This is a genomic window from Micromonospora sp. AMSO1212t (assembly GCF_008868145.1).
Classification (GTDB): Bacteria; Actinomycetota; Actinomycetes; order Mycobacteriales; family Micromonosporaceae; genus Micromonospora; species Micromonospora tulbaghiae.
This window is the reverse complement of sequence record NZ_WBKS01000013.1, coordinates 1-55,577: the sequence shown is the minus strand read 5'-3', so window position 1 is coordinate 55,577 and position 55,577 is coordinate 1. Positions and strand designations below refer to the sequence as shown.

Genomic DNA, 55,577 nt, shown 5'->3' with positions numbered 1-55,577 from the left:
CCGGTACGGGTTGACCATCCCGTAGCCGACGTCGGCGTTGTGCCCGTCGGGCGGGTTGTCCGCGGTACGGGTCAGCCGGTAGGCGACCTCGTCGGCGCTGATGTCCGGGTGTGCGGCCCGCACCAGCGCGGCCACCCCGGAGACGTACGCGGTGGCGAAGCTCGTCCCGCCCTGCGGCTCGGCCCGGTATCCCGGTCCCTGCGGCGCGGGCCCGACGATGTTCAGGCCGGGTCCGGCGATGTCCACATAGTCCCCGCTGACCGAGCTGCCGACGTGCCCGCCCTGCTCGTCGATCCCGGCGACGGCGACGACACCGTCGTACGCCGCCGGATAGGCCGGCCGGTCCTCCCGGTTCTCCTGCCGGTTGCCGGCGGAGGCGACGACCACCACGTCCTTGCCGAGCGCGTACTGCACCGCGGACTTCAGCGCCGGGTCGTCGAGCGTGACCAGGGACAGGTTGATCACGTCGGCGTCGTGGTCGACCGCCCAGCGGATCGCCTTGCCGATCTCGGCCGGCACGTCCGGGTCGAAGTTCTCCTTGTTCTCGGCCAGCACCCGCAGCGGCAGGATCTTCGCCTCCGGCGCGATGCCGGTGTACGGCGAGCCGGTGCCCTCCCGGCCGGCGATGATGCCCGCGACCATGGTGCCGTGGCCGACCAGGTCGCACTGCCCCTTCAGGCGTACGAGCTGGTTGAAGTCCTCACCCGGCAGCACCCGTCCGCGCAGCAGGGGATGGGTGGGCGAGACCCCGGAGTCGATCACGGCGATGGTGATCCCCGCGCCCTTGCCCAGCCGCCACGCGGCGGCCGGGTCGAGGCGGCTCAGCGCCCAGGGCACCTCGGTGGGCGCGGGACCGCCGCCCGGGCCGCACTTCGGGGCGGCCTGCGCGGGCGCGGGCACCGCCAGCGCGCCGCCGAGCAGGGCGGTCACCGCTGCTCCGGAGAGGACGGACCTGATCCGGTGTCCGGCCCGGACGCGTCCCGTGGTCGCGCCCGGCCGCAAGCTGTCGCGCACGCGCTGAGATTACCCGCCGCACCCGCCCGCGCGCGGCACACGTGTGCCCGGCCCGGGTCACCTGTCGGCGGTGGCGTCCCCGGCCGGCTCGGCGGCGAAGAGGGCGAGCAGGGCGCCGACCTGCTGGTCGGCCTCGGCCGGGTGCCGGAAACGGCCCTTCGGGTTGATCGTGTACTCGTTGCGCCGTCCCACCCGTGTACGCCGCAGGTAGCCCCCGGCCTCCAGGTCGGCGACGATGGCCTGGGCCGCCCGTTCGGTCACGCCGACCTCGTCGGCCACGTCGCGCAGCCGGGCGGTGGGGTTGCGCGCGATAGCCAGCAGCACATGGCCGTGGTTGGTGAGGAAGGTCCAGTTACGGCGGCTCCCGTCCTCAACTGGTGTGGTCGCCATGGTGGCCATGCTATGGCCACCGCCGCCCTCGGCCGAATCGGCGCGGGCCGAGGCGAGCGGCAACGGGAAAGTATGAAATGCGTATCACGAATCTTGACGGGCCCCGAGGTGCGTGTGACCGTGGGTCGCGAGGCCGTTAGGCCTGGTGGTTCCCCAGGTAGACGAGGTGAGGAACATGACGCCGAGCACCCCGGAGCAGGCACTGGCCGAACTGCGTGCCGGTAACCACCGGTTCGTCACCGGAGCCCCGCAGCATCCGAACCAGGACGCCGGGCACCGGACGGCGGTCGCCGACGGTCAGCATCCCTTCGCGGTGATCGTCGGCTGCTCCGACTCGCGGCTCGCCGCCGAGATCATCTTCGATCGCGGTCTCGGTGACCTCTTCGTGGTGCGTACGGCCGGGCACACCGCCGGGCCGGAGGTGCTCGGCAGCGTCGAGTACGCCGTCACCGTGCTCGGCACGCCGCTCGTGGTGGTGCTCGGGCACGACTCGTGCGGCGCGGTCCAGGCCGCCCGCGAGGGGTTCCGGACCGGCGCCGCCCTGGTCGGGCACCTGGGCGCGGTGGTGGACGCGGTCTCGCCCAGCCTGCTGCGCGCCTCCCGCCAGGGCGTCGACGACCTCGACGGCATCATCGACGTGCACATCGCGCAGACCGTCGAGACGCTGCTGGCCCGCTCCGCCGTGCTGGCCGAGCGGGTGGCGGCCGGGCGGTGCACGGTGGTGGGCATGTCGTACCGGCTCGCCGGCGGCGAGGTGCGGACCGTGGCGCAGGCCCCGGCTCCGCTGCCCGCTCCGGCGGCGCCCGCCGACCCGGCGCTGGCCGGCTGACCGGTAGGGAAGACGAAAAAGGGGGCCGCCCGAGGACGGCCCCCTTTCGCTGTGTCCCGGTCAGAGCAGCGACATGTGGACGTGGTCGGTGTGGTTCGACGGTCCGCTGTACGAACTCCAGCCGGTGGCCGGGAACCAGATCTGCCGGTTCCAGATGACGTAGTAGATGCCCAGCCGGTCGGCGTTGCGGATGAGGAAGGCGGCGACCTCGTTGCCGTACCGGCGGGTGTCGTTGTTGTGCCAGGGCGCGAAGCCGCTGTTCTGGAGCGACCAGTCGCACGCCTTGCCCTTGGGGTGCTCCCACGGCCCGCCGGACCGGTAGCAGCCCACGAAGCGCTTGAAGCCCGCGCGCCGGACCTCCTTGTACGCGTGCAGCGTGCGCGGGGTGACGCAGCCCGAGGTGGTCGGGTCGTCCTCGCTGCACGACTCGGCCTTCCATCCGCCGTCGGCGGTGCGGCCGGGGGCGATCTTGGCGACCGGTGAGGTGGCGGAGACCAGGCCGCCGGTGAAGCCGAGACCGCCGACGAGCTTCAGCGCGCGCTCGGCCTGCACCTTCTCGCGCTCCATCGCGTTCTTCTGCTTCTCCTGCTCGCGCACCTCGGCGTCGAGCGCGATCTTGGCCTGCTCGGCGCGGGTCTTGACCGCGTTGATGGCGGCCAGGCGCTGCGCGTTGAGGAGGTTCAGCTCGTCCAGGGCGTTGACCCGGCGGACGAACGAGTCGGGCGAGTTGCTCTCCAGCAGCATCGCCATGGCGCCCATCCGGCCGGTCCGGTAGGACTGGGCGGCGAGCTGGTTGACCTGAGGGCTGAGCGCTTCGAGTTCGGCCTGTGCCGTCTTCACCTCGGCCGCCAGCCGCCGCTGGCGGTCCTGCGACTTGGCGAGCTTCGCCTTGGCCTGGAGGAAGTTCCGGTTGGCGGCGTCGATCGCCTCGGTGATGAGTGGCGGTTCGCCGTCCTCCTCGTGTCCCGAGGGAGTGCCGGGGGCCGCCGCGGTGGGGGCCGCGGTCGCCGGGGTCGGCCCGGCCAGCACGGCCAGCGAGGCCAGCACGGCCACCACGGGTGTCAGCCAGCGGCGCAGGGGTGCCGTCACAGTGTTCCCTTCCGTCGGCCGCCGACCGGGTTAGCTGACGGGTTCGGGACGGAAGTGGCCCCTACCGCTGTTGCGGATTCACCCCATGTACCTGGTTCCCCGGCTCGCCCGCGGGCGATTGGGCGGCGGCACCGCTGGCGCCGGTGCGCGCCTTCGGCGGTGACCGGCAGCGAGGTTACCTGACAGCACTCCTGAGGATCTACGTCCGGAAGCCGACCAATAGCGAGATTTCGCCGTGGCGCACCGTGACCAGCGTCGCGTTTGAAATCGATGGTCACGCTGCGGAGTGTCACCATGCGGCCTCCGTACTCTTCCCGCCGCCGAGCGCCTCCAGCGCGTCGTCCCGTCCGGCCGGCGGTCGGGCCGCGGGCGCCGCCGGCTCCGCGCCGCGCGAGCGCCGTCCGGCGGTCGTCACGATCGCGGCCAGTCCGGTCGTCAGCGGTACGGCGGCGATCAGGCCGAGCGTGGCCACCGCGCTGCGGACGATCTCCTGGGCGAGGAACTCGCTCGTCAGGATCTCGCTCACCGGGCGGGAGTCCGCGACCAGTAGGAGCAGCAGCGGCAGCGAGGCACCCGCGTACGCCAGCACGATGGTGTTGACGGTGGACGCGATGTGGGCCCGGCCGACCCGGGTGGCCGCCCGGTAGAGCTGCCGCCGGGACAGCCCCGGGTTGGCGTGCGCCAGTTCGGTGACGGTGGCCGCCTGGGTGACTGTGACGTCGTCCAGCACGCCCAGCGAGCCGATGATGATGCCGGCCAGCAGCAGGCCGTGCAGGTCCACGTCGCCCTGGAACATGGACAGCGTGGTGGCGTCCTCGCTGCCGAATCCGGTCAGGTGGGTGGCGGACGTGGCGAGCAGGCCGAGCACGCCGGTGACCACCAGGCTGCCGAGCGTGCCGAGCACCGCCACCGACGTCTGCGCCGTGATCCCGTGGGTCAGGTAGAGCACCACGAACATGATCAACGCGGCGCCCACGATCGCCACCAGCAGCGGGGGCTGGCCGGCGCCGATGCCCGGCAGCACGAAGCCGAGCAGGATGGCGAAGCTGGCCACCAGGCCGCCGAGCGCGGCGAGCCCGCGCCAGCGGCCGAACGCCACGATCGCGGCGGCGAAGAGCACCATCAGCCAGATCAGCGGCGTACCGCGCTGGTGTTCGGCGATGTTGTAGGACTTCACCGCCGGATCGGCGGGGTCGGTCAGCTCGACCAGGACGACCTCGTCGCCGACCGCGACCCGGGGCGCGCCCGGCCCGGCCGGGATCGGCGTCTCGACCTGCCGGCCCGCGTCCGGGCCCTGCTCGGCGGTGACGGTCACCGTGCCGCAGGGCCCACCTCCACCGTCCGGGGCCTCCGGGGTCGGGGGGCAGGGCTCGGTGACCACCCGGGTCACGGTGCCGTGGTAGCGGGGGACGTCCGCACCGCCGACCGGCTCCCGGTCCTGCCGGGGCCAGAGCACCAGCGCCGCGATCACGGTGATCACGAACAGCGGCACCACCACGGCGACGAGCAGCCGTCGTACGCCCGGCGGCGTGGGTGGTGCGGGGTGGGTGTGGTCGGCACCCATGGCGTCTCTCCCAACGGTCGCGGCGACGCCTGGTCCGCCGGGCCGGTCTGGTCACCCGGCCGGCGCGGACGTGTCGTCCACGTCCGGGGCGTCGCCCGGCCATGGTAGGCAGCCCGGCCGGGCGCTCCCGGACACCGTGGCCGGTGACGCGCGCCCGCGCGGATCAGGCCAGGCCCGCCCGGCGTCGCCGGTACTCGTCCTCGTCGATCTCGCCGCGGGCGTACCGCTCGTCGAGGATGCGCCGGGCCGTCGTCGGGCCCAGGTACTGCGGGCCGGTCCACCGCACGGCCGCCCAGACGAGCCCCGCCAGCACCGCGAGCACCAGCAGGGACCAGATCCACATCCAGCCCATCATCGGGCTCTGCCACATCATCGGGCCGCCCTCCGTCCGTCACCGCGGGTCCGCCGGTCCGGCCTGCCCGCCACTTCGACGGTACGTCCGCCCGGTCGCGTCGGCGCGGGTCGATGTGCCCTGCTCCGAGGGTCGGAGGTCCCCGCTCAGCCGCGCTTCATCAGGCGGCCGACGGCGGCCATCATCTCGGTCGCCATCTCGTCGGCCCGGCCCTCGGCGGCGCCCTCGTGCATGCAGTGCCGGGCGTGGCCGTCGAGCAGGCCCAGGCCGACCTTGTCCAGCGCCGCCTGGATGGCCGAGATCTGGGTCAGCACGTCGATGCAGTAGCGGTCGTCCTCGACCATCTTCTCGATGCCACGGACCTGGCCCTCGATTCGGCGGAGCCGGGCGAGGAGTTGGTCCTTGCTGGCGGTGTAGCCCCGGGTCGGGCTGGACGGCGCGGTCATGAAACCGAGGATACCGTACCCCTCGGGGGTATGCTAACGTTCGAGACGTACCCCTAGGGGGTATCAGATCGGAGGGCGAGATGGAGACCACCTACCAGGTGAACGGCATGACCTGCGGGCACTGCGTCAACTCGGTGAGCACCGAGCTGAGCGCGCTACCGGGCGTCACCGACGTCCAGGTCGACCTGGCCGGCGGCCGGGTCACCGTCACCAGTCAGAACCCGCTGGACGCGAACGCGGTCCGCGCGGCGGTCGACGAGGCCGGCTACGACCTCGTCGGTACGTGACGGGTCCGACGGACCCGCAGAAACCGAGGAGACACCATGAACACGGCGACGAAGCTCAGCGGCTTCGCCCTCGGCCTCGTGGCGGTGTTCGGCGCGGCGTACGGGATCGGCAACCTGGCCGATCCCGTCGCCCCGGCCGCCGAGACCCGCCACGACGACAGCGACAGCGACCACGGGGCCGGCGACACCGGCCACGGTGACGAGAGCGGCGCCTCCGCGCACCTGCCCGGCGGGCTGCTCGTCTCCGAACGCGGCTACACGTTCCAGCCCGCCGCCGCCCCGGCCGGGCAGTTCGCCTTCCGGATCACCGGCCCGGACGGCGCTCCGGTCACCCGCTTCGAGGTGGCCCACGACAAGCGCATGCACCTGATCGTCGCCCGCCGGGACCTCTCCGGGTTCCGGCACGTCCACCCGGAGATGACCGGCGACGGCACCTGGCGGGTCGCCTCGCCGCTGCACGGCCCCGGCGTCTGGCGGGCCTTCGCCGACTTCACCCCGGAAGGCGCGGAGCCGCTGACCCTCGGCCTGGACGTCACGGTCCCCGGCGAGCTGGCCGCCCGGCCGCTGCCGACGCCGGTGACCAGCACCACAGTCGACGGCTACACGGTCACGCTGACCGGCACGCCGGAGCCGGGCCGCACCAGCCGGCTCACTCTCTCCGTCAGCCGCGACGGGCAGCCGGTCACCGACCTTCAGCCCTACCTCGGCGCGTACGGGCACCTGGTGGCGCTGCGGCAGGGCGACCTGGCGTACCTGCACGTGCACCCGGAGGGCATGCCCGGCGACGGGCGCACACCGGCCGGTCCGGCGGTCACGTTCGCCGCCGAGGTGCCCTCGGCCGGGGCGTACCGTCTGTACCTGGACTTCCGGCACGGCGACGCGGTGCACACCGCCGAGTTCACCGTCCTGGCCGGCGACCGGACCGCGCCGGTGCCCACCGCGCCGGCATCCACCACCGCACCGACCCCGGACGCCGGACACGGCACCCCGGGGCACGGGCACAGTTGAGCGCCGGAGGTGCCGCGATGACTGCCACGGGAAAGGCGCTGCCCACCGCGCCGAACCTGATCGAACTGGCCATCGGCGGGATGACCTGCGCGTCCTGCGCCGCCCGGATCGAGAAGAAGCTCAACCGGATGGACGGCGTCGAGGCGACCGTGAACTACGCCACCGAGAAGGCCACCGTCCGGTACGCCGACGACATCGCGCCGGCCGACCTGATCGCCACCGTCGAGAAGACCGGTTACACGGCAGTGGTGCCGCCGCCGCCCGAGCAGGCGGAGACGGCCCCGGCCGGGCAGCCGGTGGACGCGCTGCGCACCGCGCGTACCCGGCTCTGGGTCTCCGCCGTGCTCACCCTGCCGGTGATCGTGCTCGCCATGGTTCCGGCCTGGCAGTTCGACTACTGGCAGTGGGCCTCCCTCACCCTTGCCGCCCCGGTGGTGGTCTGGGGTGGGCTGCCGTTCCACCGCGCCGCGCTGGTCAACCTGCGGCACGGTGCGGCCACCATGGACACGCTCGTCTCGCTCGGCACGCTGGCCGCGTTCGGCTGGTCGCTCTGGGCGCTGTTCCTCGGCGACGCCGGCATGCCCGGGATGAAGCACCCGTTCAGCTTCGACATCACCCGCGGCGACGGCGCCGGCAACATCTACCTGGAGGCCGCCGCCGGGGTGACCGTGTTCATCCTGGCCGGGCGGTACTTCGAGGCCCGCTCCAAGCGCACCGCCGGGTCGGCGCTGCGCGCCCTGCTCGAACTCGGCGCCAAGGACGTGGCGGTGCTGCGCGGCGGGCAGGAGACCCGGATCCCGGTCGGCCGGCTCGCGGTCGACGACCGGTTCGTGGTCCGGCCCGGCGAGAAGGTCGCCACCGACGGCGTGGTCGAGGAGGGCACGTCGGCGGTCGACGCCAGCATGCTCACCGGCGAGTCGGTGCCGGTCGAGGTGGGTCCGGGCGACGCCGTGGTCGGCGCGACTGTGAACGCCGGCGGCCGGCTGGTGGTCCGTGCCACCCGGGTCGGCGGCGACACCCAGCTCGCCCAGATGGCGCGGCTGGTGGAGCAGGCGCAGACCGGCAAGGCGGCGGTGCAGCGGCTCGCCGACCGGATCTCCGGTGTCTTCGTGCCGATCGTGATCGCGCTGGCCGCCGCCACGCTCGGATGGTGGCTCGGCACCGGCTCCGGGCCGACCGCCGCGTTCACCGCCGCGGTGGCCGTACTGATCATCGCCTGCCCGTGCGCGCTCGGCCTGGCCACCCCGACCGCGCTGCTCGTCGGCACCGGGCGCGGTGCGCAGCTCGGTGTGCTGATCAAGGGACCGGAGGTGCTGGAGTCCACCCGCCGGGTCGACACCGTGGTGCTGGACAAGACCGGCACCGTCACCACCGGCCGGATGGCGCTGGCCGAGGTGCTGCCCGCCGACGGCGAGGACGCCGCCGAACTGCTCCGGGTGGCCGGCGCGCTGGAAGCCGCCTCCGAGCACCCGATCGCGCGGGCCGTCGCCGAAGCCGCGGCCGAGGCCGGGGCGCTGCCTCCGGTCGGTGAGTTCGCCAACGCCGAGGGGTTGGGCGTGACCGGCACCGTCGACGGCCGGACCGTGGTGGTCGGCCGGGCCCGGCTGCTGCGAGAGCGGGGTCTCTTCGTACCCGAGGAGGTCGCGCGGGCCGCGACCGGCGCGGAGGCGGCGGGCCGGACGGCGATCCTGGCCGGCTGGGACGGGCGGGCCCGGGGCGTGCTCGCGGTGGCCGACGCGGTGAAACCGACCAGTCGGGCGGCGGTCGCCCGGCTGCGTGAGCTGGGCCTGAAGCCGGTGCTGCTCACCGGTGACAACACCACTGTGGCGAAGGCGGTGGCGGCCGAGGTCGGCATCGACGAGGTGATCGCGGAAGTGCTGCCCGCCGAGAAGGTCGCGGTGATCGAGCGGCTCCAGGGCGAGGGCCGGGTGGTCGCCATGGTCGGCGACGGGGTGAACGACGCCGCCGCGCTGGCCCGGGCCGACCTCGGGCTGGCCATGGGCACCGGCACAGACGCGGCCATCGAGGCCGCCGACCTGACGCTGGTCCGGGGCGACCTGATGGTCGCGGCGGACGCCATCCGGCTCTCCCGGCGGACGCTGGCGATCATCAAGGGCAACCTGTTCTGGGCGTTCGCCTACAACGTCGCGGCGCTGCCGCTGGCGGCGGCCGGGCTGCTCAACCCGATGCTCGCCGGGGCGGCGATGGCGTTCTCGTCGGTCTTCGTGGTGGGCAACAGCCTCCGGCTGCGGCGCTTTCGCCCGATCGGGTGAGGGGATTGAGCGGACGGCCTCCGGGGTAACCAGTTGTCGACAGGCAACCGCATCAGTGGAGGTCATCATGGGTCTGGACGACAAGATCGACAACACGTCGCAGGACACCGCTGGCAAGGTCAAGGAGGGCATCGGCCGGGCGACCGACAACGAGCGCCTCGAGGCCGAGGGCCGCAACGACCAGGCCGGCGCCAAGCTCAAGCAGGCCGGCGAGAAGATCAAGGATGCCTTCAAGAGCTGACGTACGCGCAGTGCACGTCGCCGGGCCGGCCCTTCGGGCCGGCCCGGCGTGCTGTCCAGGCGCGGATCAGCGCGGCCGCTCACCGGCCAGGCGGGCGGCGCGTACCTCCAGGTAACGCCGCTCCGGCAGGCTCGTGGTGGCCCGCGCGGCGGCCAGGTACGCGGCCCGCGCCTCCGCACGGTCGCCGGCCATGTCGAGCAGGTGCGCACGGACGGCGGCGAGCCGGTGATGGCCCGCGGTCCGGCCGTCGGCGTCGAGTGTGGCCAGCAGCGCCAGCCCGGCACGCGGGCCGTCCACCATGGCCACCGCGACTGCCTGGTTGAGCGTGACCATCGGGTTCGGCGCGACCCGCTCCAGCACCCGGTAGAGCGCGACGATCTGCCGCCAGTCGGTGTCCTCGGCGGTGGGCGCCTCCGCGTGCACCGCGGCGATCGCCGCCTGCACCTGGTACGGGCCAGGCGCCGACCAGGTGAGCGCCTCGGTCACCAGCGCCACCCCCTCGGCGGCGGCGTCCCGGTCCCACCGGCTGCGGTCCTGCTCGGCCAGCGGCACCAGCTCGCCGTCCGGCCCGGTACGGGCGGCCCGGTGCGCGTCGGTGAGCAGCATCAGCGCCAGCAACCCGGCCACCTCGCCGTCGTCCGGGAGCAGCCGGCGCAGCTCCCGGGTCAGCCGGATGGCCTCCCCGGTCAGCTCGACCCGGTGCAGCGCCTCGCCGCTGGACGCGGTGTGGCCCTCGTTGAAGATCAGGTAGAGCACGCGCAGCACCGCGCCCAGCCGCTCGTCCCGGTCGGCCGGGGACGGCAGCGTGAAACGCGCGCCGGCCGCCTCGATCCGCTGTTTCGCCCTGCGGATCCGCTGGCTCATCGTCGCCTCCGGCACCAGGTACGCGCGGGCGATCTCAGCCGTGCTCAGCCCACCAACGGCGCGCAGCGTGAGCGCCACCTGCCCGCTCACCGGCAACGCCGGATGGCAGCAGAGGAACAGCAGCCGCAACGTGTCGTCGGCGCTGGGCGGCTCCTCGTCGGCGGGCGGGGCGACCGCCGCGTACGCGGGCTGCCGGACCGCCACCGCCACCTCGCGTTCCCGGCGGGCGTGCTCGCTTCGCCACTCGTCGGTGAGCCGGCGCGTGGCGACGGTGACCAGCCAGGAGCGGGGATGGTCCGGCAGGCCCTGCTCCGGCCACTGCACGGCGGCGGCGAGCAGCGCCTCCTGGACGGCGTCCTCGCAGGCGTAGAACTGGCCGTGCCGGCGGACGAGCACGCCGAGGACCTGCGGTGCGAGTTCGCGCAGCAGGTCCTCGACCGCCCGGGAGGTCACATCTCCGTCCCGGCCTGCTCCATCACCGCGCGCACCTCCAGCACGCCGAAACCGTGCCGTACGTCCGGCCAGCGCGCGGCGATCTCGGCGGCCCGCTCCGGGGTCTCGCAGTCGACAGTCAGGTAGCCGGCGAACTGCTCCTTGCTCTCCATGAACGGCCCGTCGGTGATCTCGACGCCGCCGGCGGCCGGGCGTGCCGTGCGGGTCTGCGAGGGGTGGGCCAGCGCCTCGCCGCCGACCAGCTCGCCGGACTCGGTCAGCTCTTTCATGATCTCGTCGACCTCGCCGAAGATCGCGTTGCGTTCCGCCTCGGACAGCTCCTCCACGAAGCCGGGCCGGTTCCAGATCAGCAGCATGTACTTCACGGTGCACTCCTCGGGTGCGGGCCACCGGCGGTGGCGCCTCGCAGACGGGTCGGAGCCGGTCCGCCCGATCCGACATCATCCCCCGGGAAGTTCAGCGACCCCCGCGAAGCGGACGGCGCGCCGGGCGGCCCGGGTCGAGCGAGGCCCGGTCGGCCGCGCTGGTGCCGGAGACCCAGCCCTGCTCGTCACGCACCTGGAGCCGGTGCCGGGTGGTGCCCGGGAAGAGCTGGTCGACGTGTTCCCGGACGGCGTCGGAGCGGGCCGCGAGCACCGGCAGCAGCCGGTCGTCGTCGAGTTCCTCGGCCGCCGCCGTGCTCGCCTCCCGCAGCCGGTCGCCGATGCGCAGCGAGAACGCGTTGAGGAACGACTCGTCGTAGCCCTTGGTGCGCCGCCCGCCGGCCCGGCCACGCTCACCCCGGCCGCGCAGCATCGCGGCGGTGGCCTGCACGAGCAGCGAGGTGTGCAACAGCTCGACCGCCGCCAGGTCGGCCGGGAAGCCGAGCACCGTGGCGAAGCCCAGGTCGTCGGACCAGACCGACTCGCACCGGTTCGCCGCCGCCACCTCCTGGATCAGCAGCGCCTTCGCCGCCGCGTACGGGGCGTCGACGCCGATCCGCACGCCGCCCGGGCCGCCGGAGCGCTCGGCCCCGGCGTCGAGCAGCGCCGCGTCGATGCTGTGCCGGGCCATCAGCTCCTGCGCCTTCGCGGTGAACGCCTCCGCCTCGGCCGGGTAGCCGGTCGACTCGGCCTTGGCCAGCAGCGCGCGTACCCGGTCGAGCATCCGGGAACCGCTCGGCGTCGCGGCGGCAAGTGCGGTGCCCGCCGAGCCGGGCGGCGGGCGGAGCGCCGCGATCGGCGGCAGCCCCGTCACCAGGACGACCGCGTCGACCGCGTCCCGAAGCGCGGTGATCCGGTCGCCGTCGGCCCGCCGGTCCAGCCAGCCCGTGTCGTCGTCCCAGCAGGCGCCGGTCTCGGTGAGCTGTTCGTCGAACCAGGCCGGGACCGGCGCGGGCAGGGTGCGTCGCTGCGCGGCCATCGCGTCGCGCAGCAGGCGGGCGCCGCGCGGGGTGAGCCGCCGGTTGGCGAGCCGGTCGAGGTCGGCGGGCTGCCAGCCACGCGGCCAGAGCCGGCCCACGTCCCGGGTCAGCCGGGCGAGCAGCGCCGCGTCCACCGCCGCGCCGTCGGCCACGACGAGCCCGTCGAGGGCTCGCTCGGCAGCGCGTACGTCGGTGCCGCGCGCGGTCGCGACGGCGGCGTCGAGCAGTCGCTCGGCTGGTGACACGGGTGGCTCTCCCTGGACTCCGACAGGCGGCAGGTCGTCCACCCCGGCACCGACGGTACCCGGCCGCCCGTTCAACCGTCCGGGCCCGGCGTCCGTACTTCTGTCCGGAGCGGGGCGGCGCGACGGACGGAGATCGACGTGGGCGGGCACGAGCGGGGGCTGCACCGGCGACGGCGGAGGTCGCGATCAGGGCGGTTCCTGGCGGTGGTCCTGGTCGGTGCCGCGCTCGCCGCCGGCGGGTACGCCGCGCGGCATCCGGACCTGCTGGACCGCATCGAGGTGCGCCGGACCGTGCCGGCGGCGGCACCGAGCGCGCCCGCACCGGACGCCCGCCCCACGCCGACGGCCGCGCGGACACCGGTCCCGGCGGCCGGCCGGGTGGCCCCCGGCATCGGCTACCCGGCCCGGGGCGCCGGTACGTTCCGGACCGCCGACACGGCCGGCGCGGTCGCCGGTAGCTCCGGCGAGCTGCTGCGCTACCAGGTCGCGGTCGAGGACGGCATCCGCAACGTGGACGTGGAACGCTTCGCCCGGGACGTGGCCGCCACCCTCGCCGACCGGCGCGGCTGGACCGGCGACGGCCGGTGGCGGCTGCAACGGGTGGGCCGCGACGACAGGGCCGACTTCACGGTGCTGCTCACCACGCCGGTGACGCGGGGGCGGCTGTGCGACGACCCGAGCGACCGCTACACGTCCTGCCGCAACGGCGACCGAGTCGTGATCAACGTGGCCCGCTGGGTGTACGGGGTGCCGCACGTCAGTGACCTCTCCCGCTACCGGCAGTACCTGCTCAACCACGAGGTCGGTCACCGGCTGGGCCGCGGCCACGAGCGCTGCCCCCGAGCCGGCGGCCCGGCGCCGGTGATGGTGCAGCAGACGCTCGGCCTGCACGGCTGCACGCCGAACCCGTGGCCGATCGTGGGCGGCGAACCGCTCGCCGGGCCACCCGGCCAGTACGACGACCCGGTCCCGGCCGGGGACCGCTGAGCCGGACCGGTTGGCCGGGTCGCCCGGCCGGGCCGTCAGCGGGAGAACGAGGCCCAGATGTTCTTGGTCTTGTCGGTGGCGTACCAGCCGACGTCGAGCGAGACCGACTGGGCCAGGAACAGACCCCGCCCACCCGAGTCCGTCGGACTGATGTCGGTCAGCTCCGGCACCGAGCTCACGTCGTGGTCGGCCACGTCGAGCAGGAACTGGTCGTCGGTGGCGAGCAGCGTGATGAGGGTGGGCGGGCGGCCGTGCCGCAGCGCGTTGCTCGCCAGTTCGGTGGCAACCAGCACGACCAGGTGCGGCACCTCGTCGAGGTCCTCACCCTGCACCAGGCCGTGCCGGTTCAGCGCCTCGCGCAGCCACGCGCGCAGGCCGCGCAGATCCTCGGGACTGTCCAGCACCCACCGCTCCAGCTCCGAGGCCTGTGGCGGCGGCGGCGAGGTGCGCAACTGTCCCATGATCTGGCTTTACCCTGCGTAGCCGTTCGTTAAGCAGTCACCGTCGCAACAGCGCGAACACTCCCCACCCCATGTACTCGCGCTGGAAACGGACGTACCGCGGCGGGTCCTCGGTCAGTTCCCGGCGCAGCTCCGGGGCCAGTTCGTCGTCCGGGTTGGCGTCGAGCCAGCGGCGCAGGTTCAGCCAGTGCGCGGCGGCGTACCGGTCCCAGCTGTCCTGGTCGGCGAGGACCATCTCGACCAGGTCCCAGCCGCAGTCGCCGAACGACTCGACCAGGCCGGGCAGGTCCTTGAACTCGTCGCGGGACTGGGCGTGCGAGCCGGTGACCGCCTCGTCGTCCGGCGGGTCACGCCGCCAGTAGGGCTCGCCGACGAGCGCCATGCCGCCCGGCCGCAACGCCCGGCCGAGCAGTTCCAGCGTGCCGGGGACCCCGCCGCCGATCCAGGTCGCGCCGACGCAGGCGGCCACGTCGACCGGCCGCTGCGGGGTGTACGCCGCGGCGTCGCCGTGCACGAACCGTACCCGGTCGATCACGCTCAGTTCGGCGGCGCGTTCCCGGGCGGCGGCGGTGAAGGCGCTGCTGATGTCGACCCCGGTGCCGGTGATCCCGTGGTCCCGGGCCCAGGTGCAGAGCAGCTCACCCTTGCCGCTGCACAGGTCGAGCACCTCGTCACCGGGGCGCAGCCCGATCGCCCGGCCCAGCGCGGCCAGCTTGGCCTCGTCGAACGGGTTGAGGATCCGCAGGTCGCCCTCGCGGATGGTGAAGCTGCGCGGCAGGTCCGGTGAGGTCATTCGGGGAGCGTGCCGCCGTACGGTCGACGGTGGCAACCGATTTGCGCCTGTGCTGCTCCGGGTCTCCTGCGGTACGGTCACGGCATGGTGGTCGAGGAACACTGGTGGAACGGCGTCAACAACCCGCGCGGACGGCGTGACGTCTACATCTGCACCGACGGAAGCCAGTGGCAGGTCCAGGCGCAGATCGGCGGGGCGTCCGGCCGATCCAAGATCCAGCAATGCCCGAGCCGTGGCTCGGCGAGCATCCTCGCCGGGGCGTGGCGTGCGAGTGGCTCCGGCTGGCGGGCGATGCCGCGCTGACCGCACGCTCAGTCACGAGGGCCGTGCACAGCGCGTTGCACAAGTGACTCGGCGACCTCGCGCAGCTTGCGGTTGGAGTCCTGCGACACCCGGGCCAGGATGGCGAACGCCTCGTCGGCCGAGCAGCGCCGCTGGCCCATGATGATGCCCTTGGCCTGCTCGATCACGGCCCGGCTCTGCATGGCCTCCTGCATCTGCTGAGCCAGCGTCGCGGTGCTCTCGTAGAGGTGGACGTTCGCCAGCGCGATGGCGGCGTATCCGGCCAGCGTCTGCGCCAGCTCGACGTGCTGGTCGAGCACGCCGGTCGCCGCCCCGTAGATGTTGAGCGCGCCGACCATCGCCTCCTGGATGGGCAGGCCGATCGACAGCGAACTGGCCGCGCCCGCCTCGTGCGCCCGCGCCGCCCACTCCGGCCAGCGGCTCTCCGCCGGCATGTCCGACACCAGCATGGCCGTGCCCGTGGTGGCGGCGTCCAGGCACGGGCCGCGGCCGTGCGCGTACTGCCACTCGTCGAGGGTCAGCGCCAGCTCGCCGGTGTACGCGGCGGTGTACGCCCGGGTGCCCTGGACCAGGGTCACCGACACCTCGGCGGTGCCGGGGAGGGTGTCCTTTGCGACCTGCGCGATGGTCGACAGCACCACGTCCAGGTCGACCTCGTCGTACTTGATCCGAGCGAGTCTGATCAAGGCGGCGGCGAGGTCGGGGTGGGCGTGCGGCATGAGCTGTGACGTCCTCGGGGAAGCGGCGCCGTCGACCCGGAGGGGGCGGACGGCTGGTGGCGGGGTCGGCCCGTGGTGACGGACCAGCGTCCCGATCCGGACGGATCGGGACCGGCGCGCCGCTTCTTGACGCTCATCGGTGACGCCCCGGCCGGGACGTCACCTACCGGCACAACTCTACGACCCGGTGCCGGTGGGGGCGACAGGACGTGCCGACCGGCCGTGGGCGGCGGGCAGCGCGGGCCGATCGACGACCTCGAACGCGGCAAGCGTGCCGGTGATGTCGAGGACGCGTCGGACCACAGGCGAGAGCCGGCGCAGGACCAGGCGGCGACCGTGCTCGGCCAGCAGCCGCCGGGCGCCGACGAGCGCGTTCGTGCCGTGCGCGCCGAAGAAGCTGACCGCCGACAGATCCACCACCACCAGCGGGGCGCGTGCGGCGACGGCGGTCTCCACCAGTTCGCTCAGCAGGTGCGCGTTGCTGAGGTCCACCTCGCCGGCCACCGAAATCCGGGTCGCATCCTCCAGGGCCTCACAGCTCAGCCACATGATCGGCTCGTCCGGCCGGAACGACCTGGACGCCGTCGGAACATGGTGACAGCCGAAAACCGGCAGATCGGTCGACATGACACCTCCCACCGCGTGGTAAGCGGACGCTCCGGCGGAAACGCCGGGAGCAGGAGGGCACATGGCTTGACCCGGCCCCAAAGATACGCCGATGGGGTGAAGATCGCTGAGCGGACCGCTTGCGGAACCGCCCGCGCTGGGTACGTTTGCCGGAACGACATGTGCCGATGACCTCGACCCGGACAGGACGTGCGCATGGAAGCCCCGCGGATGGACGCCGGCGAAGCGCTCGCCGAACTGAGCCGGATCCGGCTCGACGAGGTCGCGCTCGACGACGTCCTGGCGCGCGTCGCCGGGCTGGCGAACAGGGCCGTCCCGGGCAGCGCGCACGTGTCCGTCTCCCTGACACAGGCCGGCGCGAACCGGGCCATCGCCCACACCAGCGACCTGGCCCGCAGGCTGGACGAGTGGCAGTACGAGCACGACGACGGCCCCTGCCTCGACGCCTCGGTCAGCGCGACGAGCGTGTCGCTGCCCGACCTGTCCGACGAGCCGCGCTGGCCGGGCTGGGCGGCCGAGGCCCGGACGGCGGGCGTGGGTAGTTCGTTGTCGATCGCGTTGCCGATCCAGGAGGCGGTGACCGGGGCGCTGAACCTCTACGGCAGCTCGGCCCACGCCTTCGACAAGTCGTCGATCGACCTGGCGGAGGAGTTCGCCGCGTACGCGGCCGTCGCGCTCGCCAACGCGCACCTCTACGACAGCACCTCGACCCTGGCCCAGCAGATGCGTGAGGCGATGCGCAGCCGAGCCGTGATCGAGCAGGCCAAGGGCATCATCATGGGCCAGCGGCGCTGCTCGGCCGACGAGGCGTTCACCCTGCTCGCCAAGCTTTCCCAGGACTCCAACCGCAAACTGCGCGACGTCGCCGAGGCGCTCGTCGCCCGCGCCGCCGAGCGCTGAGGTCCGCGCCCCTGTCCGGTGGGCGTGAAACCGCCGTGAAACCGCGCTGATCCCCGCCACCGTCACGGTTACGGCATGACGACGACAACCTCACCGATGGTCGAGGCGACCGGGCTGCGCAAGGCGTACCGGAAGCAGGTCGTGCTCGACGGCATCGACCTGCGCGTACCCGAGGCCACGGTCTTCGCCCTGCTCGGCCCGAACGGCGCCGGCAAGACCACCACAGTGCAGATCCTCTCCACGCTGATCCGACCGGACGGCGGAACCGTGCGCGTCGCCGGCCACGACCTGGCCGCCGAGCCGGACCGGATACGCGCCGCGATCGGCGTGACCGGCCAGTTCTCCGCCGTGGACCCGCTTCTCACCGGCGCGGAGAACCTGCGGCTGATGACCGACCTGCGGCATCTGGGCCGGGTCGAGGGACGGCGGGTGGTGGACGACCTGCTGGCCCGCTTCGACCTGACCGATGCGGCGGACAAGCCGGTGGCCGCGTACTCGGGCGGGATGAAACGGCGGCTCGACCTGGCGATGACGCTCGTCGGCCGCCCCCGGCTGATCTTCCTGGACGAGCCGACCACCGGCCTGGACCCGCGCAGCCGGCGGGCCATGTGGCAGATCGTCCGTGAGCTGGTGACCGGGGGAGTCACCATCTTCCTCACCACGCAGTACCTGGAGGAGGCCGACCAGCTCGCCGACCGGGTCGCGCTGCTCGACGGCGGTCACCTGGTCGCCGAGGGCAGCCCGGCCGAGCTGAAACGGCGCGTTCCCGGCGGCCACGTACGCCTGCACTTCACCGAGCCGGCGCAACTCGCGGCGGCGGCCGGGCTGTTCCCGGCGGCCACCCGGCACGACGACGACCTGACCCTGCGGGTGCCCGGCGACGGCGGCGTCAGCGCAGTGAAGGACCTGCTCGGCCGGCTCGACGCCGCCGGGGTCGCGGTCGAGTCGATGAGCCTGCACACCCCCGACCTGGACGACGTCTTCCTGGCCCTCACCGGCCACCGCACTGAGGAGAAGGTGAACCCATGAGCACGCTCGCCCACACCGTCGGCGACTCGGCGACGATGCTGCGCCGCAACCTCAAGCACGCGATCCGCTACCCGTCGCTGACGGCAGTGGTGATCGCCCTGCCGGTGATCTTCCTGCTGCTGTTCGTCTACGTCTTCGGCGGCACGCTCGGCGACGGCCTGGGCGGTGTCGCCGGTGGCCGGTCCGCGTACGTCGACTACGTGACCCCCGGCATCCTCCTGCTCGCCATGACCGGCGCCGCGCAGGGCACCGCGATCTCGGTGGCCATGGACATGACCGAGGGCATCGTGGCCCGGTTCCGCACCATGTCCATCGCCCGCGCGGCGGTGCTCACCGGGCACGTGGTGGGCGCGGTGACGCAGACGCTGCTCGGGCTCGTGGTGGTCGTCGGGGTGGCCCTGCTCGTCGGTTTCCGGCCGGATGCCGGGCCGGCGCAGTGGCTCGCCGCGGCCGGGCTGCTCACACTCACCGCGTTCGCCATCACCTGGCTGTCGGTCGCGCTGGGCATGGTGCCCAAGAGCGTGGAGAGCGCCAGCAACCTGCCCATGCCGCTGATGCTGCTGCCGTTCCTGGGCAGCGGTTTCGTGCCGACCGACTCGATGCCCGGGTGGCTCGCCTGGTTCGCCGAGCACCAGCCGTTCACCCCGATCATGGAGACGCTGCGCGGGCTCCTCCTGGCCGGTCCGGTCGACGGCGGCGACGCGCTCGCCGCGGTGGCCTGGTGCGCGGGGGTCAGCCTGCTCGGCTACCTGTGGGCGCGCCGCCTGTACGACCGTGATCCGTCCCGCTGAGTTCAGCCACGGCGGCGAGCCGCAGCTCGTCGTGATCCAGTGCGGCGTACGACGCGCGGGCCGCGTCGTACGCCGCAGGGTCGGCGTCCCGCGCCGCCTGCCGGGCCGCCGCCGAGGACATGGTGGGCTGGAAGTTGCGCTGGTAGCCGAAGCGCTCGGCGAGCGCTACCAGCCGGGCGCCCGCCGCGCCGGCGGCCCGGTCCCCGGTACGGCCGGCCCGGTCCAGTTCGACCAGGGCGAGGGCGAGCAGCAGCGACCCGTGGACGGGTAGTTGCACGAGGAAGCCGGGCGCGTCGGCGATCGGATCGGCGAGCAGCGTGGCTGCCTTTCGGCGCAGCGCGTCGGCGAGCCCGGGCACCAGGTGCAGCCGGCCGTGCCGGGCGTGTGCCGCCAGGGCGGCGGCCCGGATCTCCAGGTGCCACGGCGCGTCGCCGGGCGGCCCGGACCAGACGAGCGGGTCCGACGGCGTCCGCAGCCGGTCGAGCGCCTCCCGCCAGCCGGACAACCCGGCCTCGACGTCGCCCCGGCCGAGCGCGAACTCGGCCCGGATGCCGCGCTCGTACGCCCGCATCCCGTACTGGTCGTCCTCGACCGGAGGCGCGTCGTACCGGCCGTCGCAGGCGTCGGTTGTGGCCAGCCGCAACCAGCGTTCCGCCTCGTCGACCTCGCCGAGCCCGAGGTTCACCAGGACCAGGCTCCACCGGATCTGGAGCCGGTCCCACCACGGGCCGGAGTCGGCGAGCAGGTCCAGCGCGGTGGTGAGGTGGTCCCGGGCCTCCGCCGAGCGTTCGGTCTGCATGCACAACTCGCCGATCCGCGAGTGGACGAGCACCCGCAGCCACGGGATCGGCCGGTGGGCCAGCGCGTCCAGCATCCGCCGCGCCGCGTCCAGCGCGTCGTCCGGCCGCCCGGCCTGCTCCAGCAGATAACTGGCCAGGCCGTTCGCCATCGCGGCGACCAGCGGCTGCGGATGCGCGCGCAGCGCGGCGAGCGTGGGCGGGTCGGCCACGATCTCGGGGATCGCGCCCAGGACCGTCGCCATCGCGCCGACCAGGTCGTCCGGCGAGGGCGGCGGCAGCCTCCGCAGCACCACGAGCGAGCGGGTCGCCCGCCGCCCGGCGATCATCAGGGTGTGCGCCACGCCGAGCACGGCGACGGTACGGGCCGGCGCCACGAACTCCGGCGCCGGCCGGTAGTGGGACAACAGGAAGTCGGTGTCGGCCACCAGCGCGAGCATCCGGGTGTAGCTGGTGTCGAGCGTCCACAACGCGGCGAGCGCGGCGGCGACGCCGACCACTGTGGGCGCGTCCGACCGGGCCGAGGCCAGTCGCAGCGCGGCGACGAGATTGTCCTGTTCGGACCGGACCGCCGCCAGGGCGGTGAACGGCTCGGGGCCGAGCAGCGTCTCGTGCTGCCCGAGGCCGAACTCGCAGGCCCAGGCGAGGAACGCCGCCACGACACGGTCCGTCTCGCCGGCCTCGGACCGGCGGGCCGCGCCGAACTCCCGCACCGTCTCCAGCATCCGGAACCGGATCGCCTCCGGGGTCTCCTCCACGCGCAGCAGCGACTGGTCGACCAGATGTTCGAGCACCGGCAGCGCGTCGTCGCCCAGCACCCGGTCGGCCGCCGCCGTGGTGAAGCCGTCGGGGAACACCGACAGCGCCCGCAGCGCCGCCCGGCCTTCCGGCCGCAGCAGGTTCCAGCTCCAGTCGACCACCGCGTGCAGCGTGTGGTGGCGCGGTGGGGCGTCCCGTGGGCCGTCGCGCAGCAGGCCGAACCGGTCGTCGAGCCGCCGGGCCAGCTCCGGCACGCTCATCGCCCGGACCCGTGCGGCGGCCAGCTCGATCGCCAGCGGCATCCCGTCCAGGTGCCGGCACACCTCGGCCACCTGGTCGGCCGGGAGCACCACGCCCGGCCGGGCGGCGCGGGCGCGCTGCGTGAACAGCTCCACAGCGGTGTCCGGCGGCAGCTCGGGCAATGCGTGCACCGCCTCCGAGGTCAACCCCAGCGGGGTGCGGCTGGTGGTCAGCACCCGCAGCTCCCGTGTCGTCGCCACCAGCGCCGCCACCAGCTCGGCGACGCCCCGGACCACCTGTTCGCAGTTGTCCAGCACCAGCAGCACCGGCCCGGCGCCGAGCGCCGCCACGATCGCGGCGGCCGGATCGGCGGGCACCGGCAGCGCGCCGACCGGGCCGGCCACCGGCTCGCCGACCCCCAGCGCCGCCGCGACCGCGTCCGGCACGTCGGCGTCGTCACCGACCGCGCCGAGCGCGACAAGGCGTATGCTCCGCTGCGGCGCGCGCCGGGCCACCGCGTACGCGAGCCGGGTCTTGCCCAGCCCGCCGGGACCGACGATCGAGACCACCCGGGAGCCGGTCAGCAGGGACTCCACGGCGCCCAGGTCGTCGTCGCGGCCGAGCAGCGGGTTCGGCTCGTACGGGATGCCGGGCCGGGCCACCCGGCCCTCCCCGTCGAGCAGTTCCCGGTGCAGCTCGCGCAGCGCCGGCCCGGGGTCGGCGCCCAGCTCGTCGCGGAGCGAGCGGCGGTAGTCGTCGTACCGGGTCAGCGCCGCCGACCGGCTGGTCACCGCCGCTTCGCAGCGGAGCAGCTCGGCCAGCAGCTCCTCGTCGTGGCGGCTCCCGGCGGCCAGCGCGGCGAGCCCGGGCAGCGCCTCCGCCGGCCGGCCGAGCCGGGACAACGCGATCGCCCGGGCCCGGGACAGCGCGCGGTACGTGGCCGCCCGGTCCGCGCGCAACGCGGTGAGCGGATCGCCCTGGCCCGGCTCGTCGCCCGGCGGACCGGCCCAGTACGCCAGCCCCGCCTCGGCCTCGGCCAGCGCGTCCGCGTGCTCACCGGCCCGGGCCCGCCGCGCCGCCGCCTCCGCGTGCCGCAGCACCGCCGCCGCGTCCACCTGTGCGTCGGTGAGCGCCAGCCGGTAGCCGGTGGCGGTCCGCACGATCAGGTCGGCGCCCAGCTCGGCGCGGGCCCGGGACACCAGGATCTGCAACGCCTTCACCGGGTGCCGGGGCGGTTCGTCCGGCCAGAGCGCCTCGACCAGCGCGCCGGCGCCGCAGCCCGCCCCGAGCCGCCCGGCGAGCAGCGCCAGCAGCCCGCGCAGCCGGGCCCCACCGACCGGCACACCCCGGCAGACCACGTCCGACAGCAGGGTCAGTTCGGTGGCCACCGGGCCAGCGTAGGCGGCGGACCGGCCCGTCACGGCCCCCGCGCGGACGAGCCGGCGTCCGAAGAGCGACGGTGCGTCGCGTGACCCCGGTCATCGGCCACGGAGGCGGCGTGAAAAGCGCGTCAAGAAACCGTGGCCGCGCGTGATGGTCGCGTCAAAGCCCCTGTCCGTCCGGCGGATACGGCGTTGTGATTGCCCGGCGCGGCCGGGAGGCGGTCGCGAGGACATCTTCCGCTAGGAGAGATCAGCCGTGTCTGACGTGCTGTTCGTGTTGCTGACGGTGGGGCTGTTCGCGGCGCTCGCCCTCGTGGTGAGGGGTGTGGAGAAGCTGTGAGCGCCGTCAACGCCGTCGGCTTGGTGCTGGCGATCGGTCTGGGCGTGTTCCTGGTCGTCGCCCTGCTGTTCCCGGAGCGCTTCTGATGAGCATGACCACAGCCGGCGTGCTCTTCGTCCTGTCGCTGGTGGCGGCGCTGGTCGCCGTGCACCGGCCGTTCGGCGACCACATGTACCGCGTGGTCGCCGGCACCCGGTCGTCCCGGGTCGAGCGGGGGATCTACCGCCTGGTCGGGGTCGACCCGGCCGCCGAGCAGACCTGGGGCGTGTACGCCCGCTCGGTGCTGGCCTTCTCGGCCGTCTCCCTGCTGTTCCTGTACGCGTTCCAGCGCCTGCAGAACCACCTGTGGCTCTCGCTGGGATTCGACCCGGTGGTGCCGCACGGCGCCTGGAACACCGCCGTGTCGTTCGTGACCAACACGAACTGGCAGTGGTACTCGGGTGAGTCGACGATGGGCCATCTGGTGCAGATGGCCGGCCTGGCGGTGCAGAACTTCGTCTCGGCCGCCGTCGGCATCGCCGTGGCGGTGGCGCTCGTCCGGGGCTTCGCCCGCAGCCGTACCGGCGAGTTGGGCAACTTCTGGGTCGACCTGACCCGGGTCACCCTGCGGATCCTGCTGCCGATCGCGGTGCTCGGCGCGCTCGCGCTGATGCTCGGCGGGGTGGTGCAGAACCTGTCCGGCGGCACCGACGTGACCACGCTGACCGGCGGCGCCCAGACCGTCACCGGCGGGCCGGTGGCGAGCCAGGAGGTCATCAAGGAGCTGGGCACCAACGGCGGCGGCTTCTACAACGCCAACAGCGCCCACCCGTTCGAGAACCCGACCGCGTGGACGAACTGGCTGGAGATCTTCCTGATCCTGGTGATCCCGTTCAGTCTGCCCCGGGTCTTCGGCCGGATGGTGGGGCAGAAGCGGCAGGGCTACGCGATCGTCGCCGTCATGGCGATCCTGGCGCTCGCCGGCATCGCCCTCACCAACGTCTTCGAGCTGACCGGCGACGGCACGGTGCCGCAGGCGGTCGGCGCGGCGCTGGAAGGCAAGGAGGTGCGCTTCGACGTGTCGAACTCCGCCACGTTCGCGGCGGCCACCACGCTCACCTCGACCGGCGCGGTGAACTCGTTCCACGACTCGTACACCGCGCTGGGCGGGATGATGACGCTCGGCAACATGATGCTCGGCGAGGTCGCACCCGGCGGCGTCGGCGCCGGCCTGTACGGGCTGCTGATCCTCGCGGTGATCACGGTGTTCGTGGCCGGCCTGATGGTCGGGCGCACCCCGGAGTACCTGGGCAAGAAGATCGGCTCGCGCGAGATCAAGCTCGCCTCGATGTACTTCCTGGTCACCCCGGCGCTGGTGCTCACCGGCACCGCCGCCGCGTTCGCCACCGGCAACGCCTCGACAGCGCTCAACGCCGGGCCGCACGGACTGTCCGAAGTGCTCTACGCGTTCACCTCGGCCAGCAACAACAACGGCTCCGCGTTCGCCGGCCTCACCGTGAACACGCCGTGGTGGAACACCGCGCTCGGGCTCTGCATGCTGCTCGGCCGGTTCCTGCCGGTCATCTTCGTGCTCGCGCTGGCCGGCTCGCTGGCCCGCCAGCAACCCACACCCGCCTCCGAGGGCACCCTGCCGACCCACCGGCCGCTGTTCGTCGGCATGGTCGTCGGCGTCACAGTGGTCCTCGTCGCGCTCACCTTCCTTCCCGCACTCGCGCTCGGCCCGCTGGCCGAAGGGCTGTGACCACCATGAGAGACAAGGACATGACCGCACCTCTCCAGACCGCCGACGCGCCGGTCCCCGGCACGCCGGGCCGCCGCGACGACCGGGTCGGCGGCGGACTGCTCGACCCGAAGCAGTTGCTCGCCTCGCTGCCGGACGCGCTGCGCAAGCTCGACCCGCGCACGCTGTGGCGCAACCCGGTGATGCTGATCGTGGAGATCGGCGCGCTGTTCACCACAGTGCTCGCGGTGGCCGACCCGTCGGTCTTCGCGATCGCGATCACCGTCTGGCTCTGGCTCACCGTGATCTTCGCGAACCTGGCCGAGGCGGTCGCCGAGGGGCGCGGCAAGGCGCAGGCCGACACGCTGCGCCGGGCCAAGCAGGACAGCGTCGCCACCCGCCTGGTCGGCTGGACGCCCGGTGCCGCCGCGAACGGGTACCGGGACGAGGCGGTGCCCGCGCCGCAACTGCGGCAGGGCGACGTCGTCCTGGTCGAGGCGGGGCAGGTCATCCCGGGCGACGGCGACGTGGTCGAGGGCATCGCCAGCGTCGACGAGTCGGCGATCACCGGCGAGTCCGCCCCGGTGATCCGGGAGTCCGGCGGCGATCGCAGCGCGGTCACCGGCGGGACCCGGGTCCTCTCCGACCGGATCGTCGTCCGGATCACGCAGAAGCCCGGCGAGAGCTTCATCGACCGGATGATCGCGTTGGTCGAGGGCGCCAACCGGCAGAAGACGCCGAACGAGATCGCGCTGAACATCCTGCTGGCCGCGCTGACGATCATCTTCCTGCTCGCCGTCGTCACGCTCCAGCCCATGGCGATCTTCGCGAAGGGCTACCAGGCCGCCGCGTCCGACACCGCGGCGATCACCGACTCCGGCGTCACCGGCGTCGTCCTGGTGTCGCTGCTGGTCTGCCTCATCCCGACCACCATCGGTGCGCTGCTGTCCGCGATCGGCATCGCCGGCATGGACCGGCTCGTGCAGCGCAACGTGCTGGCGATGAGCGGCCGGGCGGTCGAGGCGGCGGGCGACGTCAACACGCTGCTGCTGGACAAGACCGGCACGATCACGCTCGGCAACCGGCAGGCCGCCGAGTTCCTGCCGGTGACCGGCGTGGACGCCGCCACGCTCGCCGACGCGGCGCAACTGTCCAGCCTCGCCGACGAGACACCAGAGGGCCGGTCGGTGGTGGTGCTCGCCAAGAACGAGTACGGGCTGCGCGAGCGCGAGCCCGGCCTCATCCCGCACGCCACGTTCGTGCCGTTCACCGCGCAGGCCCGGATGAGCGGCGTCGACCTGGACGCCGGCGGCGACGTCCGGCGCGTCCGCAAGGGTGCCGCCGCCGCAGTGACGAAGTGGGTACGCGACAACGGCGGCCGCCCGACCGAGCAGGTCGGTGAACTGGTCGACGCGATCAGCGGCACCGGCGGCACGCCGCTCGTGGTGGCCGAGCACGTGGCCGGGGAGCCGGCCCGGGCGCTCGGCGTCATCCACCTCAAGGACGTGGTGAAGGCCGGGATGCGGGAGCGCTTCGACGAGATGCGCCGGATGGGCATCCGGACCGTGATGATCACCGGTGACAATCCGCGTACCGCGAAGGCGATCGCCGACGAGGCGGGCGTGGACGACTTCCTCGCCGAGGCCACGCCGGAGGACAAGCTCGCGCTGATCCGCAAGGAGCAGGAGGGCGGCCGGCTCGTCGCCATGACCGGCGACGGCACCAACGACGCGCCCGCGCTTGCCCAGGCGGACGTCGGCGTCGCCATGAACACCGGCACGTCGGCCGCGAAGGAGGCCGGCAACATGGTCGACCTCGACTCGGACCCGACCAAGCTGATCGAGATCGTGGAGATCGGCAAGCAGTTGCTGATCACCCGGGGCGCGCTGACGACGTTCAGCATCGCCAACGACATCGCGAAGTACTTCGCGATCATCCCGGCCATGTTCGCCGGCATCTACCCCTCGCTGGACCGGCTGAACGTCATGCGCCTGGCCGGTCCCGAGTCGGCGATCCTCTCCGCCGTCGTCTTCAACGCGATAGTCATCGTGGCGCTGATCCCGCTGGCCCTGCGCGGCGTGCGCTACCGCCCGGCCAGCGCCTCGATGCTGCTGCGCCGCAACCTGTGGCTCTACGGCCTCGGCGGCATCGTGGTGCCGTTCGCCGGCATCAAGCTCATCGACCTGCTCGTCCAGTTCGTCCCGGGGATCTCGTGATGCGCCTTCCCAGTTGGCTCTCCCAGCACCTGGCCGCCCTGCGCGCGGTGCTCGTCTTCACCGTGCTGCTCGGCCTGGTCTACCCGCTCGCCCTGGTCGCCGTGGGCCGGTTGCCCGGCCTCGACGGCAGGGCGGACGGCTCACTGCTCACCGTCGGCGACCGGACCGTCGGCAGCTCGCTGATCGGCCAGTCGTTCACCGACGCGGACGGCAACCCGATCCCGCGCTACTTCCAGTCCCGCCCGTCGGCCGCCGGGGACGGCTACGACCCGACCGCCACCGCGGCGGGCAACCTCGGCCCGGAGAGCGTGGTGGACACGCTCACCGGCGACGAGGAGACCTCGGCGCAGAGCCTGCTCACCCAGGTCTGCGCGCGCAGCAAGGCGGTCGGCGAACTGGACGGCGTGGACGGGCGGCGCCCGTACTGCACGCCGGACGGGGTGGGCGCGGTGCTGGCCGTGTTCCGCGTCGACGGTCTCACCGGCCGGATCACCCGCGTGGTGAGCGTCAACCAGGCCGCGCCCGCGACGCCGTTCGTCACCACCTGGCAGGGCGTACCGGTGGAGGCGGCCCGGCCCGGTCACGACTACGTGGCCGAGGGCGGCATCGTCACCCCGGTACGCGGGGACGCCCCGGCGCGCCCCGCCGTACCGGCCGACGCGGTCACCGCCAGTGGCAGCGGCCTCGACCCGCACATCTCCCCGGCGTACGCCCGGATCCAGGTGGCCCGGGTGGCGCGGGAGCGCGGCGCGGACCCGGCGGCGGTGCGGCGGCTGGTCGCGGAGCACACCACCGGGCGGGCGCTGGGCCTCATGGGCGAGCCCGGCGTGAACGTGCTGGAACTCAACCTCGCGCTCGACGAGGCGTTCCCGGCGCGCTGACGCGACAGCGACCGCGGCGGCACCGGGAACAGCCGGGGCCGCCGCGGGCCGGTCAGGGAGGATGGACGCTGTGGGCAGGGGTGAACTGCGGATCTATCTCGGGGCCGCCCCGGGCGTCGGCAAGACGTACGCCATGCTCGAGGAGGCCCAGCGCCGGGCCGAGCGCGGCACCGACGTGGTGATCGGCCTGGTCGAGACGCACGGCCGCCGGCACACCGCCGAGATGATCGGCGACCTGGAGGTGGTGCCGCGCCGGTCGATGACCTACCGGGGCGTCGAGTTCACCGAGATGGACCTGGACGCGGTGCTGGCCCGGCGGCCCGAGGTGGCCGTGGTGGACGAGCTGGCCCACACCAACGTGCCCGGCTCCCGCCACGACAAGCGCTGGCAGGACGTGCAGGAGCTGCTCGACGCCGGGATCAGCGTGCTCTCCACCGTCAACGTGCAGCACCTGGAGTCGCTCACCGACGTGGTCGCGCAGATCACCGGCACCACCCAGCGGGAGACCGTGCCGGACCAGGTGGTCCGCGCCGCCGGGCAGGTCGAGCTGGTGGACATGACGCCGGAGGCGCTGCGCCGCCGGATGGCGCACGGCAACATCTACCGACCCGACAAGATCGACGCCGCGCTCGGCAACTACTTCCGGGTCGGCAACCTCACCGCGCTGCGCGAACTGGCACTGCTCTGGCTGGCCGGCAAAGTCGACGAACAGCTCGACGCGTACCGGGCCCAGCAGGGCATCTCCGACACCTGGGAGGCGCGGGAACGGGTGGTCGTCGCGCTCACCGGCGGCCCGGAGGGCGAGACCCTGATCCGCCGCGCCGCCCGGATCGCCGCCCGCAGCAAGGGCGCCGACCTGCTCGCCGTGCACGTGGCCCGCAGCGACGGGCTGGCCGGCGCCGACCCGGCCCAACTCGCCCGGCAGCGGGTGCTGGTGGAGAGCCTCGGCGGCACATACCACCAGGTGCTCGGCACCGACATCCCGGCGTCGCTGCTCGACTTCGCCCGGGGCGTCAACGCCACCCAGCTCGTGCTCGGCGCGAGCCGCCGGGGCCGGTTCGCGCAGGTGTTCGCCCGGGGCGTCGGGGTGACCACCACCGCGCTGTCCGGTCCGATCGACGTGCACCTGGTCACCCACCCGCAGGCCGGGCGCGGACGCCGGGGCACGGCGGTGCCCGCCGCGCTGTCCCGGCGCCGGCGGCTGATCGGGTACGCGCTCGCGGTGCTCGGCATGCCGCTGCTCACGCTCGTGCTGCGGACGCTGCCCGACCTCACCCTCACCAACGACATCCTGCTGTTCCTCGCCGGTGTGGTGGGCGTGGCGCTGGTCGGCGGACTCTGGCCCGCGCTGGTCGCGGCGCTCGGCGGCTCGCTGCTGCTCAACTGGTTCTTCACTCCGCCGTACCGGACGCTGACCATCGCCGAGGCGGACAACCTGCTCGCCCTGGGCGTGTTCGTGGGCGTCGCCATCGCGGTGAGCTGGGTGGTCGACGTGGCGGCCCGGCGTACCCGGGAGGCGGCGCGGGCATCCGCCGACGCGCAGACCCTGGCCACGGTCGCGGGCAGTGTGCTGCGCGGCGAGCGGCCGCTGCCCGCGCTGCTGGACCGGCTGCGGGAGACGTTCGGGCTGCGCGCGGTGAGCGTGCTGGAGCTGACCGACGAGGCCGGGGGACGCCCGGCCCGCGCCCGGGAGGCGGACGCCTGGCGGGTGGTGGCGAGCGTCGGCGAGCGGCCGCCGGGCAGCCCGAGCGCGGGCGAGACGGTGGTGCCGGTCGACGACCGGCTCAGCGTGGTGCTCGCCGGCCGGCGGCTGGAGGCGGCCGACCGGCGGGTGGTCGAGGCGTTCGCCGCGCAGGCCGCCGTGGCGCTGCGCCAGGAACGGCTGGCCGAGGAGGCCGCCACCGCCCGCCCGCTCGCCGCCGCCGACCGGATGCGGACCGCGCTGCTCGCGGCGGTCAGCCACGACCTGCGTACGCCGCTGGCCTCGGCCAAGGCGGCGGTGAGCAGCCTGCGCAGTCACGACGTCGAGTTCGACGCGGACGACCGGGAGGAACTGCTGGCCACCGCCGACGAGTCGCTGGACCGGCTGGGCCGGCTGGTTGCGAACCTGCTGGACATGAGCCGGTTGCAGGCCGGCGCGCTGGGCGTGAGCGCCACCGCGATCGGCTTGGAGGACGCCGTACCCCTGGCGCTCGACGAGCTGGGCCCGGCGGCGGCCGAGGTGACCACCGACATCCCGGCCGACCTGCCGGCGGCGCTGGCCGACCCGGGCCTGCTGGAGCGGGTGCTGGTCAACATCGTGGCGAACGCGCTGCGGCACAGCCCACGAGGCCGGCCGCCGACGATCACCGGCAGCGCGCACGCCGGGCAGGTCGAGCTGCGGGTGATCGACACCGGGCCGGGCATCCCGGAAGACCAGTGGGAGCACGTCTTCCTGCCGTTCCAGCGCCTCGGCGACCGGGACAACCAGACCGGGGTGGGCCTGGGACTCGCGCTGTCCCGCGGGCTCGCCGAGGCGATGGGTGGCAGCATCACCCCGGAGACCACGCCCGGTGGCGGTCTCACCATGGTGCTGCGGCTGCCGGCCGCCACCCAGCCGGAGGGGCCGCGGGAATGACCCGGATCCTGGTCGTCGACGACGAGCCGCAGATCCTGCGCGCGCTGCGGATCAACCTGCGGGCCCGGGGCTACGACGTCGAGGTGGCCGACAGCGGCGCCGCCGCGCTCAAGGCCGCCGCCGGTCACCCGCCGGACCTGGTGGTGCTCGACCTCGGCCTGCCCGACCTGGACGGCACCGAGGTCATCCGGGGCCTGCGCGGCTGGACCGCCGTGCCGATCATCGTGCTCTCCGGCCGGGCCGGCAGCGAGGACAAGGTGGCCGCGCTCGACGCGGGCGCCGACGACTACGTGACCAAGCCGTTCGGGGTCGACGAACTGCTCGCCCGCATCCGGGCGGTGACCCGGCGGCTCGCCCCGGCCTCGCCCGCCGTGCCCGCGCTGCGGATCGGCCGCAACACCGTCGACCTGGCCGACCGGACCGTCACCCGGGACGACGGCGTCGAGGTCAAGCTCACCCCCACCCAGTGGGCCATGCTGGAGAAGCTGCTGCGCAACCCGGGCAAGCTGGTCAGCCAGCGCCAGTTGCTGCACGACGTGTGGGGACCGGAGTACCACCACGAGACGAACTACCTGCGGCAGTACATGGCCCAGTTGCGGCGCAAGCTGGAGGACGACCCGGCCCGGCCCCGCCACCTGATCACCGAGCCGGGGATGGGCTACCGCTACCGCCCCTGACGTTTGCGCGAGCCTCGGCGGGGGACTCGGCGAGCCGGCCGAGCAGCGGGGGAGGGGCATGGCGGACAACCGGTCCTCGGAGGGGTTCGGCCGGCGCCTGGACGAGCACGCCATCGACGCCGGCGCGGCCGAGCCGGAGCGCCCCGACGGGCTGGTCGACAGCGGCGTCTACGTCGGCGGCGTACGCCTGGCTTCGCCGGTCAGCCTCGCCGACACGTACCGCTGCCTGCAACAGCTCGACGACGCGATGGCCTGGATCGGGCTGCGCCGGCCGGGCCGTGAGCAGATCGCCTCGCTCGCCGCCGAGTTCCAGCTTCCCGACCTGGCCGTCGAGGACGCGATCAACGCCCACCAGCGCCCCAAGCTGGAACGGTACGGCGACACCCTGTTCGTGGTGCTGCGCGCCGCCCGCTACCTGGACGAGCGGGACGCGGTCGAGTTCGCCGAGCTGCACCTGTTCCTCGGCCCCGGTTTCGTGATCACCGTCCGGCACGGCGGCACGCCCGACCTGGCCGGGGTACGGCGGCGGCTGGAGGCGGAACCCGAGGTGCTCGCACTCGGCCCGGAAGCCGTGCTCTACGCCGTGCTCGACCGGGTGGTGGACGGTTACGCGCCGGTGGTCGCCGGGCTGGAGAACGACATCGACGAGATCGAGACCGGTGTGTTCGGCGGCGACCCGAACGCCAGCCGCCGCATCTACGAGCTGAGCCGCGAGGTGATCCAGTTCCAGCGAGCCGCCCGGCCGCTGCTGAAGGTGGTCGACGCGCTCGCTCACGGCTTCGACAGGTACGGCACGGACGAGGAACTGCGCCGCCGGCTGCGCGACGTGGCCGACCACCTGACCCAGGTGGTGGAGCGGGTGGACGGGTTCCGGCACCTGCTCCAGAACATCCTCACCGTCAACGCCACACTGGTCTCGCAGGCGCAGAACGAGGAGATGCGCAGCCTGACCGCGGCGAGCTTCGAGCAGAACGAGGAGATCAAACGGGTCTCCGCGTGGGCGGCGATCCTGTTCGCGCCCACCCTGATCGGCACCGTCTACGGGATGAACTTCACCCACATGCCGGAGCTGGACTGGCGGTTCGGCTACCTGTTCGCGGTGGCCCTGATGCTGGCCGTCTGCGCCGCGCTCTACCTGCTGTTCAAGCGCCGCGGCTGGCTGTGAGCCCGGCCGGGCGCGCCTCGGCCGGAACAGTTCACCGTCGGTGATCCACTAGAGTGTCCGGGTGGCTACCCCCTGTCGTCCGCACGTCGGCCGGTTCTCGTGTGCCGGAGGGGAACGCTGATCGGGGACACGGTTCCGGCACCGCGCGGCGGGCGCCGGACCGCCACCGGAAAACGCGGGCTGGCCGGCCACTGTGCACGGCTCGTCGCGTCCCGGCCGTTCGAGGTGGCCATCGTGGTGCTCATCATGGCCAACGGGGTCGTGCTGGGCATCGAGACGTACCGGGACCTCGGCGCCGCCGGGCCGGTACTGCGGTGGACGGAATGGATGTTCCGGGCGGTCTTCGTCGTGGAGATCACCATCCGGGTGCTCGCGTACGGCCGCCGCCCGCAGGACTTCTTCCGGCACGGCTGGAACGTCTTCGACCTGCTGGTCACCGCGGCCATATTCATCCCGGGCCTGCACGGCGACTCCGCGGTGCTGCGATTCATCCGGGTCGCCCGGGTGCTGCGCCTGGTCCGCTTCTCGCCCGGCCTGCGGACCATCGTCGCGGCGCTGTGGCGCAGCCTGCCCGGCGTCGCGGGTTTCCTCGCGCTCGCCGCCGTCACGCTCTACGTGTACGGAATGGCGGGCTGGCTGATCTTCGGCGACCGCTACCCCGAGCAGTACGGCGACATCGGCCGCTCGCTCGTCACGCTGTTCGTGCTGCTGTCCCTGGAGACGCTGCCGGACCTGCTGGAACAGGGTCTGGAGGTGTCGCCGTGGACGCTGCTCTACTACGTCAGCTTCGTGATGATCGCGGTCAACCTCCTGCTGAACATCCTCATCGCCGTCATCGTCAACTCGATGGAGGAGGCGCGCCGGCTGGAGATGACCGAGGGGCTGGCCTCGGACTACGACTCCGACGGGGACGGGATACCGGACGAGGTGGACCGGATCGCGATCAGCCAGCGCCTGGACGACCTGCGGATGGTGATCGCCGAGCTGGAGCGGGAACTGCGCATCGACCGGGAGGAGGCACCGGGTGCACCCCGCCGCCGTCAGCCCTCGGAGCACTGATCAGGGACGGTCATGACAGTTCCGTGACGAAAGCCGCTCCCGGGTTTGGCCGGGTGGTTGATCGGGGCAACCAGCGAGGCGTCAACACATCCGAGGGAAGGGACGCCTCTCGTGGAGATCACGGGCTTCTTCACCGCGCTCATCATCGGCCTCGTCATCGGTGCGCTCGGGCGCCTGGTGGTGCCGGGCAAGCAGAACATCCCGATCTGGCTGACCCTGCTCATCGGTGTGGTCGCCGCGTTCGTCGGCACCCTGGTGGCCGGCGCGTTCGGCGTCGACGACACCGCCGGCATCGACTGGATCGAGCTGGCGCTCCAGGTGGCCTTCGCCGCCATCGGCGTCGCCGTCTTCGCCGGCCTGTACGGTCGTCGCCGCGTCTGACGCATGCGCCGGGGCCGCTTCCGCACGTCGCGGAAGCGGCCCCGTCGTGCTATTCCCGCCAGCCGGTCAGCTCGACCCCCTTGGCCAGCTCCACCCGGAAGCCCAGCGCGATCTCGCCGCTCTCACCCGGCGCCAGCGACAGCCGCCAGGTCAGCTCGCCCAGCTCCGTACGCTCGGCGGGCGGTGGCGTCAGCGCGGTCTCGCGTACCGCCACCGCCTCGTCCCGGGACACCGGTAGCTGGTCCCGCACCTCGACGGTGGCCGGGCGGGGCGTGTGGTTCGCGACCGTGATCCGGTACTCCACCTCCCGCCGCCGGGTCGACCCGAGCGTGGCCTTGCTCTCGGTGCGCCGGGACAGCTTCCGCTCCACCCGCACCCGGTCGTCGATCCCGAGCGCCAGCTCCGTCTCCTCGCCCGGCGCCCACGTCGTCAGCCGCGTCGCCGCCACGAAATCAGCGCCGTGGAAGACCGACGCCGGGCCGGGCAGCAGCGTGTGGTCCGACGTGTTGCGTACCGTGGCCCGCAGGTGCGCCTCGGCGGCGCGCACCGGCGCGCTCACATGGTCCAGCCGGGCCGGCAGCTCCAGCACCGCGATCGACACCCGGTGCGCGCTGCCGTCGGCCGGCACCGCCACCGGCCGGGCCGGCCGGTAGGTCGCCGCCGTCACACCCTGCTCGACCTCGGCGACGCTCTCCCGCATTGCCGGCGCCGCCGACCGCGCCGCGCGGGGGCGGCCCGCCGGCGCCGCGCCGGGCGCCGGCGGCGGCACCATGCCGCCGAACGACGCGGCCATCGGCGGCTCCGGCCGGAGCCGGTCGAGATACCAGGGCGACAATTCGGGTACGCCGCTCGCCGCCGCCGGGCGGGCGGTGGAGAGCTGGAGTTCGCACTCCGGCCAGTCCTCCCCGGTGCCCTGGCTGACCAGCCCGAACCAGGTGACGGTCATGGTGTCCTCGACCAGCCGCAGGTCGTAGGAGGGCGTCCAGCGGGCGCCGTCCACCAGGTACGTCAGCTCCAGCTCCACCTCGGTGTCGTCGGCGTCCACCGAGACGGACACGTCGGCGGCCAGCCGGTCCGGCTCCCGCTTGCCACGCGCCGCGTCCAGCTCCCGGTCGACAGCGGCCAGCTCCTCGGCCAGCTCGGTGCGCCGCCGGGCCAGCCCGCGCCGCCGGGCCCGGGACTCGGCGAGCTGACCGGACACCGAGTCGGTGAAGGCCGCCACGTCGGCCGGGGCCGCGTCGCCGGCGGCCAGCGCCCGGGCGTACGTGCCACCGGCCCGCTCAGCCAGCCGGGTGAGGAACTCGCCGCGCTGTTCCTCGACCGCGTCGGTGTCGCCGACCTCGGCCAGCTCGTCGGCCAGTTCCAGGCGCCGCCGTTCCAGCTCGACGACCTGGGCGTCGGTGCTGCGGGCCTGCCGCCACGCGCTCACGTCCACCCCGAGCACCGTCACCGCGCCCCGGCCACCCACCCGGATCGAGTCCCGGCGCAGGCCCGGCGAGAGCGGGGCGACGCGTACCCGGTGGTCGCCGGCGGCCAGCCGGACGCCGCCGCGGCGGGTGACCCGGGCGCGGTCCGGGTAGACGGTCACGCCGACGACCGGCGCATCGATCTCCACAGTGTCCACGGCGGCGAGGGTAGTTCAGGCGTGCCCGCGGCGGGGCTACCGAAGGTGCAGCCGTTCGTCCACGGCGAGTGCCGCCAGTTGGCGCGCGGTGAACGGCAGCGGGGACGCGGGCGCCTGCCTGTCGTAGGCGCCCTGCGCGACGAAGACCACCACGCCGTCGGGATGCCGGTAGGCGGCCCACTGGTCGAACCGGTCGTCCGAGCCGGGCCGGACCACCACACCCACTGTCGCCTCGCCGACTGTCGTCGGCCGGCACTCGCCCCCCATGCCCCAGAACTCACGCGCCAGGGCGCACGGTTCGGTCGGCAGCAGGTTCCCCGGTGTGTGCACCTCGGTGAGCAGGCGTCCCCTCCACGTCCCCTTCGTCACGTCGACCGAGGCCAGGTAGCTCCACAGCTCGACGCCGCCGGCTCGTCCGGTGAAGCCCGCCTGATGGGTGCCCAGCGTCTCCTTCCCGGTCTCGCTGGAGACGGTCCTCTCGGCGGTGTAGCCGGCGGGCACCACTGTGACGAGCCGGTCGAGCAGCAGGGCGGCCTGGTCATACCGGGAACCCGCCCGCGCGGTGCGGTCCTCCTGCGGCAGGCCGTCGGGCCCGGTGGGCATCGGTTCGGCGCTGCCGTCCGACGACGGCGGCGGGGCGGCCTGCGGCAGCGCGGCCGGCGGGCGTCGGTCGCCGCCGTCCGGGGTGGAGAGCGCCACGACACCCGCGACGCCCGCGACCGCGAGTACCGCAGTCGCCGATCCGGCGCAGGCCCGGACGGCTCGGCGCTTGTTGCGTGCCCGCCGGGCGGAGCGCAGCATGCCGTCGGTGCTCAGTTGCGGTGGCGCGGTCACGCTGAGCATCTCGTCGCGAAGCGCCTCGCGCAGCTGGTCTCCGTTCATCGTTGCCCCTTTTCGCTCGGTGAGTGCATGGGTGACAGGAGGCCGCGCAGCGTGTCCAGACCGCGGGCGGACTGGCTCTTCACCGTTCCCGGCGAGCAGTCCAGCAGCGCCGCCACCTCGTCGACCGGCAGGTCCTCCCAGTAGCGCAGGACCAGGACGGCCCGCTGCCGGGGCGGTACGGCGGCGAGCGCCTGGAGCACCACGAGCCGGTCCTCGGGCGGACTCGCCGGCGCCGGCGGGTCGGCGTCGGGCGTGCCCACCCGTTCCCGCCGCCACCAGCCCCGCCGCCGTTCGTCGAGGAAGGACCGGACGATGATCTGGCGCAGGTAGGAGTCGAGCGCGTCGTGCCGGGCGACCCGGTTCCAGACCAGGTACAGCTTGGTGAACCCGGTCTGGACCAGATCCTCCGCGCGGTGCCAGTCACCGCAGAGCAGATACGCGGTGGCGCGCATGGCGTGGTGCCTCGCGGAGAAGTACTCCGCGAACGCCGTGTCGCGATCACTCATTCGGACCTCCGATCGGATACGGGATAGTCACGCCAGGTGTGGCTCCCGGGGTTGCTCGGCGGGCGGAGTGAATTTGCGCCGGCGGGTCAGCCGCGGAAGCTGCGGGCGAGCAACCGGAGCCCCTCGGGTACGTCGGCGGTGGCGACGGCGCCGTAGCCGAGCACCAGACCGGCCGGGCCGGGCGGGCCCGCGTGGTAGCCGGCGATCTCCCGTACCGTGACGCCGACTTCGGCCGCCCGCGCGACGACCGCCGGCAGGTCGACGCCGGCCTCCGGGCGCAGCCGCGCGCACAGGTGCAGGCCCGCTGTGGACGGCACCGGGTCGAGCCAGCCGGCGAGGTCGGAGCGCAACGCGGCCTCGACCAGCTCGCGCCGTTCGGCGTAGACCCGGGTCGCCTTGCGGATGTGCCGGGGCAGCTCGCCGGAGTCGATGAACCGGGCCAGCGCGGCCTGCGTGGTGTGGTCGCCGTGCCAGTCGGTGAGCTGCCGCGCGGCCAGCAGCGCGGGGCGCAGCGAGGCCGGGGCGACCAGGAACCCGAGGCGCAGCATGGGCAGCAGGGTCTTGGAGAACGTGCCGACGTAGACCACCTTCCCGGCCCGGTCCAGCGTCTGCAACGGGTCCAGCGGACGCGCGGAGAAACGGAACTCGGTGTCGTAGTCGTCCTCGACGACCACCGCGTCCCGGGCCGCGGCCCAGTCGAGCAGCGCCGCCCGGCGGGCCGGGGACATCCGGACGCCCAGCGGGAACTGGTGGGACGGGGTGACGTAGACCAGCCGCGCGTCGCCGGGCAGCGCGCTTACGTCGATCCCCTGGTCGTCGACCGGCACCGGCACGACCCGCGCGCCGTGACCGGCGAACAGCCGCCGGGCCGGGGGATAGCCGGGATCCTCGACGGCCACCCGGTCGCCCGGTTCGAGCACGACCCGGGCGATCAGGTCCAGCGCCTGCTGCGCGCCCTGGGTGACGACGACGTCCTCCGGCCCGGCCCGTACCGCGCGTGCGAGCCCCACGTACCGGGCGACGGCGGCACGCAGGCCCGGGTGCCCGGCCGGGTCGGCGTACCCGCCCCGGATCGTCGCCGTGCGCAGCTCACCGGCGACCAGCCGGCGCCAGGTGGCCAGCGGGAACAGCCCGGTGTCCGGGGTGCCGGCCCGGAAGTCGTGACCCGGGTGGGGCTCGGCGGTGGGCGCGGCCTCGGCGGACGTCCAGAACGCGCGGGGGCGTACCCCGCCGGCCGGCGCCGGACGGGGCCGGGCGCGGGCGACCGGCTCGTCGGCGACGAACGTCCCCGCGCCGACCCGGGCGGTCAGCAGGCCCTCGGCGGTCAGCCGCTCGTAGGCGACGGCGACCGTGTTGCGGGAGACGTCGAGCCGCCGGGCCAGTTCGCGGGTGGGTGGCAGCCGTTCGCCGGGCCGCAGCCGGCCGTCCAGGATCGCCTCCAGCAACTGCCTGTGGATCCGGGTGGCGCGGTCGCCGGGGCCGGCCAGGCTGACGTGTATGTCCACGGCGCCGACCCTACATTGGCCCAATCGGATCGCCGGGAATCGGCGCTTCTGCGAGCCAATCCGCGGGGCTTGGATGGAGGAGGGAGCACGGCGAACGGGGGACGAGCAATGACCGATGTCGACACCGGCCGCCGGGTCCGGGTGCTGGCCCTGGCCCAGCTCGCGAACTCGGTGGGCGACGGCGCGTTCTACGCCTGCTCGGCGCTGTTCTTCATCCGGGTGGTCGGGCTGTCCCCGGCGCAGGTCGGGATCGCCCTCACCGTGGGCTGGTCGACGGGCATCCTCGCCGGGGTGCCCGCCGGCCAGTTGGCCGACCGCTACGGCGCACGGCGGATGACGGGCGTCTTCGCGGTCGCCACGGCCGCCGCGCTCGGCGGCTTCCTCGTGATCCGCTCCTTCCCGCTGTTCGTGCTGCTCGCCTGTTGCTACGCCGCCTGTCAGGCCGGGCTCACCGCCAGCCGGCAGGCGCTGCTGGTCGGGCTGATCGAGCCCGCGTGGCGCACCGCGGTACGCGCGCGGTTGCAGTCGGTCTCGAACGCCGGCCTGGCCGCCGGGGCCGGGCTGGGCGCGCTCGTGCTCTGGGCGGACAGCCGCCCGGCGTACCTGTCGGCCTTCGCGCTGGACGCGGCGAGCTTCCTGGCCGCCGCCCTGCTGATACGCCGGCTGCCCGAGGCGGTGGCGCCGGTGCCGGCCGGACCCGAGCCGGGACGGCTGGCCGTGCTGCGCGACCGCCCGTACGCGCTGATCACGCTGCTGAACGCGGTGATGTGCCTGAACATGCCGCTGCTCAGCCTGGCGCTGCCACTGTGGATCGCGGAACGGACCGACGCCCCGGCGCCGATGGGCGCGATCGTGCTCACCGTCAACATGCTGTGCGTGGTGCTGTGGCAGGTCCGGGTGGCCCGCCGGGTGACCGATCCGGGCACGGCGGCCCGGGCCAGCGGGCACGCCGGCTGGGTGCTGCTGGTCGCCTGCGGCGCGTACGCGGTGTCCGGGATGGTCGGCGGCGCGTGGGTGGCCTCGGCGGTGCTGCTCGCCGCGGCCCTGGTGCAGGTGTTCGGCGAGATGGTGCAGGCGGCCAGCGGCTGGGAGGTCGGCTTCACCCTGGCCCGCCCCGACCGGCAGGGGCAGTACCAGGGCTTCTTCGGCATGGCGCCGCAGCTCGCCCGGATGCTCGGCCCGGTGCTGCTGACCTCGCTGCTGCTCGGCTGGGGCACGCCGGGCTGGCTGGTGCTCGGCGGGCTGTTCGTGGTCGCGGGCCTGGCCATGCGTCCGGCGGTACGCCTCGCCGAGCGCCGCCGGGCCGCCGCCGGGGTGCGGATTCCCGCTCCGGTGCGGCGGAACGGCACCGAGGTGTCGTCCACCACTTCCCGGGAAGACCGCTGAGCCGACGTACGCCCCACGGGAGGCGGTAGGGGTCGGTTTCTGGCACGGTGTCGGGTAGCGAGGTACGCGGTTGAGGGGGAGTGGTGGAGTTCTCGGCGACGAGCAGGCAGGGGCGTGTCGGCACGGTGATCGAAGTCGTCGGCGACCTGGACATGAGCACCACTCCGCAGTTGCGCGACCGGCTGCACGAGCTCACGGAGGGCGGTGCCCGGGTCGTCGTCGACCTGACCGGCGTCGGGTTCATGGATTCCAGTGGCTTGGGCGCGCTCGTGGTCGGCTACAAGAGCCTGCGCGAGCGCGACGGCTGGCTGGGTCTGGCCGGGGTCCGCCCGTCCGTGCGCAGAGTCTTCTCGATCACCTCGGTGGACCGCGTGATCCCGCTGTTCGACACCGTGCCGGAGGCGGAGGACGCGTCACCGCTGGTGCCGTGAGCGCTCCTCGCCGGGGCGATAGCTGGTGCGGGTGAGGTCGGCGCCGGCGGTGCTGCGCCGTGGCCCGTGGTCGCCGTACCAGTCGACGACGAGCAGGGTGGCGTCGTCGGCCAGAGCCGGCCCGGCGATCTCCAGCACCGCGTCGGACAACGCCCGGACCGCCTCGCGGGGGTGCAGGTCGGCGAAACGGGGCAGGGCGGCGGGCAGGTCGAGGTCGGCCGCGTTGCGTTCGCGCATGCCGTCGGTGACCACCACCAGCCGGTCGCCGGGCCGCAGTGGCAGCTCCGCGCTGCGGTAGCTCTCGTCGGGGAACATGCCCAGCGGGAAGTTGCCCGGTAGTTCCACCGGTACGACCCGGCCGTCCCGGACCAGCAGCGGTGGGACGTGCCCCGCGTTCAGCAGCTCGCAGCGCCCGGTGGTGAGGTCGATGCGGCCCAGCACGGCGGTGACGTACGCGCCGCGCACGTTGCCGTGCTCCGCGACGGCCCGGTTGGCCTCCTCGGCCTGGGCGACCAGGCCGGCGCCGCGCCGGCGGGTGTTGCGCAGGCTGCCCACGCCGAGGGTGGCGGTGAGCGCGCTCGCCACGCCGTGGCCCATCGCGTCGGTGACGCTGAGGTGCAGCAGGTCCCGGGCGAGGCTGTAGTCGAACGTGTCGCCGCCGACGCTGGCGGCGGGTTCCAGCCAGCCGGAGAGGGCGAAGGCGCCGGCCTCGCAGGTGAACGAGGCGGGCAGCAGGCGGCGCTGGATCTCGGCGGAGAGGGTGAACGGCGTGGTCCGCTGTCCCCACTCGAACAGGTCGGTGTGCCTGCGGTTGGCGATGACCACGAACGCCAGCGCGTGCGCGGTACGGGCGACCCAGTTCACCGCGTCGTCGTCCGGCTCGTCGGGCAGGTCGATCTCCAGCAGGCCGATCGTTTCACCGCGGTCGGTGACCGGTGCCAGCACCGTCCACTCGCCGTCGCCGGGGACGACCCGGGGAGTCTGCTGGCGTAGCGCCTGTTCGTAGTGCCCGCCGTCGAAGGGGAGGACCTCGGCGTCCTCCTCGCCGTGGCGCCGGCCGGGACCGCCGCCGGCGGGCTGGTGGGTCAGCCGGACCAGCGCACGGCCGCTGAGGTCGGCGATCAGCAGCGAGACGCCGAGCGCGTTCAGCGCCGTGGCGATGACGCCGGTGACGGCCTCGACCGCCTCCACCGGGGCGGCGTCCTCGGCGGACTGCAACATCCCCGCCAGCACCGCCTGCTCGCTGTCCTCCACGCTCTGAGCATATTCAGCGCGCCGGGTGGCCGCCTCACGAGCGGACGCCCGAGCCCAGAGGGCCGTCCGCCGTCGATGGCCCCCTATTGCATATGCTTGGCAACTACCGAATAGTGGCAGAAGTGGGCGGGCGCTCGGGCACACGGTGATCTGATCTTCGCCGGAGCGCCCGCCCGCTATAGAGGACGAGTTCGAGGGGTTGCCGGTGGCAATCAAGCCCAAGCCCGTACGCGTGGCCGCGGCGCTCGCCGCCGCCCTGCTCGCCGTCACCGGCTGCTCGTCGCCGACGGCCTCGACCGGCGGGACGGGCAGCGCCGGCACGCTGGTGGTCGCCACCGCGGGCGAGCCGGACACGCTCAACCCGGTGCTCAACTACGGCGTCGACGGCGCGTCGCTGATCTTCGACGGGCTGGTCGCCCGGGACGCCCGCAACGAACTCGTGCCCGCCCTGGCCCGCGAACTGCCCACCGTCTCGGCGGACGGGAAGACGGTCACCGCGAAGCTGCGCGAGGGCGTGCTGTTCCACGACGGCAGCCCGCTGACCGCGCAGGACGTGGTGTTCACCTACCAGGCGGTGCTCGATCCGGCCGTCGACTCCACGCTGCGCTCCGATCTGGACATGCTCGCCTCCGTCACCGCGCCCGACCCGGCGACTGTGGTGTTCGCCCTCGAGTACGCGTACGCGCCGTTCCTGCAACGGCTGGCGCTGGGGATCGTCCCGGCGAAGGCGTTCGCCGGGCAGGACGTCAACAAGGCCGGCTTCAACCGCAAGCCGGTCGGCACCGGCCCGTACCGGTTCACGTCCTGGACCCCCGGTGACCGGCTCGTGCTCGCGGCGAACGAGACGTACTGGGGCGGCAAGCCGGCGAACTCCGGCGTCGTGGTGGCGTTCGTCGCCGACGACAACGTCCGGGCCCAGCGGATGCGGGCCGGCGAGTTCGACGCGGCGGAGCTGGCACCGAAGCTCGCGTCCGGATTCGAGAGGCGCGACGGCTACCGGGTGCACAAGGTGCCGACCGCCGACTACCGGGGCGTCATGCTGCCGATGGGCAACCCGGTCACCGCCGACCCGGCGATCCGGAAGGCGCTGAACGTCGCGGTGGACCGGCAGGCCATGGTGACCGGCGTGCTCGGCGGTGCGGGCGAGCCCGCGTTCGGGCCGGTGCCGCCGACGTCGGAATACGCCGAGCCCTCGATCGCGGGCAAGCCCGGCGCCGACCTCGCCGCGGCGATCGCCGCGCTGGACGCCGCCGGGTGGAAGCCGGGCCCCGACGGCATCCGGGTCAAGGACGGGCGTACGGCGGCGTTCGCGCTCCTGTACCCGGCCACCGACAGCCTGCGCAAGGAACTGGCCCTGGCCGTCACCGCCGATGCGAAGAAGGTCGGCATCACTGTCACGCCGGAGGGTCTGACCTGGGACGCGATCACCCCGCGGATGAAGAACGACGCGCTGATCATGGGCTACGGCACGCCGTACGACCCGGACTTCGTCTCCTACAAGCTGTTCAACTCGGCCTTCGCCGGGCAGGGCTTCTTCAACCCCGGCTCGTACCGCTCGGCGGTCACCGACGCCGCGTTGCAGGCCGGCCGGGACAACGCCGACCCGGCCGCCCGCAAGGCCGCGTACGCCACGTTCCAGAAGCGGCTCGCCGCCGACGTGCCGTGGGTGTTCCTCACCTACCTCCAGCACACCTACGTGCTGAAGGACGGCGTGACCGGGGTGACGCCGCGGGTCGAGCCGCACGAGCACGACGTCGCCAACAGCATCTGGTGGAACGTGCACACGTGGACGAAGACGTCGTGACGGCGCCCGTGACCGGCCGCCGACGACTGGCCGGGGCGGGCGCCGTGGTCCGGCGGCGGCTGCTGGTCGCCGTACCGGTGCTGGCCGCGACCAGCATGGGCATGTTCGCCCTCGGCGCCGCCTCCCCGATCGACCCGGCCCAGCAGTACGCGGGCGCGGCGGCGTTCACCACCAGCGAGGAGAACCTCGCGCAGATCCGCGCCAACTGGGGTGTCGACGACCCGCTGCCGGTGCAGTACGCCCGCTGGATCGGCAACCTGCTGCGCGGCGACCTGGGCTGGTCGACGAGCCGGCACGAGCCGGTCACCTCGGTGCTCGCCGCCCGGGCCGGGTGGACGCTGCTGCTCGTCGGCACCGCGCTCGCCCTGGTGCTGGTGGCGAGCGTGCTGCTGGGCACGCTGGCCGCGTACCGGCGTGGTGGCTGGTTCGACCGGGCTCTGCGCGCCGTCGCGTACGCCGTGCAGTCCATGCCGGTGTTCTGGATCGGCCTCGCGGCGATCGCCGTGTTCGCCCTCAGCCTCGGCTGGCTGCCCGCCGGTGGGCTCACCGACATCACCGCCACCGGCACCGACCCGGCCGACGTGGCCCGCCACCTGGTGCTTCCGGTGACAGTGCTGGCGATCTCCCAGGCACCCTGGTTCGTGCTGTTCGTCCGCGACGCGGTCGCCGAGAGCCTGCGCGACGACCACGTCCTGGCGGCCCGCGCCCGTGGGCTCCCCGGCCGGGTCGTCCTGTTCGGACACGCGCTGCGTACCGCGCTGCTGCCGTTCCTCACGCTGGTCGGCACGCACCTGCCCGAACTCGTCGGCGGCGCGGTCCTGGTGGAGACCGTGTTCTCCCTGCCCGGGCTCGGCGCGGTCACCGTCGAGGCCGCGCTGGGCGCCGACTTCCCGCTGCTCGCGGCCACGACCCTGGTCACCACCGTCGTGGTGCTGACCGCGAACCTGCTCACCGACCTCGCCTACGCCGCCGCCGACCCCCGGGTACGCCTCGATGACTGACCTCGCCCTTCCCGCGCGCGTCCGGCGCCTGCGCCGCCCCGGCAGCGTGGGCACGACTGTCGCCGTCGTCGTGCTCGCCGGTGTCGTCGCCGCCGCGCTGCTCGCCCCGGTCCTGTGGCCGCTCGACCAGAGCGCCGTCGACCTCTCCCGTATCCGTCTCGCGCCCTCGCCGGAGCACCTGGCCGGCACCGACGACCTCGGCCGCGACGTGGCTCTGCGCAGCCTCTACGGCCTGCGCGTCTCGCTGCTCGTCGGCGCGGTCGCCGCGCTCGTCGCGGCGGTCATCGGCGGCCTGGTCGGCGCCGTCGCCGGCAGCGTCGGCGGCTGGGTCGACCGGGCGCTCATGCGCGTCGTGGACACCGTCGCCGCGCTGCCGCACCTGCTGCTGGGCATCTTCATCGTGGCGATGCTGCGCCCCAGCCTGGGCGCGGTGATCGCCTCCATCGCGCTGACGCACTGGCTGTCCACCGCCCGGATCGTCCGCTCCGAGCTGCTCAGCCTGCGCAACCGGCCGTTCGTCGACGCCGCGATCTCCGGCGGCGCCGGGCGCGTCCGGGTGCTCACCCGGCACCTGCTGCCGCACGTGCTGCCGCGCCTGGCGCTGGCGACCACGCTCATGGTGCCGCACGCCGTCTGGCACGAGACCGCGCTGTCGTTCCTCGGCCTCGGCCTGCCGCCGCACCTCGCCTCGATCGGCAACATGATCAACGACGGGCAGCGGTCGCTGCTCACCGGCGCCTGGTGGGCCAGCATCGTCCCCGGTCTCCTGCTCGTGGCGGCCACGCTGGCGCTCGCCGTGCTCACCGGGCGGTGGCGCGACCGCCTCGACCCGCGCGTACGAGCGGAGCTGCACCTGTGACCGCCCCGGCGCTGCTGACCGTCGACGGGCTGACCGTCCGCTTCCGGCTGCGCGACGCCGTCGTGCACGCCGTGACCGACCTGAGCCTCACGCTGCGGTCCGGCGAGCTGCTGGCGGTGGTCGGTGAGTCCGGGTGCGGCAAGTCGGTCCTCGCGCACGCCCTGCTCGGTCTGCTGCCGCGCAACGCCACTGTCACCGGGCAGGCCCGCCTGCACGCGCCGGGACGCGACGAGGTCGACCTGATCGGCGCAGGGGAGCGGCACCTCGCCCGGCACGTACGCGGCCGGGGCGTCGGCCTCGTCCCGCAGAGCCCCGCCACCGCGCTCACCCCTGTGCGCACCGGACGGAAGCTGCTGGAGGAGACGCTGCGGGCCCACGGGCACACCCGCCGCGACGCGCCCGCCGCCGCCGACCGGATCGCCGCCGACGTCGGTCTCGACGCGGCCGACCTGAACCGGTACCCGCACGAGCTGTCCGGCGGCATGGCCCAGCGGCTCGCCACCGCGCTCGCCCTCGCGCCCGACCCGCCGGTACTGCTCGCCGACGAACCCACCACCGGCCTCGACCGGCCGCTCGTCGACCACACGCTCGACCTGCTGCGCCGCCGCTGTGACACCGGCGCCGCCGTCCTGCTCATCACGCACGACCTCGCCGCCGCACGCCGCGTCGCGGACACCGTCGCCGTGATGTACGCCAGCCGGATCGTCGAGCACCGCCCCACCGAGGCGCTGTTCGACGGCCCGGCCCACCCGTACACCGCCGGTCTGCTCGACGCCCTGCCCGACCGCGCCTTCGTGCCGGTGCCGGGGCACCCGCCCACGCTCACCGACCTGCCCGGCGGCTGCGCCTTCGCCCCGCGCTGCGCCCGCGCCACCGACACCTGCGACAGGCTGCCCCGACTCGCCGCCGACGGCGCGGGCCGGGTCGCCTGTCACCATCCGCTGCGCGAGGAGGTACCGGCATGACGATCACGGTTCCCGGCGCCACCGACGCCGCCGCCCCAGGTGACGCGGCGGCCGGCGGGCTCGCCGCGCACCAGGTCTCCGTCGCGTACGGCGGGCAGTGCGTCCTCCACCGGGTCGACCTGCACGTCGCCCCCGGCGAGACGGTCGGGCTGCGCGGCCCCTCGGGCAGTGGCAAGTCCACGCTCGCCCGGGTCCTCGCCCTGCTGCACGCCCCGGACAGCGGTCACGTCACGATCGACGGGCGACCGCTCGGCGGCGTCCGCCACCGCCTGCCGGCGGAACTGCGCACCCGCGTCGCGATCCTGTTCCAGAGCCCGCGCGCCGCCACCGACCCGCGGCTCAGCCTCGCCGACATCATCGCCGAGCCGCTGCGCGCCACCGGCATACCGCGCGAGCAGGCGGCGGCCCGTACGGCGGAACTGGCCGACCTGGCCGGCCTGACCCCCGACCTGCTGGCCCGCCCCCCGCACGCGGTGAGCGACGGGCAACTGCAACGCGCCTGCCTGGCGCGCGCCCTGGTCCACCGGCCGGACTACCTGCTCTGCGACGAGGCCACCGCGATGCTCGACGCCTCCACCCAGGCGCACGTCGCCGCCGTCGTCACCGACTACCAGCGCCGGCACTCCGCCGGGGTCCTGGTCATCACCCACGATCCGGCGCTGATGGCCCGCTGGGCCACCCGGGTGGTGGACCTGCCGGCGGCGTGACCCCGCGTCACTCCTCGGCCGGGCGGCGTACTGTGCCCAGCGCCCCGGCGACGACCGCCCCGAATCCGACCGCCATGAGCGGCATCCCCATCTCGAACGGCAGCTCACCGACCCAGTTGATGCTGTCGCGCTCCGGCAGCCCGCCCAGGCTCACCGCGACCACCGCACCGGCGAGGAACATCCCGGCCACCGCCGCGCCGACCGCGAGCTTGGCGCACGCCACGCTCCGCCCGGCCCAGAGGCCGGCGAGGACGGCGATCACCAGGGACACCACGACCAGCCAGGTCCAGCCGCCCTCGGTCTCCAGGTAGGCCCAGCCCGAGTACGACCACTGGTGGAGGCGGCTGGCGCGGAACCACGGGACCAGGTAGCCGAGCAGCGCGGTGGCGCTGCCGACCGTGAGCAGCACGTCGGGGGCCGGGCGGTACCAGCGAGGGGAGTCGTCCATGCGTCCGGAAGTTAGCAGTCACCGTCACCGTCGTGAGCGGGCGGCGGATCCGCGCGGACACGGCGGTGGCCCGGCCGCTTCGCCGCGACCGGGCCACCGCGCCGTGCGTTGTCAGCCGCCGAGGCTCGTGGCGGCGGACCGGATCGCCGAGGCGAACGTGCTGACCTGGGTGTAGACGCCGGGGTAGTTGGGGCGGGCGCAACCGTTGCCCCAGCTCACGATGCCCACCTGGATCCAGGCGCCGGCGGCGTCCCGGCGGAACATCGGGCCACCCGAGTCACCCTGGCAGGTGTCGACACCGCCGCTGGCGTAACCGGCGCAGATCTCCTCGCTGGGGATCACGTCGCCGCCGTAGTAGCGGTTGCAGGTGGTGTCGTCGACGAACGGCACCGTGGCCTTGAGCAGGTAGCGCTGCTGCGCGCCGCCCTCCCGCGCGGCGCCCCAGCCCGCCACCGTGAACGTGCCGTTGTCGTACGCGGTGCTGGTGGCGATGTTGAGCGTGGCGAGCGAGGTGACCGGGGTGGCGAGCCGGATCAGCGCCCAGTCGTCACCGTTGCCGTTGTAGCCGGGGGCTCGGTAGACGTAGTTGGAGCGGACCTGGATCCGGCTGGAGGACTGGAGGTCCACCACGCCCAGCGTCGCGGTGATGCTGGTGTTGGCGCCGGTACGGCCGACGCAGTGCGCGGCGGTCAGGACCAGTCGCGGGCTGTAGAGCGCTCCGCCGCAGCCCATCGAGAGCCGGACCATGAAGGGGAACTCGCCCTGCGCGGCCCGGGTGCCGCCGACGACGTACGGCGTCATGTCCCCGGCCGGTGCCGCTGCGGCGGGCGCCACCGCGGTGACCGCTCCCGCGGTGACCACTGCCAGAACGGCCGCCATCCGGCCGAGGAATCTGCGCCAACGGACCATGGTTCCCTCCAGACATCGACGCTGTGCCGCCCCGCCGGGCCGCACTCGCGATGGCAGGGAGCCTATGGGCAGGCATCGATGAACGGCAATGGATGTGGGCATCCCGTCTGCGTCATACGCCGCGCGTGCCGACGCCGTGTCCGGCGCCGGCACGTGTCTCGCGGCGTGGTCAGCACCAGCCGTTGATCGGCCCGTTGACCCCGGTGGAGAGGTAGGCGTCGGACACCCAGCTGCCGTCGCTGAGCCGGTCCCACAGCGCCGTGGTGCCGTACCGGCCGGTGTGCGAGGTGCCGTTGGCGGAGCAGGAGACGGTGACGGTGGCGCCGTCGGCTATCGACCCGACCGCGCCGTATCCCGTGCCGGGGCCGGAGCGCCGGGTCAGCGTGCCACCGCCGTTGGCGTCGACGACTCCCTGGTTGAAGCCGAGCGCGCCGTAGTTGTAGACGCCGCCACCGCCGCCGACGTAGGCGGACCCGTGCCGGGCGCCGCCCTGGTACGCGGCCGCGCCGCTGACGAAGTCCCACTTGCCGATGCCGTGCCCGGCGATCGGCACGTACGCCGAGTTCTGCCGCAGCCCGAAGTGCACGTGCCGGCCGGTGGCGGAGCCGCCGCAGGTGACGTCGGTGCCGGTGTAGCCGAGGTACGCGCCCTGCGCGACGGCGGCGCCGTTGACGGAGATGCTGCTCCACAGGTGGTAGTAGTCGGTCGAGTAGCCCCGGTCGTGGATGACCCGGATCCACCCCGTGCACATGGTGTACGCGGTGCCGGCCCGGGCGGCGCGGACGACCTGGTCGCCACCGGCGAGGTCGACCGAACTCCACGGCGCGGCGGCCCCGCCCCAGCCGTGCGGCCCGGAGGTCAGCGTCCACGTCTGCCCGACCGCGAACGGCAGCGCCATTCCGGTGCGGAAGTCTCCGCCCGCGAGCAGCGGTGCGACCGGCGTGGTGAAGACGGCCTTCTCGGTCTCGCTCACCAGCGGCGACGCGGTGGCCAGGTCGCCGAACGCGGCCTCCCCGTCGAACGCGACGGTCCAGCCCTCGGCGTCGGCCCGGGCGAGGAAGACCGAACCCGTGGGGTGCGCGTCCGCGGACCTGTCCGCCAGCAGCACCGCGGTGCCGAAGGCCCACCGTCCGTTCGTGCGGGTGACGCTGATCCGGGTCCGCTCCGCGCCCGCAGCGCGGGCGGTGGCCGCGTCGGCCGAGCCGAGAAGCTTCGCGGTCACGGCGTCGGCGACGGGTTCCGGTGTCGCGCGAGGAGCGGCAGTGGCGGGTGCCGGGGCCACCGCCCAGGCGCCGATCGCCGCCAGGGCGAAGGAGAGCATGAGCCGTCGCATGGAGCCTCCTTATCGACATGTGTCACTGGATTGAGAGGCTATCGACACTGATGAAAGTTGTCTACGACTCTCCGCGTGATGGTGAAGGATCTGTGCATCGGGGCGTACCCGGAAGTGGATCTTCCGGCGGCGGCGGGGTTGATCCGCCGCTGGCCGGGTAGCTGAGCGGTATGCGAGTACCGACCCTGGTCAAGACCGCGGCGGCAGTCACCGCGACCGCCGCCGCGGGCGCCGCCGCCACCTCCACCGGCACCTCGTCGCGCTGGTACCGCCGCCTGCGCAAGCCGGCCTGGCAGCCGCCGTCGGCCGCGTTCCCTCTGGTCTGGACCCCGCTGTACGGGCTGATCGCGCTGGCCGGCGCCCGGACGCTGGACCGCTCCGAGGGGCCCGAACGCGCCGCCTTCGCCCGCGGCTACGCGCTCAACCTGGCGCTCAACGCGGGCTGGAGCGCCCTGTTCTTCGGCGCCCGCAAGCCCGGCGCCGCGCTGGCCGGGATCGCCGCGCTCAACGCCTCCAACCTGGTGCTGCTGCGCCGCGCGGCGCGCACCGACCGTCCCGCCGGCGCGGCACTCGCCCCGTACGTCGCGTGGACCCTCTTCGCCACCGCCCTCAACGGTGCGATCGTGGGCCTCAACCGCAACAGGTGACCAGAGCCGGCGGCATCAGGTCCGGTGGCCGTCGGCGGACGCCGGGCGAGTGGCGCGCCACGACGCCAGGAGTCGCAGCCGATCAGCGTCCGGGCTGCCGGGCTCGGCGGTGAAGACGAGCATGACCGGGCCGGGACTGCCCGGTAGCGGATAGGTGTCCCAGTCCAGGACGATGTCCCCCAGTCCGGGCACCCGGAACGTCTTGGTGCCGCTGACCGAGGCACGGACGTCGTGCCGTGCCCACAGCCGCCGGAACTCCGCGCTGCGGATGCTCAACTCGCCGACGATCGCGGTTGCACGGGGATGGGTCGGGTCGTCGGCGACGGCGGCGCGCAGCATGCCGATGTAGTCCAGCGCCTGCCGCTCCCAGTCCGGGCAGCTTCGTGCCCCGGTCAGCGCGTCGTCGAACAGCAGCAGGAGCATGTTGAGCCGGCCGGGCGGGAGGTCCGCCGGATCACCGAGCAGCGCCTGTGCCATCGGGTTCCAGTCGAGCAGGTCCAGATGCCGGCCGAGGACGACCGCCGGGGTGTCCGTCACCCGCAGCAGCCGCCGGGTGCTGGCCGGCACCCGCTCCGGCCCGGTTTCGACGCGGGCGGGCATCGGTCGCCGGGCGGCCCGGGCCAGCGTGAACAGGTGCCGGCGTTCGGTGTCGTCGAGACCGAGGGCGCCGGCGATCGCGTCCAGGACGTCGTCCGAGGGGCGTACCTCCCGGCCCTGTTCCATCCGCTGGTAGTAGTCGGTGCTCAGCCCGGCCAGCAGGGCCAGTTCCTCCCGCCGCAGGCCGGTCACCTTGCGCCGGCCGCCCGGCTCCAGGCCCACGTCGCGGGGGCGCAGTCGGCCGCGCCGGGCGCGGAGGAAGGCGCCCAGCTCGCGTGCGTACGGATGCGGGCTGCTCATGCCGCCAGTCTGCCGCGACGCCGCGCGCCCAGGGTAGGCCCGGCGGACCTAGGCAACCGCGAACGACCGAGACCCGCCGGACCGCTCCTAGCGTCATCGCCGAACGCGAACCCCGCACCCGAGGAACTGCAGATGACCGCATGGACCGCCGACCGCATCCCCGACCAGCGCGGCCGGGTCGCAGTCGTGACCGGCGCGAACTCGGGCCTCGGCCTGGTCACCGCCACCGAGCTGGCCCGCCGCGGCGCCCACGTCGTGCTGGCCGTGCGGAACACCGCCGCCGGCCGGCAGGCCGCCCGCCGCATCGGCGGCGACACCGAGGTACGCGAGCTGGACCTGGCGAGCCTCGACTCGGTACGCGCGTTCGCCGCGAAGCTGACCGCCGACCACCCGACGATCGACCTGCTGGTCAACAACGCCGGTGTGGTGCTGCTCGGCCCGCGCCGTGTCTCCGCCGACGGCTTCGAACTGCAGTTCGCCACCAACACGCTGGGGCCCTATGCGCTGACCGGCCTGCTGCTGGACGCCCTCGCCGGGGCGCGGGCGGCGCGGGTGGTGAGCCTCAGCTCCCTCACCCACCGCAACGCGCGCCTCGACTTCGACGACCTGATGTCCGAGCGCGACTACCGGGCCTCTGCCGCGTACGGCCGCTCGAAGCTCGCCACCACCGTCTTCGGGGTCGAGCTGGACCGCCGCCTGCGCGCGGCCGGGTCGCCGGTCGTCAGCGCGCTGGCTCATCCCGGTCTCACCCGCAGCAACCTCACGCCGCGTGCCTGGGAGCACCGGGGCCGGCTCGGACGGGTGATCGGGCGGCTCGGCCTGCTCGCCACCCAGCCGGTCGAGCGGGGCGTCCTGCCGCAGTTGCGGGCCGCGACCGACCCGGACGTCCGCGGCGGGCAGTTCTTCGGTCCGTCCCGGTTCTTCGAGACCTGGGGTCCGGTGACCGAGGCTCGGTTGAGCCGGCAGGCCGCCGACCCGGCCGTCGGGGAACGCCTCTGGGCTGCGGCGGCGGAGCTGACGGGCGTCGGTTACCTCTGAGCCGGCGGCGCGCGGCGATGCCGCCGAGTGGGATTTTGCACTCCCAGTGCACTTGTCTCCGGTTTCGCGGCTGCCTAGCGTCAGGCCATGGCTGACTCGTGGACGTTCGCTGTGGCCCGTGACGACCTCGCTCGCACCACACTCGTCGACGGTGCCGTGCCCGGGCTCGCCGACGGGGAGGCGCTGCTGCGTGTGGACCGCGTCGGCCTGACCGCCAACAACGTCACCTATGCGGTGCTCGGCGAGGCGATGCGCTACTGGGAGTTCTTCCCGCCGCAGCCCCGTGGGCTCGACGGTGGGTGGGGGCTGCCGCCACTGTGGGGCTTCGCCGACGTGATGGCGTCCACAGTGGCGGGCGTCGAGCCGGGGAGCCGGGTCTACGGCTACCTGCCGTCCGCCGGCCACCTGGTGGTACGCCCGGACCGGGTGGACGCGTCCGGGTTCCGCGACGCCAGCGCGCACCGGACCGGCCTGCCCTCGCCGTACAACGCCTACCGGTCGACCGACGGCGACCCCGCCTACCGGGCGGACCAGGAGGACCTGCTGATCCTGTTCCGGCCGCTGTTCTTCACCTCGTTCATGCTCGCCGACCAGGTCGTCGACGAGGACGGCTACGGCGCGCGGGCGCTGGTGCTGTCGTCCGCGTCGAGCAAGACGGCTTACGCCGCCGCGTTCGAGCTGCACGGCCGCGGCCCACGCCTGATCGGGCTCACCTCGCCCGGCAACCTCGCCTTCACCCAATCGCTGGGCTGCTACGACGAGGTCCTCTCCTACGACGACATCGGCGCGCTGGACGCCGTTCCGACCGTCTACCTCGACCTGTCCGGCTCACCCGCGACCCGCACCGCCCTGCGGGCGCACCTCGGCGACCTGCTCGTCCGGGACATCGCCGTCGGCCTCACCCAGCAGACGCCCAACGCCGCCGCCGCCGGGGAGGTCTTCTTCGCGCCGGTGCGCATCCGCAAGCGGAGCCAGGACTGGGGCCGGGCCGGCCTCGACGAACGGTTCGCCGACGCCTGGCAGCGGTTCTCCCAGGTGGTGAGCGGATGGCTCGACGTGCGGGCCGGCGCCGGCCCGGAGGCGCTGCGGGACGCGTGGCTCGAGGTCCTCGCCGGGCGTACGCCGCCCCGGGTGGGCCACGTCGTCCAGCTCTGAGACGTCGCCGATTCCGGCCGTGGCGCGCCCGCTCGGCCGATGGCGCGCTAGGCTGACGACGCGGGGTACCGATGACTGATCGCCACCCCTTGCTTCTCCCACGGTTTCCCAGCCGCGATGACTGAGTCGAGCGCTGCCGTGCAGATTCCCTTGGAGCACCACGTGCCCGACAACACGTTCGCCCTGAATCCCTTCCGCGTGGAAGGGCTCGGGGCCACCGACGACGAGCGCAATCCGATCGCGGACGTCAGCGCCGAATCCATGACCCGCCTGCGGAGCCCGTTCACTGCGGCGCACCCCGCTCGCGAGTCGGCCGGCGCGACCGCCCGACGTTAGGCCGGCACCCGGGCGCGACGGCCGAGGCCGCGCGCACCGGTCGGATGACGCCACCGCCGGGCGTGCTCGGTCAGTGGTCAGCGCTTGAGGTAGGCGGCCAGGCCGCCGAGTTCCTCGTTGGCGATGAAGACCGAACGGACGTTGATGATGGCTTCCTCGACGTGGACGGGGCACCCCCACGCCGAGTCGCCCCACGAGTCGGCGATCTTGATCTCGGCGGGTGCCGTGCAGTCGTCGCTGCCGCCGAGCTGACACCGCTCGGGGCGGGGAGAGGCGGCCTGCGCGGCGGCCGCGGTGCGCAGCCGGGCGGTGAGTTCCGCGGCTGCGGCGGCGCGCTGTTCGGCCTCGGCCCGTAGCTCCCGCTCCGCCCGCACCACCCGGGCCAGCTCGTCGTGGGCGGCTCGCGCGCGGGCGTCCGCGGCGGCCTTCGCCTCCTCGATGTGGTGGCGTTCGATGGCCAGGGCGGCGGTGCCGGTGAAGACCCGGGCGAGGGCCAGGTCGGTGTCCCGCGGGACGCGCGGCGAGCGGTGGTACATGGCGAAGGTGCCGAGCAGGCTGCCGTCACGGGCCAGGATCGGCGTGGACCAGCAGGCGGCGAGCCCCGCCCGCTCGGCCAGATCGCGGAAGTCGGCCCAGAACGGGTCGGTGGCGATGTCGGTGACGACGACCGGTTCCCGCCGGTGCGCGGCGGTGCCGCACGAGCCGACACCTTCCCCGGTGGCGATCCCGTCGATGGCCTCGTTGTAGAAGTCGGGCAGGCTGGGCGCGGCGCCGTGGCGCAGGTGCCGGCCGTCCGCGTCGGCGAGCAGGACGGAGACGAGGACCTCCTGCGGCGCGAGGTTCTCGATGCAGCGGGCCATCCCGTCGAGCACCTCGGTCAGGGGCGCCTGCCGGGCGATCTGCTCCAGCATCGCGCGGTGTTCGGCCATCAGCCGTTGCGCCTGCTTGACCTGCGTGGTCTCCACCCCGATCACCCGGATCCCGGTCACCGCGCCGGCGGCGTCGCGGCGTGCCTCGTAGGTGAAGTCGAAGAACGCCTCCCGCGCCTGCGATCCGGTGCCCAGCATGATCCGGGCGTCATGGCCGGTGTAGGGCTCGCCCGTGCGGTAGACCTCGTCCAGCAGGGCGATGAAGCCCTGACCGTCCAGTTCCGGCATCAACTCGGCGAGCGGGACTCCGGTGCGTGAGCGCTCCCTGCCGATGGCGGCGAAGAACGCCGGGTTCGCCGCCTCCACCACGTGCGTCGGCCCGGCGAGCGCCGCGAACACGGCGATGGACTGCCCGAACAGCGTCCGTAGATCCTCGTCGGCGGGCCGCCCGGCGACCGACGAGCTCGCCTGCTGGCCCGGTAGCACCGTCATGCCTGGTCTTCCTCCCACGCCTGCTTCGTCGACCGTTGCAGATTACGGGGCAGTGGCCGACATTCACATCTTGGCATCGACGCCTGCCTCCGCTACCGTCGTGGGAACGCTCCCATGAACTTAGATACGTCTATGTGATCAGGAGGAAACACGACGTGGCTATCCTCTCGTCCCGCCGCAGTTCAGCGGCCATCAGCGTGGCCGCGGTCGCGGGGCTCGCCGCGGCCGGCGTCGGTCTCGCCGTCGGCGGCGCGTCCGCCGGCACCGTGTCCGGATCGCTCTACCGCGACCCGAGTTCGGCGGTCGTCCGCTGGGTCGCAGCCAACCCCGGCGACTCGCGCGCCGCCGTCATCCGCGACAAGATCGCGAGCCAGCCGCAGGCCCGCTGGTACGCCAACTTCAACCCGTCGACCATCCAGTCCGAGGTCTCCAGCTTCATCGGCGCCGCCAACTCGGCGCAGCAGATCCCGGTGCTGTCGGTGTACGAGATCACCAACCGGGACTGCGGCGGCGCCAGCGCCGGTGGGGCGCCGGACCTCAACCAGTACCAGACCTGGGTGTCCAACTTCGCCCGGGGGCTCGGCAACCAGACCGTCCTGATCATCCTGGAGACCGACTCGCTCGCGCTCCAGACCTGCCTGAGCACCGGTGAGCTGAACGCCCGCAACCAGGCGCTCACGACGGCGACCCAGACCATCAAGTCGGCGAACCCCAACGCCAAGGTGTACCTCGACGGCGGCCACTCGACCTGGAACAGCGCCAACGACACGGCCAACCGGCTCCGGGCGGCCGGCGTGCAGTACGCCGACGGCTTCTTCACCAACGTGTCGAACTTCAACCCCACCTCCAGTGAGGCGAACTTCGGCCGCGCGGTCATCTCCGCGCTCAACGGCATGGGTATCTCCGGCAAGCGCCAGGTCATCGACACCAGCCGCAACGGGGGAGCCGCCGGGGACTGGTGCGCCGACGACAACACCGACCGGCGCATCGGGCAGTACCCGACGACGAACACCGGCGACGCCAACATCGACGCGTACCTCTGGGTGAAACCGCCGGGTGAGGCGGACGGCTGCCGCTACACGGCCGGTTCGTTCCAGCCGGACCTGGCCTTCAGCCTCGCGAACGGCGCGCCCAACCCGCCCACCACCGCGCCGCCGACGACCAACCCGCCGACGACCGCGCCGCCCACCACCGCGCCGCCGACCACTGCGCCGCCCACCCCGGCCCC

55 protein-coding genes and 1 riboswitch (1 of these 56 running past the window's edge) are annotated in these 55,577 nt (G+C 73.7%); of the genes, 31 read left to right on the top strand and 24 right to left on the bottom strand.

What is annotated here, in order from left to right; translation table 11 throughout:
- Together mycP and F8279_RS06200 are read right to left on the bottom strand one after the other, a co-directional pair.
- Positions 1 to 1,014: the 5' portion of a type VII secretion-associated serine protease mycosin gene (mycP, locus tag F8279_RS06205; RefSeq protein ID WP_225853156.1), read on the bottom strand. The gene continues 225 nt to the left of window position 1, outside the view; the window shows 1,014 of its 1,239 coding nt (coding positions 1-1,014); the start codon lies at positions 1,012 to 1,014; its stop codon lies beyond the left edge, outside the window.
- A 57-nt stretch (positions 1,015 to 1,071) separates the two neighbouring features.
- On the bottom strand, positions 1,072 to 1,413 hold the full coding sequence (locus F8279_RS06200) for a helix-turn-helix domain-containing protein (RefSeq protein WP_091414826.1): 342 nt from the start codon (positions 1,411 to 1,413) through the stop codon (positions 1,072 to 1,074).
- A gap of 166 nt (positions 1,414 to 1,579) precedes the next feature.
- Here F8279_RS06200 and F8279_RS06195 point away from each other — a divergent pair, with 166 nt between their 5' ends.
- A complete protein-coding gene (locus F8279_RS06195) occupies positions 1,580 to 2,233 on the top strand; it encodes a carbonic anhydrase (RefSeq protein WP_091414829.1) in 654 nt (217 codons plus the stop codon).
- A gap of 60 nt (positions 2,234 to 2,293) precedes the next feature.
- Here the strand turns inward: F8279_RS06195 and F8279_RS06190 are convergent, their stop codons facing one another.
- The 4 genes from F8279_RS06190 to F8279_RS06175 form a co-directional block, all read right to left on the bottom strand.
- Complete coding sequence (locus tag F8279_RS06190; RefSeq protein ID WP_091414831.1) at positions 2,294 to 3,322, bottom strand: hypothetical protein; 1,029 nt, start codon at positions 3,320 to 3,322, stop codon at positions 2,294 to 2,296.
- Positions 3,323 to 3,325: 3 nt separating this feature from the next.
- Positions 3,326 to 3,457: riboswitch (cyclic di-AMP (ydaO/yuaA leader) on the bottom strand.
- A 154-nt stretch (positions 3,458 to 3,611) separates the two neighbouring features.
- Positions 3,612 to 4,886, bottom strand: coding sequence for a YibE/F family protein (locus tag F8279_RS06185; protein WP_091414832.1), 1,275 nt, complete (start codon positions 4,884 to 4,886; stop codon positions 3,612 to 3,614).
- Between the two features lie 163 nt (positions 4,887 to 5,049).
- Positions 5,050 to 5,259, bottom strand: a complete 210-nt coding sequence (locus F8279_RS06180) for an SHOCT domain-containing protein (RefSeq protein ID WP_030503502.1) — start codon at positions 5,257 to 5,259, stop codon at positions 5,050 to 5,052.
- Positions 5,260 to 5,384: 125 nt separating this feature from the next.
- Positions 5,385 to 5,684: a metal-sensitive transcriptional regulator gene (locus F8279_RS06175; RefSeq protein WP_013283780.1), complete on the bottom strand. Its 300-nt coding sequence runs from the start codon at positions 5,682 to 5,684 to the stop codon at positions 5,385 to 5,387.
- A gap of 80 nt (positions 5,685 to 5,764) precedes the next feature.
- Here F8279_RS06175 and F8279_RS06170 point away from each other — a divergent pair, with 80 nt between their 5' ends.
- The 4 genes from F8279_RS06170 (at position 5,765) to F8279_RS06155 (ending at position 9,493) form a co-directional block, all read left to right on the top strand.
- Positions 5,765 to 5,971: a heavy-metal-associated domain-containing protein gene (locus F8279_RS06170; protein ID WP_091414834.1), complete on the top strand. Its 207-nt coding sequence runs from the start codon at positions 5,765 to 5,767 to the stop codon at positions 5,969 to 5,971.
- A gap of 36 nt (positions 5,972 to 6,007) precedes the next feature.
- Entirely contained in the window at positions 6,008 to 6,979 is a 972-nt protein-coding gene (locus F8279_RS06165; protein WP_091414836.1) for a hypothetical protein, read from the top strand.
- A gap of 17 nt (positions 6,980 to 6,996) precedes the next feature.
- Positions 6,997 to 9,252, top strand: coding sequence for a cation-translocating P-type ATPase (locus F8279_RS06160; protein ID WP_091414838.1), 2,256 nt, complete (start codon positions 6,997 to 6,999; stop codon positions 9,250 to 9,252).
- A gap of 67 nt (positions 9,253 to 9,319) precedes the next feature.
- Positions 9,320 to 9,493, top strand: a complete 174-nt coding sequence (locus F8279_RS06155; RefSeq protein ID WP_091416163.1) for a CsbD family protein — start codon at positions 9,320 to 9,322, stop codon at positions 9,491 to 9,493.
- Positions 9,494 to 9,559: 66 nt separating this feature from the next.
- Here the strand turns inward: F8279_RS06155 and F8279_RS06150 are convergent, their stop codons facing one another.
- From F8279_RS06150 to F8279_RS06140, 3 genes are all read right to left on the bottom strand, one after another.
- Positions 9,560 to 10,810 (bottom strand): RNA polymerase sigma factor, encoded by a 1,251-nt coding sequence (locus tag F8279_RS06150; protein ID WP_091414840.1) that lies wholly within the window; start codon positions 10,808 to 10,810, stop codon positions 9,560 to 9,562.
- Complete coding sequence (locus F8279_RS06145; RefSeq protein WP_225853158.1) at positions 10,807 to 11,166, bottom strand: YciI family protein; 360 nt, start codon at positions 11,164 to 11,166, stop codon at positions 10,807 to 10,809. Before F8279_RS06145 ends, F8279_RS06150 begins: the two co-directional genes overlap by 4 nt.
- 100 nt (positions 11,167 to 11,266) lie before the next feature.
- A complete protein-coding gene (locus F8279_RS06140) occupies positions 11,267 to 12,457 on the bottom strand; it encodes a DUF2786 domain-containing protein (RefSeq protein ID WP_091414845.1) in 1,191 nt (396 codons plus the stop codon).
- A 138-nt stretch (positions 12,458 to 12,595) separates the two neighbouring features.
- Between F8279_RS06140 and F8279_RS06135 the strand changes: the two genes are divergently transcribed.
- Complete coding sequence (locus F8279_RS06135) at positions 12,596 to 13,444, top strand: DUF3152 domain-containing protein (RefSeq protein ID WP_151499363.1); 849 nt, start codon at positions 12,596 to 12,598, stop codon at positions 13,442 to 13,444.
- 35 nt (positions 13,445 to 13,479) lie between these two features.
- Here F8279_RS06135 and F8279_RS06130 read toward each other — a convergent pair whose 3' ends face one another.
- Together F8279_RS06130 and F8279_RS06125 are read right to left on the bottom strand one after the other, a co-directional pair.
- The gene (locus F8279_RS06130; protein ID WP_091414850.1) at positions 13,480 to 13,905 is read right to left on the bottom strand and encodes an ATP-binding protein; all 426 of its coding nucleotides are present in this window, start codon (positions 13,903 to 13,905) and stop codon (positions 13,480 to 13,482) included.
- Positions 13,906 to 13,942: 37 nt separating this feature from the next.
- The gene (locus tag F8279_RS06125) at positions 13,943 to 14,698 is read right to left on the bottom strand and encodes a cyclopropane-fatty-acyl-phospholipid synthase family protein (protein ID WP_151499362.1); all 756 of its coding nucleotides are present in this window, start codon (positions 14,696 to 14,698) and stop codon (positions 13,943 to 13,945) included.
- An 84-nt stretch (positions 14,699 to 14,782) separates the two neighbouring features.
- On the opposite strand from F8279_RS06125, the gene F8279_RS06120 reads away from it, so the two are divergent.
- Entirely contained in the window at positions 14,783 to 15,001 is a 219-nt protein-coding gene (locus F8279_RS06120) for a hypothetical protein (RefSeq protein ID WP_073825840.1), read from the top strand.
- Positions 15,002 to 15,009: 8 nt separating this feature from the next.
- On the opposite strand, the gene F8279_RS06115 is transcribed toward F8279_RS06120, so the two are convergent.
- Together F8279_RS06115 and F8279_RS06110 are read right to left on the bottom strand one after the other, a co-directional pair.
- Entirely contained in the window at positions 15,010 to 15,720 is a 711-nt protein-coding gene (locus F8279_RS06115) for a GAF and ANTAR domain-containing protein (RefSeq protein ID WP_151499361.1), read from the bottom strand.
- Positions 15,721 to 15,897: 177 nt separating this feature from the next.
- On the bottom strand, positions 15,898 to 16,269 hold the full coding sequence (locus F8279_RS06110) for an STAS domain-containing protein (protein WP_225853155.1): 372 nt from the start codon (positions 16,267 to 16,269) through the stop codon (positions 15,898 to 15,900).
- A 273-nt stretch (positions 16,270 to 16,542) separates the two neighbouring features.
- Here F8279_RS06110 and F8279_RS06105 point away from each other — a divergent pair, with 273 nt between their 5' ends.
- From F8279_RS06105 to F8279_RS06095, 3 genes are all read left to right on the top strand, one after another.
- Positions 16,543 to 17,247: a GAF and ANTAR domain-containing protein gene (locus F8279_RS06105; protein WP_151499360.1), complete on the top strand. Its 705-nt coding sequence runs from the start codon at positions 16,543 to 16,545 to the stop codon at positions 17,245 to 17,247.
- A gap of 75 nt (positions 17,248 to 17,322) precedes the next feature.
- Positions 17,323 to 18,276: an ATP-binding cassette domain-containing protein gene (locus F8279_RS06100; protein WP_091414860.1), complete on the top strand. Its 954-nt coding sequence runs from the start codon at positions 17,323 to 17,325 to the stop codon at positions 18,274 to 18,276.
- The gene (locus tag F8279_RS06095; RefSeq protein ID WP_091414862.1) at positions 18,273 to 19,067 is read left to right on the top strand and encodes an ABC transporter permease; all 795 of its coding nucleotides are present in this window, start codon (positions 18,273 to 18,275) and stop codon (positions 19,065 to 19,067) included. Before F8279_RS06100 ends, F8279_RS06095 begins: the two co-directional genes overlap by 4 nt.
- Here F8279_RS06095 and F8279_RS30870 read toward each other — a convergent pair.
- On the bottom strand, positions 19,009 to 22,251 hold the full coding sequence (locus F8279_RS30870) for a BTAD domain-containing putative transcriptional regulator (protein ID WP_091416166.1): 3,243 nt from the start codon (positions 22,249 to 22,251) through the stop codon (positions 19,009 to 19,011). The two genes, F8279_RS06095 and F8279_RS30870, sit on opposite strands and share 59 nt — an antisense overlap.
- 330 nt (positions 22,252 to 22,581) lie before the next feature.
- Here F8279_RS30870 and kdpF point away from each other — a divergent pair, with 330 nt between their 5' ends.
- The 9 genes from kdpF to F8279_RS06045 all read left to right on the top strand — a co-directional run bounded on the left by kdpF (position 22,582) and on the right by F8279_RS06045 (position 33,301).
- A complete protein-coding gene (gene kdpF, locus F8279_RS06085) occupies positions 22,582 to 22,671 on the top strand; it encodes a K(+)-transporting ATPase subunit F (RefSeq protein WP_036343797.1) in 90 nt (29 codons plus the stop codon).
- A complete protein-coding gene (gene kdpA / locus F8279_RS06080; protein ID WP_091414864.1) occupies positions 22,671 to 24,326 on the top strand; it encodes a potassium-transporting ATPase subunit KdpA in 1,656 nt (551 codons plus the stop codon). Before kdpF ends, kdpA begins: the two co-directional genes overlap by 1 nt.
- Before the next feature lie 20 nt (positions 24,327 to 24,346).
- Entirely contained in the window at positions 24,347 to 26,521 is a 2,175-nt protein-coding gene (kdpB, locus tag F8279_RS06075) for a potassium-transporting ATPase subunit KdpB (RefSeq protein WP_091414866.1), read from the top strand.
- The gene (locus F8279_RS06070) at positions 26,521 to 27,402 is read left to right on the top strand and encodes a potassium-transporting ATPase subunit C (RefSeq protein ID WP_151499359.1); all 882 of its coding nucleotides are present in this window, start codon (positions 26,521 to 26,523) and stop codon (positions 27,400 to 27,402) included. Before kdpB ends, F8279_RS06070 begins: the two co-directional genes overlap by 1 nt.
- Positions 27,403 to 27,472: 70 nt before the next feature.
- Positions 27,473 to 30,019: a DUF4118 domain-containing protein gene (locus tag F8279_RS06065; RefSeq protein ID WP_091414870.1), complete on the top strand. Its 2,547-nt coding sequence runs from the start codon at positions 27,473 to 27,475 to the stop codon at positions 30,017 to 30,019.
- Entirely contained in the window at positions 30,016 to 30,696 is a 681-nt protein-coding gene (locus F8279_RS06060) for a response regulator (RefSeq protein ID WP_091414872.1), read from the top strand. Before F8279_RS06065 ends, F8279_RS06060 begins: the two co-directional genes overlap by 4 nt.
- Positions 30,697 to 30,754: 58 nt before the next feature.
- On the top strand, positions 30,755 to 31,861 hold the full coding sequence (locus tag F8279_RS06055) for a magnesium and cobalt transport protein CorA (RefSeq protein WP_091414874.1): 1,107 nt from the start codon (positions 30,755 to 30,757) through the stop codon (positions 31,859 to 31,861).
- A 99-nt stretch (positions 31,862 to 31,960) separates the two neighbouring features.
- A complete protein-coding gene (locus F8279_RS06050; RefSeq protein WP_091414876.1) occupies positions 31,961 to 32,920 on the top strand; it encodes an ion transporter in 960 nt (319 codons plus the stop codon).
- A gap of 111 nt (positions 32,921 to 33,031) precedes the next feature.
- Entirely contained in the window at positions 33,032 to 33,301 is a 270-nt protein-coding gene (locus F8279_RS06045; RefSeq protein ID WP_091414878.1) for a GlsB/YeaQ/YmgE family stress response membrane protein, read from the top strand.
- A 49-nt stretch (positions 33,302 to 33,350) separates the two neighbouring features.
- Here F8279_RS06045 and F8279_RS06040 read toward each other — a convergent pair whose 3' ends face one another.
- The 4 genes from F8279_RS06040 to F8279_RS06025 form a co-directional block, all read right to left on the bottom strand.
- Positions 33,351 to 34,925: a DUF4139 domain-containing protein gene (locus tag F8279_RS06040; RefSeq protein WP_091414880.1), complete on the bottom strand. Its 1,575-nt coding sequence runs from the start codon at positions 34,923 to 34,925 to the stop codon at positions 33,351 to 33,353.
- Positions 34,926 to 34,961: 36 nt separating this feature from the next.
- Positions 34,962 to 35,807 (bottom strand): hypothetical protein, encoded by an 846-nt coding sequence (locus tag F8279_RS06035; RefSeq protein ID WP_091414882.1) that lies wholly within the window; start codon positions 35,805 to 35,807, stop codon positions 34,962 to 34,964.
- Positions 35,804 to 36,313, bottom strand: a complete 510-nt coding sequence (locus F8279_RS06030; RefSeq protein ID WP_091414885.1) for a SigE family RNA polymerase sigma factor — start codon at positions 36,311 to 36,313, stop codon at positions 35,804 to 35,806. The genes F8279_RS06035 and F8279_RS06030 overlap by 4 nt, the downstream gene beginning before the upstream one ends.
- Before the next feature lie 86 nt (positions 36,314 to 36,399).
- The gene (locus tag F8279_RS06025; protein ID WP_151499358.1) at positions 36,400 to 37,818 is read right to left on the bottom strand and encodes a PLP-dependent aminotransferase family protein; all 1,419 of its coding nucleotides are present in this window, start codon (positions 37,816 to 37,818) and stop codon (positions 36,400 to 36,402) included.
- 108 nt (positions 37,819 to 37,926) lie between these two features.
- Between F8279_RS06025 and F8279_RS06020 the strand changes: the two genes are divergently transcribed.
- Both F8279_RS06020 and F8279_RS06015 read left to right on the top strand, forming a co-directional pair.
- Positions 37,927 to 39,204 carry an MFS transporter gene (locus F8279_RS06020; protein WP_151499357.1) on the top strand — a complete coding sequence of 426 codons (1,278 nt, stop codon included), beginning with the start codon at positions 37,927 to 37,929 and terminating at the stop codon, positions 39,202 to 39,204.
- A gap of 83 nt (positions 39,205 to 39,287) precedes the next feature.
- The gene (locus F8279_RS06015) at positions 39,288 to 39,635 is read left to right on the top strand and encodes an STAS domain-containing protein (protein WP_225853154.1); all 348 of its coding nucleotides are present in this window, start codon (positions 39,288 to 39,290) and stop codon (positions 39,633 to 39,635) included.
- Here the strand turns inward: F8279_RS06015 and F8279_RS06010 are convergent.
- Positions 39,618 to 40,889 (bottom strand): PP2C family protein-serine/threonine phosphatase, encoded by a 1,272-nt coding sequence (locus F8279_RS06010; protein WP_192580639.1) that lies wholly within the window; start codon positions 40,887 to 40,889, stop codon positions 39,618 to 39,620. The two genes, F8279_RS06015 and F8279_RS06010, sit on opposite strands and share 18 nt — an antisense overlap.
- Before the next feature lie 205 nt (positions 40,890 to 41,094).
- Here F8279_RS06010 and F8279_RS06005 point away from each other — a divergent pair, with 205 nt between their 5' ends.
- The 5 genes from F8279_RS06005 to F8279_RS05985 are packed head-to-tail and all read left to right on the top strand — an operon-like array spanning position 41,095 to position 46,225.
- Entirely contained in the window at positions 41,095 to 42,693 is a 1,599-nt protein-coding gene (locus tag F8279_RS06005; RefSeq protein WP_151499355.1) for an ABC transporter substrate-binding protein, read from the top strand.
- Positions 42,690 to 43,694, top strand: a complete 1,005-nt coding sequence (locus tag F8279_RS06000) for an ABC transporter permease (protein WP_151499365.1) — start codon at positions 42,690 to 42,692, stop codon at positions 43,692 to 43,694. The genes F8279_RS06005 and F8279_RS06000 overlap by 4 nt, the downstream gene beginning before the upstream one ends.
- Complete coding sequence (locus F8279_RS05995) at positions 43,687 to 44,553, top strand: ABC transporter permease (protein ID WP_151499354.1); 867 nt, start codon at positions 43,687 to 43,689, stop codon at positions 44,551 to 44,553. Before F8279_RS06000 ends, F8279_RS05995 begins: the two co-directional genes overlap by 8 nt.
- Positions 44,550 to 45,518 carry an ABC transporter ATP-binding protein gene (locus F8279_RS05990; RefSeq protein ID WP_151499353.1) on the top strand — a complete coding sequence of 323 codons (969 nt, stop codon included), beginning with the start codon at positions 44,550 to 44,552 and terminating at the stop codon, positions 45,516 to 45,518. Before F8279_RS05995 ends, F8279_RS05990 begins: the two co-directional genes overlap by 4 nt.
- Positions 45,515 to 46,225, top strand: a complete 711-nt coding sequence (locus F8279_RS05985) for an ABC transporter ATP-binding protein (protein WP_151499352.1) — start codon at positions 45,515 to 45,517, stop codon at positions 46,223 to 46,225. The genes F8279_RS05990 and F8279_RS05985 overlap by 4 nt, the downstream gene beginning before the upstream one ends.
- Before the next feature lie 7 nt (positions 46,226 to 46,232).
- On the opposite strand, the gene F8279_RS05980 is transcribed toward F8279_RS05985, so the two are convergent.
- The 3 genes from F8279_RS05980 to F8279_RS05970 form a co-directional block, all read right to left on the bottom strand.
- Positions 46,233 to 46,673, bottom strand: a complete 441-nt coding sequence (locus F8279_RS05980) for a hypothetical protein (protein ID WP_151499351.1) — start codon at positions 46,671 to 46,673, stop codon at positions 46,233 to 46,235.
- Positions 46,674 to 46,784: 111 nt separating this feature from the next.
- Positions 46,785 to 47,582, bottom strand: a complete 798-nt coding sequence (locus F8279_RS05975) for a trypsin-like serine protease (RefSeq protein WP_151499350.1) — start codon at positions 47,580 to 47,582, stop codon at positions 46,785 to 46,787.
- Positions 47,583 to 47,751: 169 nt separating this feature from the next.
- On the bottom strand, positions 47,752 to 48,915 hold the full coding sequence (locus tag F8279_RS05970) for a peptidoglycan DD-metalloendopeptidase family protein (RefSeq protein ID WP_151499349.1): 1,164 nt from the start codon (positions 48,913 to 48,915) through the stop codon (positions 47,752 to 47,754).
- A 170-nt stretch (positions 48,916 to 49,085) separates the two neighbouring features.
- On the opposite strand from F8279_RS05970, the gene F8279_RS05965 reads away from it, so the two are divergent.
- Complete coding sequence (locus F8279_RS05965; protein ID WP_151499348.1) at positions 49,086 to 49,562, top strand: TspO/MBR family protein; 477 nt, start codon at positions 49,086 to 49,088, stop codon at positions 49,560 to 49,562.
- 15 nt (positions 49,563 to 49,577) lie between these two features.
- On the opposite strand, the gene F8279_RS05960 is transcribed toward F8279_RS05965, so the two are convergent.
- On the bottom strand, positions 49,578 to 50,459 hold the full coding sequence (locus F8279_RS05960) for a helix-turn-helix transcriptional regulator (protein WP_151499347.1): 882 nt from the start codon (positions 50,457 to 50,459) through the stop codon (positions 49,578 to 49,580).
- Between the two features lie 132 nt (positions 50,460 to 50,591).
- Here F8279_RS05960 and F8279_RS05955 point away from each other — a divergent pair, with 132 nt between their 5' ends.
- From F8279_RS05955 to F8279_RS05945, 3 genes are all read left to right on the top strand, one after another.
- Positions 50,592 to 51,497 carry an oxidoreductase gene (locus F8279_RS05955; protein WP_151499346.1) on the top strand — a complete coding sequence of 302 codons (906 nt, stop codon included), beginning with the start codon at positions 50,592 to 50,594 and terminating at the stop codon, positions 51,495 to 51,497.
- Between the two features lie 87 nt (positions 51,498 to 51,584).
- A complete protein-coding gene (locus F8279_RS05950) occupies positions 51,585 to 52,652 on the top strand; it encodes a DUF2855 family protein (protein ID WP_151499345.1) in 1,068 nt (355 codons plus the stop codon).
- 117 nt (positions 52,653 to 52,769) lie between these two features.
- Positions 52,770 to 52,988, top strand: a complete 219-nt coding sequence (locus F8279_RS05945) for a hypothetical protein (RefSeq protein WP_225853153.1) — start codon at positions 52,770 to 52,772, stop codon at positions 52,986 to 52,988.
- Positions 52,989 to 53,065: 77 nt separating this feature from the next.
- On the opposite strand, the gene F8279_RS05940 is transcribed toward F8279_RS05945, so the two are convergent.
- Positions 53,066 to 54,349 carry a GAF domain-containing protein gene (locus F8279_RS05940; RefSeq protein ID WP_151499344.1) on the bottom strand — a complete coding sequence of 428 codons (1,284 nt, stop codon included), beginning with the start codon at positions 54,347 to 54,349 and terminating at the stop codon, positions 53,066 to 53,068.
- 155 nt (positions 54,350 to 54,504) lie between these two features.
- On the opposite strand from F8279_RS05940, the gene F8279_RS05935 reads away from it, so the two are divergent.
- Positions 54,505 to 55,577, top strand: a 1,073-nt coding sequence (locus tag F8279_RS05935; RefSeq protein WP_151499343.1) for a glycoside hydrolase family 6 protein, incomplete at its 3' end; no start/stop codon positions are given.

Bases quoted from the DNA above. Each gene is read 5' to 3' on its own strand.
- F8279_RS06180 (WP_030503502.1), bottom strand. From the start codon at position 5,259: ATGATGTGGCAGAGCCCGATGATGGGCTGGATGTGGATCTGGTCCCTG.
- F8279_RS06165 (WP_091414836.1), top strand. From the start codon at position 6,008: ATGAACACGGCGACGAAGCTCAGCGGCTTCGCCCTCGGCCTCGTGGCG.
- F8279_RS05970 (WP_151499349.1), bottom strand. From the start codon at position 48,915: ATGCGACGGCTCATGCTCTCCTTCGCCCTGGCGGCGATCGGCGCCTGG.
- F8279_RS06175 (WP_013283780.1), bottom strand. From the start codon at position 5,684: ATGACCGCGCCGTCCAGCCCGACCCGGGGCTACACCGCCAGCAAGGAC.
- F8279_RS06145 (WP_225853158.1), bottom strand. From the start codon at position 11,166: ATGCTGCTGATCTGGAACCGGCCCGGCTTCGTGGAGGAGCTGTCCGAG.
- F8279_RS06120 (WP_073825840.1), top strand. From the start codon at position 14,783: ATGGTGGTCGAGGAACACTGGTGGAACGGCGTCAACAACCCGCGCGGA.
- F8279_RS05965 (WP_151499348.1), top strand. From the start codon at position 49,086: ATGCGAGTACCGACCCTGGTCAAGACCGCGGCGGCAGTCACCGCGACC.
- F8279_RS06020 (WP_151499357.1), top strand. From the start codon at position 37,927: ATGACCGATGTCGACACCGGCCGCCGGGTCCGGGTGCTGGCCCTGGCC.
- F8279_RS06095 (WP_091414862.1), top strand. From the start codon at position 18,273: ATGAGCACGCTCGCCCACACCGTCGGCGACTCGGCGACGATGCTGCGC.
- F8279_RS06185 (WP_091414832.1), bottom strand. From the start codon at position 4,886: ATGGGTGCCGACCACACCCACCCCGCACCACCCACGCCGCCGGGCGTA.
- kdpA (WP_091414864.1), top strand. From the start codon at position 22,671: ATGAGCATGACCACAGCCGGCGTGCTCTTCGTCCTGTCGCTGGTGGCG.
- F8279_RS05985 (WP_151499352.1), top strand. From the start codon at position 45,515: ATGACGATCACGGTTCCCGGCGCCACCGACGCCGCCGCCCCAGGTGAC.
- F8279_RS05980 (WP_151499351.1), bottom strand. From the start codon at position 46,673: ATGGACGACTCCCCTCGCTGGTACCGCCCGGCCCCCGACGTGCTGCTC.
- F8279_RS06055 (WP_091414874.1), top strand. From the start codon at position 30,755: ATGGCGGACAACCGGTCCTCGGAGGGGTTCGGCCGGCGCCTGGACGAG.
- F8279_RS05995 (WP_151499354.1), top strand. From the start codon at position 43,687: ATGACTGACCTCGCCCTTCCCGCGCGCGTCCGGCGCCTGCGCCGCCCC.
- F8279_RS06030 (WP_091414885.1), bottom strand. From the start codon at position 36,313: ATGAGTGATCGCGACACGGCGTTCGCGGAGTACTTCTCCGCGAGGCAC.
- kdpB (WP_091414866.1), top strand. From the start codon at position 24,347: ATGACCGCACCTCTCCAGACCGCCGACGCGCCGGTCCCCGGCACGCCG.
- F8279_RS06170 (WP_091414834.1), top strand. From the start codon at position 5,765: ATGGAGACCACCTACCAGGTGAACGGCATGACCTGCGGGCACTGCGTC.
- F8279_RS06070 (WP_151499359.1), top strand. From the start codon at position 26,521: ATGCGCCTTCCCAGTTGGCTCTCCCAGCACCTGGCCGCCCTGCGCGCG.
- F8279_RS06160 (WP_091414838.1), top strand. From the start codon at position 6,997: ATGACTGCCACGGGAAAGGCGCTGCCCACCGCGCCGAACCTGATCGAA.
- F8279_RS05940 (WP_151499344.1), bottom strand. From the start codon at position 54,349: ATGACGGTGCTACCGGGCCAGCAGGCGAGCTCGTCGGTCGCCGGGCGG.
- F8279_RS06100 (WP_091414860.1), top strand. From the start codon at position 17,323: ATGACGACGACAACCTCACCGATGGTCGAGGCGACCGGGCTGCGCAAG.
- F8279_RS06125 (WP_151499362.1), bottom strand. From the start codon at position 14,698: ATGACCTCACCGGACCTGCCGCGCAGCTTCACCATCCGCGAGGGCGAC.
- F8279_RS05975 (WP_151499350.1), bottom strand. From the start codon at position 47,582: ATGGTCCGTTGGCGCAGATTCCTCGGCCGGATGGCGGCCGTTCTGGCA.
- F8279_RS05955 (WP_151499346.1), top strand. From the start codon at position 50,592: ATGACCGCATGGACCGCCGACCGCATCCCCGACCAGCGCGGCCGGGTC.
- F8279_RS05950 (WP_151499345.1), top strand. From the start codon at position 51,585: ATGGCTGACTCGTGGACGTTCGCTGTGGCCCGTGACGACCTCGCTCGC.
- F8279_RS06130 (WP_091414850.1), bottom strand. From the start codon at position 13,905: ATGGGACAGTTGCGCACCTCGCCGCCGCCGCCACAGGCCTCGGAGCTG.
- F8279_RS06060 (WP_091414872.1), top strand. From the start codon at position 30,016: ATGACCCGGATCCTGGTCGTCGACGACGAGCCGCAGATCCTGCGCGCG.
- F8279_RS06115 (WP_151499361.1), bottom strand. From the start codon at position 15,720: ATGCCGCACGCCCACCCCGACCTCGCCGCCGCCTTGATCAGACTCGCT.
- F8279_RS06155 (WP_091416163.1), top strand. From the start codon at position 9,320: ATGGGTCTGGACGACAAGATCGACAACACGTCGCAGGACACCGCTGGC.
- F8279_RS06110 (WP_225853155.1), bottom strand. From the start codon at position 16,269: ATGTGGCTGAGCTGTGAGGCCCTGGAGGATGCGACCCGGATTTCGGTG.
- F8279_RS06200 (WP_091414826.1), bottom strand. From the start codon at position 1,413: ATGGCCACCATGGCGACCACACCAGTTGAGGACGGGAGCCGCCGTAAC.
- F8279_RS06105 (WP_151499360.1), top strand. From the start codon at position 16,543: ATGGAAGCCCCGCGGATGGACGCCGGCGAAGCGCTCGCCGAACTGAGC.
- F8279_RS05945 (WP_225853153.1), top strand. From the start codon at position 52,770: ATGACTGAGTCGAGCGCTGCCGTGCAGATTCCCTTGGAGCACCACGTG.
- F8279_RS06035 (WP_091414882.1), bottom strand. From the start codon at position 35,807: ATGAACGGAGACCAGCTGCGCGAGGCGCTTCGCGACGAGATGCTCAGC.
- F8279_RS05960 (WP_151499347.1), bottom strand. From the start codon at position 50,459: ATGAGCAGCCCGCATCCGTACGCACGCGAGCTGGGCGCCTTCCTCCGC.
- F8279_RS06195 (WP_091414829.1), top strand. From the start codon at position 1,580: ATGACGCCGAGCACCCCGGAGCAGGCACTGGCCGAACTGCGTGCCGGT.